Below are 56,884 nucleotides of genomic sequence, written 5' to 3'. Positions count from 1 at the left end.
GCGCGGGAACGTCAACCGGATGGCCGACCGCACCGCCCGCCGCGACGCCGCCGCGCTGTCGCCCGCGCAGTTGCTCGCGGCGCTTCGGGACAACATCGACCACCGGTGGACGCCACCGGGCGGGGGCGTGCGCGGGGCGCTCTCCCACGACGTCATCCACGGCCTGGACATCACCGTCGGCCTCGGGCTGGACCGCCACGTCCCACCGGACCGGGTCGCCTTGGTGCTGACCGGGATGTCCCCGCGCAACGTGGCGTTCTTCGGCACCGACCTGACCGGCGTCCAGCTCCGGGCGACCGACCTCGACTGGTGCCACGGCGAGGGCACACCCCTGCGCGGGCTCGCCCAGGATCTGCTGCTGGTGGTCTGCGGGCGCCGGCTCCCGTCCGGCCGGCTCGACGGCCCGGCGGCGGCCCGGTTCAGTCGGCGGGACCCGTAGCGGGCAGCGCTGCCGGGCCCCGGACGTCGGTGCGTCCGGGGCGGGGCGGTATCCCGTCGCCACCCCGTCCGGCCGTGGTCGACAATGGTGCAGTGGACGATCGGGCGCTGGTGCGGCTGAGCAAGCGGATGTCACTGGCACTGCGCCACCAGCCCGGGAAGTTCGGCCTAGCCCCGGACCGGGCCGGCTGGGTCACCGTGGCCGACCTGCTCGCCGCCCTGCGGATCGACCGCGCCGACCTCGATGCGGTCGTGGCCGGCAACGACAAGCAGCGCTTCGCCGTCGAGCGGGGCGCCGACGGGGTGGACCGGATCCGGGCCAGCCAGGGGCACTCCATCCCGGTCGACCTCCAGCTGGAGCCCACCGCGCCGCCGGAGCGCCTCTACCACGGCACCGGCGCGGCCGCGCTCGACTCGATCCGGGCCACCGGCCTGCACCGGGGCGGGCGGCACCACGTACACCTCTCGCCGGACGTGGCGACGGCCCGGCGGGTCGGCGCCCGCCGCAGCGGCGCGGTGGTGGTCCTCACCGTCGACGCGTCGGCGATGGCCCGCGACGGGCACGTCTTCTACCGCAGCGCGAACGGGGTGTGGCTGACCGACGCGGTGCCGCCGGCCTACCTGGTCGCGTGACGCGCGTTCCGGGCGCGATCGGCCGCGACGCCCGCCGCGCCGGACTACCCTCGGATGACGACCGGAGGGAGCGGCATGAGCGGTCAGACCAGCCCCGGCACGATGCCCGCCGCGTTCTTCGGCCACGGCAACCCGATGAACGCCCTGGCGGTCAACCGGTACACCTCGGCGTGGCGGGCGTTCGGGCGGGCGGTGCCGCGCCCGCGGGCGATCCTGGTGATCTCGGCGCACTGGTACATCGGCGCGACCGCCGTCACCGCGATGCCCCGGCCACGCACGATCCACGACTTCTACGGCTTCCCTCCGCAGCTGTTCGACGTCGAGTACCCGGCGCCGGGTCTGCCCGAGCTGGCCGAGGAGGTCAGCGACCTGGTGCATCCCACCTGGGTGGGCGCCGACGTGGACTCGTGGGGCATCGACCACGGCACCTGGTCGGTGCTGACCCACGCCTTCCCGGCGGCGGACATCCCGGTGGTGCAGCTGAGCATCAACGCCTTCAAGGGGCTGGACTACCACCTGGGGCTGGGCGCCCAGCTCGCGCCGCTGCGCGAGCGCGGGGTGCTCATCGTGGCCAGCGGCAACGTGGTGCACAACCTCGGCGGGGTGGATCCGCAGCTGGTCGACCAGGGCTTCGACTGGGCGCGGCGCTTCGACGACGCGGCCCGCGAGGTGATGCGGAACGAGCCCACCGAGGCGGCCCGGCTGGACGCCCACCGCGACTTCGGGTCGGCGGTGCCGACGCCGGACCACTTCATCCCGCTGCTCTACCTCGCCGGCATCGCCGGTGCGACCCGAACCCGGCCCGAGGTGCTGGTGGACGGGTACGCGTACGGGTCGCTGTCGATGACCGCGTACACCCTGGGGTTGGCCTGCCGGGGTGGCGACCAGCCGGCGGGCGCACCGTCGCTGCCGGCCGACGTCCCGGCCGACTCGGCGAACATCTGACCCCCGGCCGGCGTCAGCCCCGCGCCGGGTCCCCGGCGGGCGCGGACTGCGCCGGGGCGCGCACGCCGTCGACGAACAGCGCGACGAGCTGATGACCGACCTCGGTGAAGGTCAGCGGCCCGTCCGGGTGGAACCAGGTGTGGATGTTGCCCAGGGCGCTGAGGAACGTGTGGGTCACCACGGTGGCGGAGACGTCGGCGCGGACCACGCCGGCCAACTGGGCCTCGCGCACGAGGTCACGGAACAGGTCGTGGTAGCGCCGGCGCTCCCGGCGGGTGGCCTCGGCGTGCTCGTCGTCGAGCAGGTGCGCCGAGCGGGCCCAGACGGTCAGCTCGGCCAGGTGTTCGGCGGTGTGCTCGACCACGTCGAGGGCCGCGGCGCGCAGCCGTTCCCGGACCGGCCCGTCGCCGGCCGCGATCTCGGCCAGCCGCCGGGTCTGCTCCGCGAGCAGTTCCCGGTAGATGCTGGTCAGCAGCTCGGATTTCGACCCGAACCAGTGGTACAGCGCCCCCTTGGTCACCTCCGCCGCCGCCACGATCTCCTGGACGCTCGTCGCCTCGTAGCCGCGCCGGGCGAACAGCTCGGTGGCGGCCGCGACGATGCTCTGCCGGGCCGACCCGCGCGGCGCCCGCCGGCGCTCGGGGGTGACGGCGGGCTCGGTCGCCACGGTCACCGCGACTCCAGCTGGCGGCGGATCTCCCGGCGGGCCACGTCGCGCACGTGCACCTCGTCGGGGCCGTCGGCGATGCGCAGGGTACGGGCGCCCGCGTACATCGACGCGAGCGGGAAGTCGTCGGAGACGCCGGCCCCGCCGTGCACCTGGATGGCCCGGTCGAGCACCTCCAGCGCGACGCGGGGCGCGATCACCTTGATCGCGGCGATCTCGGTGCGGGCGGCCTTGGCGCCGTACCGGTCGATCATCCAGGCCGCCTTGAGGGTGAGCAGCCGCGCCTGCTCGATCGCCATCCGCGACTCGGCGATCTGCTGCTGCACCACACCCTGGCGGGCCAGCTCCTGACCGAAGGCGACCCGGGTGGTGGCGCGGCGCACCAGCAGGCTCAGCGCCCGCTCGGCCAGGCCGATGGCGCGCATGCAGTGGTGGATGCGGCCCGGGCCGAGCCGGGCCTGGGCGAGGGCGAAACCGCCGCCCTCCTCGCCGAGCAGGTGCGACGCCGGCACCCGGACGTCGGTGAAGACGACCTCGCCGTGGCCGTGCTGGTCGTGGTAGCCGAAGACGGGCAGCGAGCGCACCACCTCGACGCCGGGGGTGTCCACCGGGACCAGGATCATCGACTGCTGCCGGTGGGTGTCGGCCGACGGGTCGGTCTTGCCCATCACGATCATGACGGCGCAGCGCGGGTCGGCGATGCCGGTGGTCCACCACTTGCGGCCGTTGATGACGTACGAGTCGCCGTCGCGCTCGATGCGGGTGCGGACGTTGGTGGCGTCGCTCGAGGCCACGTCCGGTTCGGTCATCGCGAAGGCCGACCGGATCTCGCCGTCGAGCAGCGGGCGCAGCCAGCGCTCCTGCTGCTCCTCGGTGCCGAACATGTGCAGGATCTCCATGTTGCCGGTGTCCGGGGCGGCGCAGTTGACGGCCTCCGGGGCGAGCTCGATGGAGCGGCCGGTCAGCTCCGCGAGCGGGGCGTACTCGAGGTTGGTCAGCCCGGAGACGTCCGGCAGGAACAGGTTCCACAGCCCCCGGCGGCGCGCCTCGGCCTTGAGTTCCTCGACGACCGCGGGCAGGTGGTGGCGGCGGCCGGCCTCGGTGAGCTCGGCGCGCTGGGCCGCGTAGACCGGCTCGGCGGGGTAGACGTGGTCGTCCATGAACTCCTGGAGCCGCTTGAGGTACTCGGCGGACCGTGCACTCGGTTCGAATTCCATGGCTGTCTCCCCATTGACGGGTGTGTCGGCGGCTCGCTACCGTCGCCGGACGCCGAACATACCGGCTGGTCGGTATGGGCGTCCAGAGCACCGTGACCGTGAGGAGCCCCAGGGTGAGCGTGATGGACCGGTTCCGCCTCGACGGGAAGGTCGCCGTCGTCACCGGCGCCTCCTCCGGCCTGGGGGTGTCGTTCGCCCGGGCGCTCGCCGAGGCCGGCGCCGACGTCGTGCTCGGCGCCCGCCGCGTCGAGCGCCTGCCGGAGACGGGCGCGCTGGTCGAGGCGGCCGGCCGGCGGTACGCGGCCCGCGCCACCGACGTCAGCCGGCCCGAGGACTGCCAGGCGCTGGTCGACACCGCCATCGAGCACTTCGGTCGGGTGGACGTGCTGGTCAACAATGCCGGGGTCGGCACCGCGGTGCCCGCCACCCGGGAGACCCCGGAGCAGTTCCGCTCGGTGGTCGACGTCAACCTGATGGGCAGCTACTGGATGGCCCAGGCGTTCGCCCGGGCGGCGACCGGCGGCGGCGCCATCGTCAACATCTCCAGCGTCATCGGCCTCCGCCCGGGCGGCATCCCGCAGGCCGCGTACGCCGCCAGCAAGGCCGGCGTCATCGGCCTGACCCGCGACCTGGCGGCACAGTGGACCGGCCGCAAGGGCATCCGGGTCAACTGCATCGCCCCCGGCTTCTTCGCCTCGGAGATGAGCGACCAGCTGGAGCCGGGCACCTTCGAGATGGTCAAGGCGCTCGCCCCGGCCGGGCGGCTCGGCGAGCACGAGGAGCTCGCCGCCACGCTGATCTGGCTGGCCAGTGACGCCTCGTCGTACGTGACCGGAGTGACCGTGCCGGTCGACGGCGGCCTCGTCATGCCTTGACGCCCGAGGGCGGAGGGCGTAGACCGGCTGTCACGTTGCTCGATGTCCCAGCGACTCGCCGTACAGGAGGAGCACCGATGAGCTTCAACCTCGCGACCATCCTCCGGGAGCCCCGCCGGGCGCATCCCGACAAGCCGCTCTGCCACCTCGACCAGCTGAGCTTCAGCTACCGACAGGTGGACGAGATCTCCGGGCGGGTCGCCACCGCCCTGCTCGGGCTGGGCCTGCGCCGGGGCGACAAGGTGGCGGTGCAGCTGCCGAACGTGCCGCAGTTCCTCTTCGCCTACTTCGCCGTCCTCAAGGCGGGCCTGGTCATGGTGCCGCTGAATCCGCTGCTGCGCGCCGGTGAGGTCGCGTACCACCTGGCGGACTCCGACACCAAGGTCTTCATCACCTTCGAGTTGTTCGCGCAGGAGGCGGCCAAGGGGGCCGCCGAGGTCGAGGGCGTGACGACGTACGTGGTCAACCTGCCGGGCAGCGACCGGCGGCCCGACGGCACCCGGCACTTCGACGAGCTGTACGCGGCCGAGGACACCGGCGAGATCGCGCCGACGAACGCCGACGACACGGCCGTGCTGCTCTACACCAGCGGCACCACCGGCCGGCCCAAGGGCGCCGAGCTGACCCACTTCCAGCTCTACATGAACTGCACCGTCGGCGGCGACCTGTTCGGCTTCCGCGACGACGACATCGGCCTGGCCGTCCTGCCGCTGTTCCACGTCTTCGGCCTCTCCAGCGTGCTCAACGTGGCCGTTCGCTACGGCGGCACCATCGTGCTCGTGCCGCGCTTCGAGGTGGGGCCGGTGGTCGACGCCATCGAGCGGCACCGGTGCACCATCTTCTCCGGCGTACCCACCATGTATTTCGCCCTGTTGCAGGCCGACCTCACCGGTCGGGACCTCTCCTCGCTGCGGGTCGGCGTCTCCGGTGGGGCGGCGATCCCCGGCGAGGTGATCCGGTCCTTCGAGGAGCGGTTCCCGGGCGTGGTGATCCTGGAGGGGTACGGGCTGTCGGAGACGGCCAGCACGACGACGTTCAACATCAGCGCCGAGCAGCGCAAGGTGCTCTCCATCGGCAAGCCGATCTGGGGGGTGGAGACCCGCATCGTCGACGACGCCGACCGGCCGCTGCCGCCCGGGCCCGAGCACGTCGGCGAGATCGTGGTCCGCGGCCACAACGTGATGAAGGGCTACTACAAGAACCCCGAGGCGACCGCGGAGGCGTTCCGTGGCGGCTGGTTCCACACCGGAGACCTGGCGTACGCCGACGCCGACGGCTACCTGTTCATCGTCGACCGCAAGAAGGACATGATCATCCGGGGTGGGTACAACGTCTATCCCCGGGAGGTCGAGGAGGTCCTGTACGCCCACCCGGCGGTCGTCGAGGCCGCGGTGCTCGGCCGCCCCGACGCCAAGTTGGGGGAGGAGGTCGTGGCGGTGCTCAGCGTCACGCCGGACGCCGAGGTGACGCCCGACGACCTGGTGGCGTACTGCCGGGAGCGGCTCGCCGCGTACAAGTACCCGCGGCAGGTCCGCATCGTGGCCGAACTGCCCAAGGGCCCGACCGGCAAGCTGCTCAAGCGGGAACTGAAGAAAGAAATGCTGGAAACCCCTGCACAGCAAGTGCAATAGCCGCTGCGATCCGGGTCGGGAGCGACCCGGGCCGACCGCCATTGTCCTGGTGAGACGCGTCCACATCACAGCGTCGTAACAAGTCATTGACGGTCTCCGCTCGAAAAGTACACTCCCGGTGTAATAACTATCCCTTGATGCTTCGCCCGAGTCGCACCGCGCTTTCCCCCGTCGCCGCGTCCCGTAAGAGGTGAAGATGAGCCCACCACCCACCGACACCGCCGCCGCCGCCGGCACCGACCTGGTCCTGCGCGACGTCGGCGTCCGGTTCGGCGGCCTGGTCGCGCTGGACGGCGTCTCCCTGCGGGTGCCGCCCGGCCGGATCGTCGGCGTCATCGGGCCGAACGGCGCCGGGAAGACCACCCTGTTCAACGTGGTCTGCGGCTTCGTCCCGCCGACCAGCGGCTCGCTCACCCTCGACGGCCGGCCGTTCCGGCCGCGTCCGCACCGACTCACCCGCCTCGGCATCGCCCGCACGTTGCAGGGCGTCGGCCTCTTCCCCGGCCTCACCGTCGTCGAGAACGTCATGGCCGGCGCCAGCCACGCCGCCCGGGCCGGCTTCACCAGCGCCCTGTTCGGCCTGCCCCGCAGCGACCGCGACGAACGGCGGCTGCGCGAGGCGGCCCTCGACCTGCTCACCGAGCTGGGCGTCGCGCGGCACGCCGCCGCCGCGCCCGACACCCTGCCGTACGCGGTGCGCAAGCGGGTCGCCCTCGCCCGCGCCCTGATCGCCCGACCCCGCCTGCTGCTGCTCGACGAGCCGGCCGGCGGACTCGGCGCCGAGGACATCGGCGAGCTGGCCGAGCTGATCACCGCGCTGCCCGGCCGGGCCGACGCCGCCTGCTCCATCATGCTCGTCGAGCACCACATGGACCTGGTCATGTCGGTCTGCCACGAGATCGTGGTGCTGGACTTCGGCAAGGTCATCGCCGCCGGCACCCCGGAGCAGGTCCGCGACGACCCGCTGGTGACCGAGGCGTACCTCGGCGCCGACGTCCCGGCCGGCGCCACCGGCACCGCCGCCGGTCGGGTGGTCGCGCCGTGAGCGCCATCCTGACGGTCGACGGGCTCAGCTCCGGCTACGGCCCGGTGCCGGTGCTGCGCGAGGTCACCTTCGAGGTGCCGACCGGGACCATCGCCGCCGTCCTGGGCGCCAACGGCGCCGGCAAGACCACCCTGCTGCGTACCCTGTCCGGCCTGCTGCGTCCCACCGCCGGCCAGGTCCGGTTCGACGGCGCGGACCTGCGCGGCGTCCGCGTCGAGGCGCTGGTGCGCCGCGGCCTGGCGCATGTGCCGGAGGGCCGCGGCATCGTCGCCGAGCTGACCGTCGAGGAGAACCTGCGCCTCGGCGGGCTGTGGCGCCGCGACCGCGCCGACGCCCGGCGCGCCCAGGACGAGGTGTACGAGCTGTTCGAGCCGCTGGCCCGGCGGCGACGGCACGCCGGACACCAGCTCTCCGGCGGGGAGCGGCAGATGCTCGCCCTCGGCCGGGCGCTGATCGCCCGGCCCCGGCTGCTGCTGCTCGACGAGCCGTCGCTCGGCCTGGCGCCCCGGGTCACCGCGCAGATCATGGCGCTGCTGCGTCGGCTGTGCGACGACACCGGGCTGACCGTCCTGCTCGTTGAGCAGAACGTGCGCAGTGCCCTCTCCGTCGCCGACCAGGGCGTCGTCATGTCCCTGGGCCGCGTCGTCATGGCCACCCCGGCGGCCCAGCTGCGCGAGGACGAGACGCTACGTCACGCGTACCTCGGGTTCTGACCACCCACCAGTAGGAAGGATCCGCGCTTGGACCGGTTCTTGTTCCTCACCTTCGACGGACTGTCCACCGGCGCCGTCTACGCGGCGTTCGCCCTCGCCCTGGTCCTCATCTGGCGGGCCGCCCGGCTGGTCAACTTCGCGCAGGGCGCGATGGCGGTGGCCACGGCCTACGTCGGCTACGCGGTCGCCTCCGCCACCGGTTCGTACTGGCTGGGCCTCGGCGCGGCCGTCCTCGCCGGCCTGGCGTTGGGTGCGCTCGTCGAGCGGGTGCTGATGCGCTTCGTCGGCCACGCCAACCCGCTCAACGACGTCATCGTCGCCCTCGGCCTGGTGCTGCTGATCCAGGCGGTGCTCGGCATGGTCTTCGGCAACGAGTACCGGCCGGCGGCCGCGCCGTTCGACACCGACGCCCTGTCGATCGGCGGGATCGCCGCGCTCTCCCCGTACGACCTGTGGGTCCTCGGCGCCGTCCTGGTGGTCGTGGTGCTGCTCGCGCTGCTGTTCACCCGTACGCCGATCGGCCTGCGGATGCGGGCCTCCGCCTTCGCGCCCGAGGTGTCCCGGCTGCTCGGGGTGAACGTCAACCGGATGCTCACGATCGGCTGGGCGCTCGCCGCCGCGGTCGGCGCCCTCGCCGGCATGCTGGTCATCCCCACCGGGCTGGGGCTGCACCCGCACGCGATGGACCTGGTCTTCGTCGTCGCGTTCACCGCCGCCGTCGTCGGCGGCCTGGACAGCCCGGCCGGGGCGGTGGTCGGCGGCCTGCTGGTCGGCCTGATCCTGTCCTACGTCACCGGCTACCTCGGCCCGGACACCACGCCGCTGGCCGTCCTCGTCCTGCTGCTGGCGGTCCTGCTGGTCCGCCCCGGCGGGCTCTTCTCCAGCGCGAGAGCGAGGCACGTGTGACCACCACCCAGCCCGACGTGTCCACGGCCGAACCGCCACCCGGCCGGCCGTCACCGCTGCGCCGGCTGCTGCCCGGCCCGCCGGACGCCACGAAGGCGGGCGGCTCGACGCTGCTGCGCCACCTGGTCCCGGTCGTGCTCGCCGGCATCCTCGTCGTGCTGCTGACCAACCAGTTGCCGCCGTACCAGAACCTGCAGGTGGCCCGGGTCTGCGCGTTCCTCTGCGTCACCGCCGGCTACACCGTCCTGGTCGGGCTCAACGGCCAGCTCTCGCTCGGGCACGGCGCGCTGATGGCGACCGGCGCGTACACCGTCGCCCTGGTCCAGCGGGCCTTCGAGGCGCGCGCGGTGCAGGGCCGGTGGATCCTGCCGCTGTCCCTGCTGGCCGCGGTCGCGGTGACCGCGGCGGCCGGGCTGGTCATCGGGCTGGCCGCCGCCCGGCTGCGCGGGCCGTACCTGGCCGGCGTGACCCTCACCGTCGCCACCCTGGTCCCGGCGATCACCACGATCTTCACCGGCGTCTTCAACGGCGAGCAGGGGCTGCGCTTCCCGGCGGAGACGCCACCGGCGTTCCTCGGCGCGTACTTCCAGCCGGAGCGGTGGCTGGCCTGGATCGCGCTGCTCGCCGCGCTCACCACGATGCTGCTGATGGCGAACCTGGTGCGCAGCCGGTTCGGCCGGTCGCTGCGCGCCGTCCGCGACGACGAGGTGGCCGCCCGGCTCGCCGGCATCCACCTCGCCCGAAACCAGGTGCTGGCCTTCGTGGTGAGCGCCGCCTGCGCCGGCCTGGGCGGGGGCGTGTACGCGGTGCTGACCGCCACCGTGGCCCCCGGCAAGTTCGCCCTCGACCTGTCGCTGTTCCTGCTGATGGCCATCGTGATCGGTGGGCTGGGCAGCCTCGCCGGGGCGGTCTGGGGAGCCGTCCTGCTGGTGGCCCTGCAGGACCTGCCGAGCCTCGTCACCGACACCTTCACGCTGCCGGCGGGCCTCGCCCAGCGGCTGGAGGGCAACCTGGCCCTCGCCGTGTTCGGTCTGATCCTCATCGTCGTCATGCTCGCGGCCCCGGGCGGCCTCCAGGGCGCCGCCCGCACGCTCACCGCACGCCTCCGGCCGGGCCGCCGGACCCCGCACCCCTGACTCACCCGGTTCCACCCCACCCCGTTTCGCACCTGCACCGGAATGGAGAACCATGCATCTCACCACACGCCGCGTACTCGCGGCCGCTGCCGGCCTCGCGCTCCTGGTCGGCGCGTCGGCCTGCGCCAACGACGAGCAGCAGGCGGCCGAGAACGTCCCGGGCGTCACCGACACCGAGGTCGTGATCGGCACCCACCAGCCACTCACCGGCCCCGCCGCGGCCGGTTACTCGAAGATCTCCGCCGCCACCAAGGCGTACTTCGAGCACGTCAACAGCAAGGGCGGTGTCAACGGCCGGAAGATCGTCTACAAGGTGATGGACGACGGCTACAACCCGGCGAACACCGACAACGTCGTGCGAAAGCTCGTCCTCGACGACAAGGTCTTCGCGCTCCTCGGCGGCCTCGGCACCCCCACCCACACCAACGTGCTGGAGTTCGTCAAGACGCAGAAGGTGCCCGACCTCTTCGTCTCCTCCGGCAGCCGCAACTGGAACCAGCCCGAGAAGTACCCGACCACCTTCGGCTGGCAGCCTGACTACACCGTCGAGGGCAAGATCCTCGCCACCTTCGTCAAGCAGCAGTTCCCCGGCCAGAAGGTGTGCCACTTCGGGCAGAACGACGACTTCGGTCGTGACTCGCTCGCCGGGGTGGAGAAGATCCTCGGGCCGGTGGTCGCCAAGCAGACCTACACCCCCACCAACCCGCAGGTCGGCCCGGCGATCGGCGCGCTGAAGGCGGCCGGCTGCCAGGTGGTGATCTCGGCGAGCATCCCCGGCTTCACCGCGCTGGCCATGGGCCAGGCCGCCGGGCAGGGGTTCCGGGCGCAGTGGGTGGTGTCCAACGTGGGCGCCGACTACACCACGCTCTCCGGCCAGCTCGGCGACAAGAAGGTGATTCTCGAGGGGATGATCGCCGACAACTACCTGCCGATGGCGAACGACCCGAGCAACCCGTGGATCCAGGCGTACACCAAGATCCACCAGCAGTACAACGCCGCCAACCCGATCGACGGCAACGCCGTCTACGGCTACTCGATGGCGTACACCTTCGTGCAGGCGCTGCTCGCCGCCGGCAAGGACCTGACCCGCGAGAAGCTGGTCGAGGCCGTGCAGAAGGGCGGCTTCACCGGGCCCGGCCTCACCCCGTTCCGCTACAGCAAGGACGTCCACGCGGGTTACAGCGGGGTCCGGATGAACAAGGTGCAGAACGGCGTGCAGGCGTACTTCGGCCCGACCTACACCACCGACGACGGTGACGGCGCCGTCACCGAGGCGACCGGTGCGCCGGCCGCGCCGCCGGCGGAGGCGATCCCGACGAGCTGATCCGCGACCGCCGCAGCGCGGTGCCCCGAACCGGGCCGCCACCCGACGGTGGCGGCCCGGTCCTGTTCAGTGCTTTCTGCCGTCCAACAGGCCGCACGCAGGGTGCGCATTGTCGCCCCCGACACGGCAACGGACCGGCCCAGGGAAGGCCGTCCGATCCCCGTTTGGCGCATGTCGATACACTGCCGGTGCAGTTTTCTTGGGCACCGCACCGGACGGGGGACCATCACATGATCGACGTGGACGCCGACGGGCCGGCACGGGTGGACGGGCGGTCGGCGCGCGCCGAGCGTACCCGCACCGCCATCGTCGACGCGCACCTCGCGCTGATCGACGAGGGGGACCTCCGGCCCACCGGGGAGCGCATCGCCGAACGCGCGGGAGTGTCGCTGCGTACCTTGTGGACCAACTTCAAGGACATGGAGACCCTGTTCGCCGCGACCGGCCGGCGGGTCAGCGAGCGGCAGGAGTCGATGGTCCGGCCGATCTCGCCGGAGCTGCCGCTGACTCGGCGGATCGGGGAGTTCAGCACCCAGCGCGCCCGGATGCTGGAGGTGCTGGCGCCCACGGCCCGCGCCTCCGCGCTGCGCGAGCCCTTCTCGCCGCAGCTGCGCCGCAACCGGGAGGGCAACATCGCCCGGGTACGCGACGAGATCGAGACCATCTTCGGCCCGGAGCTGGCGCACGCCGGGCCGGGACGCGAGCAGCTGCTCGACGCGCTGACCGTGGCGAGCACCTGGTCGGCCTGGTGCATGATGCGCGACGCGATGGGCCTGGACGTCGAGGCGGCGCGGGCCACCCTGACCCGGATCCTGGGCGCCCTGCTCGTCGACGCCATCGCCGCCGGGCTGCGGTAGCCCGCCCGGTCGGCCGCCGCTTCCCCACGCCGGTCCCGGCGGAACCGCTGTCCACGGTGCCGCCGGGACCGCTGGTGGTTCGCGGTGCAACCCGTCCGTCAGCCGCGTGCCGGGACCGCCTCGCTCGACCCGGCCAGCCGTTGGTGGGCGCGGATCAGCTCGGCGTAGCGCAGCCCGCTGGCCTTGACCGTGCGCCGCTGGGTGGCGTAGTCGACGTGCACCAGACCGAAGCGCTTGTCGTAGCCGTACGCCCACTCGAAGTTGTCCAGCAGGGACCAGACGAAGTAGCCGTCCAGCGGCACGCCGCGCTCGCGCGCCGCCGCGCAGGCCGCCAGGTGCCCCTCCAGGTACGCGGTCCGCTCCGGGTCCTCGACCGTGCCCTCGGGGGTGACCCGGTCGGGCCAGGCGGCGCCGCTCTCGGTGACCATGATCCGGGCCGGGGCGTACTCCTCGGTGACCGCGACCAGCAGGTCCTCCAGCCCGGCCGGGTACGCCTCCCAGCCCATCCCGGTCTGCGTCGCGCCGGGCACCGGCACCTGCCGGGCGTACGGCGGCGGCCCGTCCGGGTCGTCGGCCACCACCTGCCGGAAGTAGTAGTTGACGCCGAGGAAGTCGCTCGGCGTGGCGATCACGGCGAGGTCGTCGCCGCGGACCGGCGGCTCGACGCCGTACGTGGCGACCATGTCCGCCGGGTAGCCCCGGCCGTGCAGCGGATCCAGCCACCACCGGTTGACGTGGCCGTCCATCCGCCGCGTCGCGGCCACGTCCGCCGGCCGGTCGCTCGCCGGTTCGCACGGGCTGAGGTTGAGCACCGGGCCGATCGACGCCGGCCGGGCGGCGTGGGCCCGGACGGCCTGGGTGGCCAGCCCGTGTCCGAGCAGCACGTGATGGGCGGTGCGCACCGCCCGCGTCAGGTCCCGCTCGCCGGGCGCCATCCGCCCCTCCAGGTGCCCGATCCACGCGACGCAGAGCGGCTCGTTGACGGTGCACCAGTCGGTGACCCGGTCGCCGAGGCGGGCGGCGACGACGGCCGCGTAGTCGGCGAAGGCTTCGGCGGTGGAGCGCTCCGGCCAGCCGCCCCGGTCCTGCAACGCCTGCGGCAGATCCCAGTGGTAGAGCGTCACGACGGGCTGGATGCCGGCGGCCAGCACGGCGTCCACCAGCCGGTCGTAGAAGTCCAGGCCCGCCGGGTTCACCCGGCCGACGCCGTCTGGCCGCACCCGGGGCCAGGCCACCGAGAGCCGGTACGCCCCGACCCCGAGCTGCCGCATCAGCGCGACGTCCTGCGGCCACCGGTGGTAGTGGTCGCAGGCCACCGCCCCGGTGTCGCCGTTGTCGACCGCCCCCGGCACCTCGCAGAAGGTGTCCCAGATGGACGGGGCGCGGCCGTCGGCGCGTACGGCGCCCTCGATCTGGTACGCCGAGGTGGCGACGCCCCAGCGGAAGTCGGGCGGCAGCTTGGACAGGTCGGGCACGGGCGGCTTCTCCTCGCGAGGTTCGGTGGACATGGCCTTACTTGACCGCGCCGGCGGTGAGGCCGGCGACGAAGTAGCGCTGCAACGCCAGGAAGCCGGCGACGACCGGCACGCTGACCACCAGCGAGGCGGCCATCACCTGGTTCCAGTAGACGTTGAACTGGGTGGAGTAGCCCTGCAGGCCGACGGCCAGGGTGCGGCTGTTCTCGTCGGTCATCACCGAGGCGAAGAGCACCTCGCCCCACGCGGTCATGAAGGCGTACACGGTGACCGCGACGATGCCCGGCACCGCCGCCGGCAGGATCACCCGGAACAGGGTGCGCAGCGGGCCGGCCCCGTCGACCTGCGCCGCCTCGTCGAGTTCGCGGGGGATCGAGTCGAAGTACCCGACCAGCATCCAGATCGAGAACGGCAGCGAGAAGGTCAGGTAGGTGATGACCAGGCCGGTGCGGCTGGCGTACAGCGCGATGCCGGTGGCGTTGCCGAGGTTGACGTAGATCAGGAACAGCGGCAGCAGGAAGAGGATGCCGGGGAACATCTGGGTGGAGAGCACGGTCACCGAGAACAGGCTCCGGCCGCGGAACCGGTAGCGGCTGACCGCGAACGCGGCGAAGATCGCCACGGACACCGACAGCACCGCCGCCACGCTGGAGACGACCAGGCTGTTGACCAGGTAGCGGCCCAGCGGGACGGTCGACCACATGTCCACGAACGCCTGCGCGGTGGGGCGTCGGGGCCACCAGGTGAAGGCGTTCTGCACGTCCTGCAGCGGCTTGACCGCGCTGCTGACCATCGCGTACAGCGGCACCAGCACGAAGACCGCGAGCAGGGTCAGCACCACCCGGCGGCTCCAGCGCTCGGCGGCGGTCTCACGCATCGTTCCTCCGGCGGTTGGTGATCAGCAGGTACCCGGCGGTGACCGCGAGCAGGAGCAGCAGCAGCGCCACCGACATCGCCGACCCGGAGCCGAAGTCCCAGGTCTTGAACGAGCTGCGGTAGATGTGGATGGAGATCAGGTCCGCCTGGTCCGGCGCCGAGCCGCCGAAGAGGACGTACGGGGTGTTGAAATCGTTGAACGTCCACAGGAAGAGCACCAGCAGCAGCACCAGGTTGACCGGGCGCAGCATCGGCAGGGTCACCGAGCGCAGCCGGCGCCAGAAGCCGGCCCCGTCCACGGCGGCGGCCTCGTACAGGTCGGCGGGGATGTTCTGCAGGCCTGCCATCACACACAGGAAAGCGAACGGCCAGGTCCGCCAGATCGACACCACCAGCAGCGCCACGAAGCTGTTCCCGCCGATCAGCCAGAACGGCCTGTCGCCGAGCAGGTGCAGCTGGTCGACCAGGACGTGGTTGACCAGGCCGTTGTCGCGCTGGAAGAGGAAGCTCCAGGTGATCACCGCGGTGTAGACCGGCAGCGCGTACGGGGTGAGGAACAGGGCGCGCAGCAGGCCGCGCCCCCGGAACGGGCGTTGCAGCAGTACGGCCGCGGTGGTGCCGAGCACCCAGGAGAGCCCGACCGAGATGATCGTGTAGACGACGGTCACCCAGAACGAGTGCAGCAGCTCGGCCCCGGCGGCGGAGTCGACGTCGAGCACGACCCGGTAGTTGTCCAGCCCGACGAAGGGCGCGGTCGACCAGTCGCGGATGTGGAACTGGGTCAGCTCGAGCAGGCTCATCCACGCGCCGACGGTCATCGGCACCACGTGGACCGCCAGTTCCAGCACGACGGCCGGGGCGAGCAGCAGGTACGGCAGGAGCGTACGGCGGGAGCGCCGGCGGCGGGGCGCGGTGCCGGCGGCGTCGGCCGGCCGGTCGGGCGGCGCGACGGCCCGGGGGGTGGTGCGGGTTGCCATCGAGGTCCTCTCGCTCAGGTGGTCGTGGGAGGGTCGGCGATCCCTCCCACGACCACCGGTCCGGCGGGTCAGCGCAGCTGCTGCTGGGCCCGGGTGAGCTTCTGCCGGATGCTGTCCTCGGTGACCGGCCGGCCGCTCGCGGCGTCGGCGAACAGTTCCTTGATGGCGGTGCCGACCAGCGTCTCGAAGGTGCTCTCGTTGGGCACCTGGGGCAGCGGCGCCGCCGTGGTGGCCAGCACCTCCTGGAGCACCTTCTGCTCGGGCGCGGCGAACGCGGCGTCACCGGCGACGGTCTTGACCGCCGGCAGCGAGCCGTACGTTCTGTTCAGCGCCACCTGCTCCGCGTCGCTGGTCATGAACTTGACGAACTCCAGCGCGCCGTCCTTGTTCTTCGTGTGCTTGAACACGGCGATGTTGATCCCGGCGACCATGCTGTTGACCTTCTTGCCGCCGGCCGGCGGGGTGGCCGGGAAGGGCACCGGGGCGATTCCGTACGCGTCGGGGGCCATGTTCTGCGACTTCAGGTTCGAGCCGGCCGCCTGCCAGAGCAGCATGGCCGCCTTGCCGTTGGCGAAGTCGGAGACGGCCTGGTTCTGCGCGTACTCGGCGTTGCTCGGGTTGACCACCTTGTCGGCGGCCATCAGGTCGACGTAGCGCTTCACCGCGGCGACGTTCTGCGGGGTGTCGAAGGTCGGCTTGCCGGACGCGTCGAACCACTCGCCGCCGTACTGCTGGCTGAAGGTGAAGGCGTGGTGCGCGTTCTCCGACGGGTTGGCGCCCTCCACGGCCAGGCCCCACCTGCCGTTGCCGGTGAGCTTGCGGCCGTACTCGGCGACCTGCTCCCAGGTGGTCGGCGGGCTGGTGATGCCGGCGTCGGCGAACGCCTTCTTGTTGTAGTAGAGGGCGTAGGTCAGGCTGTAGAGCGGCACGGCCGCCGGCGGCTTGCCGGGCGCGCCGGCGGCGGCGAGCGCGGCGGGGACGAACCGGTCCTTGCCGCCGACCTTGCCGAGGGTCGCGTCGTCGAACTCGACCATCGCGCCGGTCGCCTGCATCGACGCCGACCAGGTGTTGCCGATGTTGACCACGTCCGGGCCCTGCCCGGAGGCGGCGGCGGCGAGCAGCCGGTTGAGCAGGTCGGACCAGGGCACGACCTCAACCGTGACCTTGATGCCGGTCTGCTTCTCGAACTTGTCCAGCTCCGGCTGGAGGATCTGCTTGTCGGCCTCCAGGCTGGGGCCCTGGTTGCTGGCCCAGTAGGTGAGGGTCTTGCCGGACGCGCTGCCTGCCTCGTCCGAGTCGCCGCAGGCGGTGAGCGAGGCGGCGGCCAGCACGGCCACGGCGATCATCCCGAGGTGTCGTCTCGACACGGTGTGCCCTTCTGGTTGCAGTGGTGGGGGACCGGTGGGCAGCTGTCGCGGGGCGGAGGTGACGCGCGGCCGACCGGGCGGTGGGGCGGGGAGCGAACGGGGGACGTCGATCCCGACGGGTTACATCACGCCTTAATTAATGTCGTCATTAAAGTGGTTGTCGGAAGGGCCGTCAAGCATGGGGACGTACAGTCGCCCGGGCGGGCCGAGGAGGATGCGAGGTGGCGAGTGGAGCTGGTGCGAGCGACGAACCGGGGGCTCCGGCTGCGCAACCGGTCCACCCTGCTGACGAAGGTCTTCCTCGACGGTCCACTGACCCGGCAGGACCTGGTGCGCAGCAGCGGGCTGAGCCAGCCCGCGGTGAGCAACGTCGTCGGTGACCTGATCGACGAGGGGCTGGTCGTCGAGGCGGGCGCCGCCTCCTCGGACGGAGGGCGGCCGAGCATGATGCTCCGGGTCGCGCCGGGATTCGCCGCCGTGATCGGCGTCGACGTGGGGGAGACCCGGGTCCGGGTCGAGCTGTTCGACCTGGCGATGACGCTGCTGGCCAGCAGCGAGTACCCGCTGGACCCGGCCCGCACCGAGCCCGCCGCGGTGGCCGGCCACGTGCTGGCCGGCATCGACGCGGTGACCGCCCGGGCGGGCGTCGCGGCGGCCGACGTGCTCGGCGTCGGCATCGGCGTCTCCGGGGTGGTCGAGCAGGGCGCCCAGGCGGTGGTGCACGCCCAGGCGCTCGGGTGGGACCGGGTCCCGCTGCAACGGCTGATCGCCGACGGGACCGACCTGCCGCTGCACCTCGACAACGGGGCCAAGACCCTCGGCCAGGCGGAGATGTGGTTCGGCGCCGGCCGGGGTGCCCGGCACGCCGTGTTCGCGCTGGTCGGCTCCGGCGTCGGCGCGGCCGTGGTGACCAACGGGATCACCTACCGGGGGGCGTCCAGCAGCGCCGGCGAGTGGGGGCACACCACCCTGGTGTACGGCGGCCGGGCCTGTCGCTGCGGCGCCCGGGGCTGCCTGGAGGCGTACGTCGGCGCCGAGGCGATCATCGACCGCTACCGGGAGGCCCGCCGGGGCCGGCCGGTCCCCGGCGACGACGAGGAGTCCCAGCTCGCCGCCCTGGTCGACGCGGCGGCCACCTCGGCCACCGCCCGGCGGGTGCTCGACGAGACCGCCGGCTACCTGGGGGCCGGGGTGGCCAACCTGATCAACCTGTTCAACCCGGAGCGGGTGGTGCTCGGCGGCTGGGCCGCCGTGGCCCTCGGCGACCTGCTCCCGGCCATCCGGGCGGCCGCCGGCCGGCAGGCGCTGCGCCAGCCGTACGAGCAGGCGTCGATCCAGCTCGGCCGGCTGGGGGTGGACGCGGTGGCGTTGGGCGCGGCGACCCTGCCGATCGCCCGGCTGCTCGCCTCCGGCGGCGTACGGGACTGACCGTCACCGGGCCCGCTGGAGAGCGCGGCCGACCTCGGTGGCGACCGGCCGTCGCGGAACAGCCCGGACCGGTCCTGGTCGCCGGCGGGCAGCCCGAACCAGGTAGCGCCGCAGCTCGCGCCGGCTCGCGCCGGCTCGCGCCGGCTCGCGGACGGTCAGCCAACCTCCTCGGCCAGCACCCGTCGGCCCGGCTCCGGCAGCCGGTCGAAGGGATCCTCGTCGGCCAGGTGGTCGCGCAGGGTCCGGTGGATGAAGGCGTACCCGCCGAAGACGCGCTGCATGATGACCCGGTCGTCGGCGTAGGAGAGGAACTCGACCAGGTTCGACGGCAGCAGGCCGGACCGGGCGATGCCGAAGCTGACGGCCCGGTGGCGCAGCCAGGCGCGGCCCGGTCCCGCCGTCAGCATCAGGGCGACGGTCATCGGCAGGGCGGCGACGACGGCGAACCAGGGGCCGTGCAGCGCGAAGGTGACCGCCAGCAACGCCGCGACGAGGCCGAGGAGGATCATCATCAGCCGGGTGAAGCGGTGCAGCGAGGCGCGCAGGGCATGGCCGGGCGACGCCGGCGGCTTGGCGAAGTCGGGCACGCTGCCACCGCTGAGCCCTCCACCCGTGCCGAGGGTCAGCGCGATCAGCGCGGCGGCCGGCCAGGTGGACGAGAGCGCCACCGGGACGCCGACGAACACCACGCCGAAGGCCGACCAGAACAGGAAGCCGGTGGCCGCGGACCGCGCCGAGGTGGTCCACTCGGAGGCCGCGTAGGCGGTGCTCTCCTCCCGCCCGATGAAGGGCACGAACAGGCGGTTGAGCCGGGGCACCTGGAGCAGCACCCCGAAGGTGAGCCCGATGCCGAGGCCGAAGAACGCGGCGGCGCCGGCCGCGGTGACGACCGCGCCCCGTACCCCGCCGATCAGGGCGCCGAAGGGCACCGTGGCGGCGGCCCCGCTCAGGGCGGCGAGACCACCGCCGACCAGCCCCGTGCTGGTGTGGTCCCAACCGAGTCGCCGGGCCAGCCGGGCGGCCAGGCCCCGCGCCGGCGGGAGCGTCCACTCGGTACGCCGGCCCGGCAGCCAGGCCGGCGTGAGCCAGTCCGGGTAGAACACCGTCTGGCTCCGGCGGCGCATGAGCCGCGCGAGCCAGATCAGCGCGCAGCGCGCCTCGCGGGGCGGGAAGCTCGTGCCGTCCACCTCCGGCCGGCCGCGCAGGCTGCGCCGGCGGGTCAGCATCCGCTGCACGAAGAGTCGGTAGAGCACCTCGCGGTGCGCGTCGCTGTCCCCGCCGGCCGGAAGCAGGTCGGGGGTGGCGCCGCGGTAGGCGATCGTGGCCACGCCGAGCATCAGTGGCGTGGTCAGCAGCTCGCGCAGCGTCTCGTCCCGGTCCAGGGCGTGCCGGAGGGTGTCCAGGTCGGGGCCGGCGGAGCGCAGCGCCCGGTCGATCTGGCCGCGGCTCAGCGGCCGCACCACGAGTGCGGTGTCGAAGGCGAGGCGGTGCAGCCGCTCGTAGTCCTGCGACCGGCAGGTCACCACCATGCCGGTGGCCGCGAAGCTCGCCGCCCTGGCGAACGAGTTGATCGCCTCCAGGCAGGCGTCCTGGTAGTCGCCGTCGACCTCGTCGAGGCCGTCGAGAAGCAGGATCATCCGCCCGTCGTCCAGTGACTGCCGCACCTCGGCGGGAGCGACACCGTAGCGTTCACCGATCTCGGCGCTCGCCCACGAGCAGAAGTGCGGGTGGTTGGTGCGCCACCGGGACAGCAGCAGCACCACCGGCACCGGGCTGTCCTCGTCGTCCCGCGCCCGACGCAGGAGTTCCTCGGTGAGCTGCAGCAGATGGGTGGTCTTGCCCGACCCCGGTCGGCCGATCAGCAGGACCCTGCGGCCGGCGTCGTAGACGTCGACGAGGCGGGTCCCGTCGGGCAGCGGCTCGGGCTCGCCCAGTCGTTGCAGGGCGGCCTGCGTCGGTCCCTCGTACGCCTCCACCGCGTCGGGCTGGGCGTCGAGTGCCACGTCCAGGCGTACCGCCTGTTGCAGCGAGCGGTGCAGCGCGTCGCGTACCCACCACTGGTACACGCGCTGCAGGACACGTCTTCTCGTGGTGATGCCCGCCTCCCCGGTCCGGGTGGCCTCGGCGGTCGGGTGCGGCCGTCCCGCCCTCACCGCCCACCATGCCACGAGCCAGGCCACGACGGCGAAACCGACCAGGGTGAGGACGACACTCAGCCGTTCCCGCCCGCCCAGCCCCGGCCGCAGCCAGACGAACGTGGCCAGCCCGGAGGTCAGGATGACGGCGCCGACGGCGAGGATCCAGCGCTGCCGGGTCGTCATCGGTCCGGCGGCGGCCGGCGGGTCCGGCGGCAACGGCGGTGCGGACGCCCGGTCGGCTCTCCGGTCGAGCCACGCGGACACGGCGCTGACCACGGTCACCGCCGCCACGATCGAGGCCATCACGGTGAAGTTGTCCGTCCACCCGTGCGCCTGCGGGAACTCGGCGGTGGCGACGTTCACGGCGATCGCGACGGCGGACGAGTTGGCCGCGTTGAGCACGGAGAAGAGGAGCAGTGGCGGCGATCCGGAGCGACGGTGCGGCCACATGCTGTCATCATCGCGGTGACCGGCCGTGTCCGCCAGATCGCCGTAGGCCATAGTGGACGGGCGGTGGGGCGACGCCCGCTGCCCGTTCCGCCACCGCCTGCTGCCCGTTCCGCCCGGCACGTGGTCGCCGTGGCGCCCGGGTTGCGACAGCGGGGCCACGTCGCCAGGGGCTCCCGGTGCGACATCGCCGGCTCCGTGAACTCCTGGACGAGGTCACCGCTGGTCCGCCGAGCGGGACGACGGGGATCCGGGGCGGCCTCGGGGGCCGCCCCGGATCATCGACGCGCCCGGGACGGTGCCGCGGCTCACCCGGTCATCTCGGGACCCACTCCCGCGCCCGGTTCTGCTCGGGTCGAGCCGGTCGCCCGGTCGGCCAGCGGGTGACGTTGGCGCCCCGTCGCTCCGGCTGGGACGCCGGACGCCACATCGGGTGCACCAGCATCCCGTTCAGCAGGGGGAAGCTGTCGCGCTCCAGGTACCCGTGCCGACCGTGCAGGGCGCGGTGGCCCTCGCTGAAGGTCTCCGCGTACGTCGGCAGGCCGAGCGTGTCCATCCACCGCTGACTACCGGCGAGGACGGCGTCGGCCCGCGCCGCGCGGTGCGGGCCGGGCGGCACCGCCAGGATCGCCAGGTGGTGGTGCGCCTGGGCGGGGCGGTGCGCGGTGAGGGCCTGGTCGAGGAGGAGGAACCGTTCGTGGTCCGCGCCGCAGGCCAGCGCGAGCCGTTCCTCGTAGCGGGCGGGCGGCGGGATGGGCCGGTAGCGGTGGAACCAGACGGTGGCGGCCGCGCCGGCGCGCAGCAGGAACACGTCGCCGACCAGCAGCGCGTGTTCGGTCCAGATCCGGGCCACGTCGGCCAGCACGACCGGCCTGCGATGCTCGTCGGGGACCAGCCAGGCACCGAGCACGGTGGTGGCGAGACTGGCGGTGACAAGGTCGACGGTCCGGCCGACGTCGCACCAGCGGGCGCGGGCGACGGGCATGGGATAGCTCATGGTGTGACTCCTGATCAAGATCATGATCGGGGTACGGCAGGCGTGGTCGACCGGCCGGTGGCCCGGTGACACCAGGCGCCGGTGTGGTCGGCGACGCGGGGCCCGCGCAGGGCCGTCAGTCCGGCGGACGCCGGAGCGGTGGGAGACAGGGACGCGCGGCCGACGGCGACGGCGGGAACTCCGGTGGCGACGGCCGTCGCGGTCGGACCCGATCCGAGGCGACGGCGGCGGCGCCACGACGAGGTGGACCCCCACGTCGCGTCGGCGGACGCCGTCAGGCGGGTCTGCTCCCCGGCCGGGGACAGCGGGACGGCAGCGGAGCGGGACCGTCCGGCCGGCAGAGCCGCAGCCCGGTGGCGGGCGAGGTCCAGGCGACGGTCGAGGCGTCGCCGGCGGGCTGGTGGACACCGCCGCCGGACACCACGCCGCCGGTGTCGGTGGCGGGTGCGCCGCGGTGCGGGATCACGTCGGGTCGGAGCGGATCGGCGCCGGCTCCCGCCGGGGACCACGCGACCGTCCTCGTCTGTGCCGGGTCGGCCAGGGCCGCCCCGGTCCGGGGTTGGCCGGTGGGCGGCATCGCGGCGGATGGTGCCGGCGGGGCGGTCCTGGCGGGTGGTCGCCCGGCCGTGCCGGTCACCCCGGGCGCCTGCTCGGCCGTGCCGCCCGCCCCCCGCTCGGCCGGCGGGGCGACCTCGCCCGGGCGCAGCGCCCCCAGCACCGGCTCCAGCGCCCCCAGCACCGGCTCGAGCGGCCCCAGCACCGGCTCCAGCGGCCGCAGCACCGGCTCGAGCGGTTGGAGCACGGGCTCCAGCGACTGGAGCACCGGCTCCAGCGGCCTGAGGACCGGGTGGAGGCTGCGCAGCAGCGGGTCGACCACGGGGGCCAGGGCGCCGACGATAGGACCGGCCACCGGGTCGACCACCGGGGGCAGGGCGCCGACGATGGGACCGGCCACCGGGTCGACCACCGGGGGCAGGGCGCCGAGGACGGGGCCGGCGACCGGGTCGAGTACGGCGGGCAGAGTGCCTACGACGGGGGTGGCCACCCGGTCGACGGCGGTGACCGGCGGTGTCGCCACCCGGTCCCGCGGCGGCCGGCTCGTGCGCGCGGCCACGGTCTCCGGCGTCCTCGGGCGCGACGGGACGGCTCGGGTAGGTCGGTCGGCGGGCGGCGCTGTCCGGCGTCTCGGTGCCGGCGTCGCCTCGCGGGTGTCGGTTGTCGGGGACGACCCGGCCCGGGACGGCGTCGTGCCGCCCGTGTCGCCGCCGTCGTCGACGGACCCGGGCGGGCGCGGGGGATCCAGGGTGTCGGCCGCGACCGAGGGCGGGATCGCCACCGGGGGGAGGGTGACCTGGAGCAGGTCGGTCACGCCTCCGACGACCGTATCCACCGTGACGACGGGTAGCGCGTCGGCTGCGCGCGCGGACCGGTCGTCGCCCGCCTCGTAGCCGATCCAGGCGCAGGCGGCGGCGCCGAGCACGAGCCCGAAGCGCAGCGCGAGAGGCACCAGCCGCCCGCTCCGCACGCTCATCGCCGCACCCCCGACCTCAGCCGTCCCCGAGGGCCGGCACCGCGGACTCTACCGAAAGCGCCGGTGCGGTGACAGAGAGCGCGCGGCGCGGCGTGGAGGTTTCTGTGCCGCTGGTCAGGCCGGCACCTCCCGGACGCTGGGCAGCGGCGGCCGACGGGCGTCCATCCGGGAGTTGGGCGACAGGGCGCCGGTGGCCGGCCTCGGCGGGACGCGGTCGCCGGTGGCGGCCGGCCCGGCCCACGGCGCGTCGCCGGGGACCGGACCCTCGTCCACTCCGAACAGGTGCGCCGTCGCGGTGAGGTGCAGCAGCCGGGAGACGCAGCGGGGCGGTCGTCGGAGCGCCAGGCCGCCCGCCGCCTCCCTGAGCAGGCGGTCCGCCTCGATGAGGGCGCGTACCGCGTGCAGGTCGACGAAGCGGACCCCGGAGAGATCCAGAACGACCCGGGGGGCGGGGTGGCGGGCGAGCCCCGCCACGAGGTCGACGAGCAGGTGCGCGTTGCTCATGTCCACCTCACCGTGGACCGACACCACCGTCAGCGGTCCCTCGTGCTCACAGTGGAGTGACATCACCGGCGGCCCCGGGGGGACGTCGCCGTCCGCACCCCGGCTTCGGTCGTACGGCAGTTCCGTGGACATCGCGCCCCCTTGCGGGATTGATCGGACTTCACGGCACCGCGGTTCGGTGCCGGTCCTGGGCGCGTGTCTCGACCCGGCTCCGACGCTACCCCTGCCGGCCGATTTCCACACGTCATGGCGGGCGACGACCTTCCGGCGCCTCCGCCGACTCGGGCGACGGGACGTCGGCGCGGCGGGTAGGGTGCGAGGTGCCACGCCGCCCCGGTGCGAGGCCGCCACCCCGGCCCCGGGCACGCGGCCGCCGCGCGCGGTCCTGGGGACGGTCCGACCGAAGACCGACGCGGCGCACGCCCGCCGCACCCGTGGGGTACGCCCCGTCGTGAAGGGCCCGTTCCATGGCACAGACTCCGCTGTCCCCGCAGGACGCCCTGGCCGAGCTCGGTCGGATCCGGCTCGACGAGGCCGGCGTCGACGAGGTGCTGCGCTCCGTCGCCGGGCTGGCCCGGCGCAGCATCCCCGGCGCCGCCGAGGTCTCCGTGACGCTGTTGCGGGGCACCACCGCGCAGAGTGTGGCGACCACGGGCCAGCTCGCCCTCGAACTCGACGAGTTCCAGTACGAGCAGGGCCGGGGCCCGTGCCTGGACGCCTCGGTCAGCGGCGACGCGCTCTCCGTGCCGGACACCGCCGAGGAGGACCGGTGGCCGGACTGGGCCGGCCGGGCCCGGGACGCCGGTGTCGGCAGCTCGCTGTCGATCGGGCTGCCCATCCAGGAGGCCGTGGTGGGCACCCTCAACGTCTACGGGCTGGCGACGCGCGCCTTCGACCGGGACGCGCAGGAGCTGGCGAAGACCTTCGCCGCGTACGCCGCCGTGGCCCTGGCCAACGCCCACCTGTACGAGGACGCCGCGACGCTGGCCGAGCAGATGCGCGCGGCGATGCAGAGCCGGGCGGTCATCGAGCAGGCCAAGGGCATCATCATGGGCGAACGGCGGTGCTCGGCGGACGAGGCGTTCGCGATCCTGTCAAAGCTGTCCCAGGACACCAACCGCAAGGTACGCGACGTCGCCGCGGCGCTCGTGACGCGGGCCGAGGGGACACCCGGCTGAGTGGTGACTCAGCCCTCCGGGCGGGTCGACTGCCGGGGCGCCGCGCCACCGGCGGTGACCTGACGCACCAATGACTCGGCCACGTCACGCACCTTGCGGTTGGAGTTCTGCGACACCTTGGCCAGGATCGCGAACGCCTCGTCCGCCGAGCACCGCCGCTGCCCCATGATGATCCCCTTCGCCTGCTCGATGACCGCCCGGCTGTGCATCGCCGACTGCATCTGCTGGGCGAGGTTCGCGGTGCTGTCATAAAGGTGGGCGTTGGCCAGGGCGACCGCGGCGTGGTCGGCGAAGGTCTGCGCGGCCTCCGCCACCTCGTCGAACGCGCCGGGCCGGGTGCCGTAGACGTTCAACGCTCCGACCACCGCCTCCTGGATTGGTAGGCCGATCGACATCGAGCTGCCCGCGCCGGCCTCGCTCGCCCGCCGCGCCCACTCCGGCCACCGGCTCTCCGTCGCCATGTCCGTCACGATCATCACCGTGCCGGTCGTCGCCGCGTCCAGGCACGGGCCCCGACCCTGCTCGTACTGCCACTCGTCGAGGCGCAGCGCCAGGTCGCCGGTGTAGGCGGCGGTGGTGGCCTCGGTGCCGTGCACCAGCGTCACCGACACCTCGGCGGCCCCCGGGATGCCGTCCCGGGCGACCTGGGCGATCCGGGTCAGGATGGCGTCCAGGCCCGTCTCGTCGTGGCGGATCGTGCCCAGCTGGATGAAGGCCTCGGTCAGGTCGAGGGGGGACTGCGGCATGGCGTCTGACGTCCTTGCGAACCGGCGCAATCGTTCCGGCGGAGCCGGGGCAGCGCATGATGGGAACGGCCCACTCCCGTCGGCCGCGGATGCGGCTCCGCGGGGGCGGACCGGGGACCAGCGCCGCTGCTTGACGCTCGCTCGCGACGCCTGGCGGGGCGTCGGCTGCGGTGGTCCACTCTACCGTCCCCTCCGGTCGCGGCGACCCCGGACCGTCCGGGCGTCGCCCGCCGGGCCGGCCGCCCGGAGGCGCCCGCCGGGCGCGATCCTGTGGGCGGCGGGACCTCGTTCGGCCACGCGATGGCCCGGCACCGGCTGCGGGCGGTCACCCCCCGACAGCTGAGCGCGCGGTCCGTCCCGCCCGGTCAGGCCAGCCGGATGCTGTTCCCCTCCACCGAGACGGCCGCCTCCGGCAGCGGCTGACCGGCCGGTCCGCCGCGCACCGAGCCGTCGGCGATGTCGAAGACGCTGTTGTGGCACGCGCAGACGATGGTGCGGTCGCGGACGGCGGTGACGGTGCAGCCCTGGTGGGTGCACCTGGCCGAGAACGCCTTGATGGTGCCCTCGGTGGGCTGGGTGACCACCACCCCCTGGGCGGCGAAGATCCTCCCGCCGCCGACGGGGATGTCCGCCACCGTGGCCAGCGGCTTGGCCGCTCCGCCCGCCGCGCCGGTCGCCTCGCTGGCCGGGGCTGCGGCCTCGCCGTACGTCTGGCAGCCGGTCAGCAGGGCGGTGACGCCCGCCGCGCCGGCACCGGCCAGCATCGCCCGCCGGGACGGGCAGCCGGGATCGGGGTCGTCGACCATGTCCTCGCCTTCCTCTCGTACCTCAGGTGCCGACGCCGACCGTGGTGAAGTACCACAGCGACGAGGTCAGCCAGATGCCAATCAGGACGGTGAAGACCACCCCGCCGGCCACCGGCAGCACCCAGCCGGCCAGGCCCGGCCGGGGCAGGGCGAGCATCTTGGTGGTGAAGGCGCCGAAGAACAGGCAGCCGAGCAGCGAGTGCAGCAGGGTGCGCGGGTCGTGGTCGGCGAAGCCGAGCGCGTAGAGGCAGTGCACCGCCACCGGCACGGTCAGCAGGAACGCCATCCGGCCCGACCAGCGGTGCGCGGTGCCCGCCCAGGACGGGGAGAGGCCGCCCAGCCGGCCCCACATCGCCAGCGCCGAGAGCAACTGGAGGACGGCGAAGAACGCCGCGCCGCTGCCCAGCCACACCTTCACCGCCTGCGGGCTGGAGAAGCCGGCCAGGTTGACGGCGATGCCGGTCGGGGTGTGGAGCCGACCGTAGACGCCGGCGGCCACCGCGACGGCCGCGCCCGCCAGCACCGGAACGAGCAGCGACGCCCGGGGCGCACCGAGCGTGCCGGGCCGGTCCGGTGCGGGAGGCGGGTCGAACCGTACGTGCACGACCGGCGTGGTGTCGTCGGCGGAGTCCGCGTCGACGCCGTGCCGGGGGCCGACCCTCACTCCGCCGTCTCCGGGACGCCGGCCACCGGCTCGGCGGTGACGGTGCTGCCGTCGACGATCGTGGTGCCGAACGCCGGGTCGAGCGGGGGGGCCGGCGCCGGGGAGCCGTCGCGGGTGAGCACGCCGATCTGGGAGCCGTCCGGCAGCATGATCCAACCGCCGTCGACGCCGGTCCTGCGCGTCTGCGCGGTGGCCCGGTAGAGCACGGGCGCGGGTGTGGCGCCGGCCTTGGCGGTGAACGTCCACCGCTGGTCGCCGACGACCAGTTCGCCGGCGAGGTCGCCGTCGCCGATCGTGGCGGTGAGGGTGGCGCCCTTCTTGCCGGTCAGCTTCAGCCGGCCGTCCGCGGCGGTGCCCCGCAGCCAGATCTCCAGCCGGCGGCCGTCGCAGACGTACGCCACGGCCGTGCCCTTGGTGGCCGTGATGGCGACGGTGGCGCCGCCGTCGAGCCGGCCGGTCCAGTTCGCGGTGACCGGCGCGGCCGGGGCGGTGGTGGGAGCGCCGGGGCGGCCGCGCTGCTCGGACGGCTGCGCGGGCGGTTGCCCGGTCGGGTCGGCCGGTGGTGTCGATGGCGCGGCGGGCGGGGCCGTGGCGCTGGCCGAGGGGGTGGCGGCGGCCGTCGGCTGGACCGTACGCGGCGCCGCCTGGGCGCTCATCGCGAACAGCACGGCGGCCGTCCCGGCCCCGGTCAGCAGGGTCAGCAACGGGGTGATGCGCTTCATGAGCAGCTCCCTTCACCCGGTCGTACGGTGCCGGGGCGCCGGTCGTTCAATCCGCGCGCCGATCCGCCCCGGCAATTTCGTCGGCACGGCCGGGAGCAGCCGCGGCGGCGCCGGGCTTGCGGACCGGGGAAGGTGGGGCGGCGTTCAGGCCGGCCGGCGGGTGCTCTGCCGGACGATCAGCGGGGTGGCCAGCTCGATGCGGTGGCTGTCCAGCTCCTCGCCGGCGATCAGCGCGAGCAGCATCCGGGTCGCCATCCCGGCCATCTCGGTCAGCGGCTGGCGGACGGTGGTCAGCGGCGGGGCCGACCAGCGGGCGGCGTCCAGGTCGTCGAAGCCGACGATGCTCACGTCGTCGGGGACCCGAGCGCCGCGCTCGTAGAGCGCCTCGTAGGCGCCGAGGGCCATCTGATCGGCGCAGGCGAAGACGGCGGTGGGTGGGCGGGAGAGGTCGAGCAGGGCGTTCATCTCGCGGTACCCGGACGGCGCGTTGAAGTCGCCGTGCCGGACGTAGCCGGCGGGGATCTTGCGGCCCGCCGCGTTCATCGCGGCCCGGTAGCCGTCGACGCGGGCCCGGCTGCACGGCACGGTGGGCTGGCCGCCGATCACGGCGATCCGGTCGTGGCCGAGGCCGAGCAGGTGCTCCGTGGCCGCGACGCCACCGGCCCAGTTCGTCGCGCCGACGGACGGGATGCCCGCGCCGGGCTGCCCGGCCGGGTCGATGATGACCACCGGGATGCCCAGCTCGTCGAGTTGGCTCTGCTGGCTCAGGGAGAGGTCGGAGAGCACCAGCAGCACCCCGTCGCACCGGCGGGCGGAGAGCTGCTCGATCCAGCGCCGGTCGGGGCGGGTGCGGTGCCGGCCGTGCACGGCGGAGACCACCACCCCCATGCCGGCCCGGTAGGCCAGTTCCTCGACGCCGTCGAGGATCTGCATCGCCCAGGGGCTGCCGAGGTCGCGGAAGACCAGGTCGATGAGGCCAGCGCCGCCGGAGGAGGTGGCCCGCCGGGCCGTGTAGCCGCGCCGATCGAGCAGGTCCTGCACCTTCTGGCGGGTGGTGGGCGCGACGTCCGGCCGGCCGTTGAGCACCTTCGAGACGGTGGGCACGGACACGCCGGCGGCGGCCGCGATCTCCGACAGGGTCGCCCGCGTCTCCGGCATGCCACTCTCCTCGGCGATCGATGTGCCCTGCCCTCGATCGTATCCCGAAAGTTTCGAAACCTGCGCACCGGCGTGTCCGATCCGTTAGCTTCCGCTGCCGTTCCATCGACAGCGACCCCTTGACCCGATCTCGCGGCGCTGCCTAGTCTGCCTCGAAATCGAAACTTTCCCGAAACTTATCGAGGCATCCGGTCGGGCGCGGCCGGGTCGTGGAGAGGACGGTGGTCGGCCATGCGTCGGCGCGATTTCCTGGGTGGTACGGCCGCAGCCCTGCTCAGCACCAGCGCGCTGGGCTCGCTCGCCGCGTGCGGCAACTCCGGGCCGGGCGGAGGTGACCAGCTTCAGCTCTGGGCTCTGCAGGACGCCGAATACCAGAAGGTGGTCAAGCCCGCCATCGACGCCTACAACTCCGGTGCCGAGAACAAGATCCAGTTCACCACGTACGTCAACGACGCCTACAAGCAGAAGCTCCAGGTGGCGATGGGGTCGCCGCAGGCGCCGGACGTCTTCTTCAACTGGGGCGGCGGCAACCTCGCCCAGTTCGTCAAGGCCGGCCAGGTGGTCGACCTGACCGACCGGACGGCCGACCTGTCCGCCGCGTTCCTGCCGAGCGTGCTGTCGGTGGGGCAGGTCGACGGCCGGCAGTACGCCCTGCCGATGAACGGGATCCAGCCGGTGATCCTCTACTACCACAAGGGCGTCTTCGCCGCCGCCGGGCTCGAGCCGCCGAAGACGTACGACCAGCTGCTGGCAGTCGTCGACGCGCTGAAGGCCAAGGGGGTCACCCCGATCGCGCTGCCCGGCTCGCAGGGCTGGACCGAACTGATGTACCTGGAGTACCTGTTGGACCGGGTGGGCGGGCCCGACAAGTTCGCCGCGATCGCCGCCGGCACGGCCGGCGCCTGGTCGGACCCGGCGGTGGTGCGGGCCGCCACGATGTGCCAGGAGCTGGCGAAGCGGGGCGCGTTCGGCGCGAACTTCGCCTCGATCAACTACGACAACTCCGGCGCCTCCAAGCTCTTCGCCACCGGCAAGGCCGCCATGTTCCTCATGGGCAGCTGGGAGTACTCCACCCAGCTGACCAACAACCCGGCCTTCGTCAAGGACGGCAAGCTGGGCTGGCTGCCCTTCCCGACGGTCGCCGACGGCGCCGGCGACCCGACGGCGGTGGTCGGCAACCCGAGCAACTACTACTCGGTGTCGGCCAGCTCCAAGCACCCCGACACGGCGGTCGACTTCCTGAAGCGGACCCTGACCTCCGAGTCGTACGTACAGGGGCTGATCACCGCCGGGCAGGTACCGGCGGTCAAGGGCGTGGAGACCAAGCTGGCCGGCACCCCGGGCGCCGAGTTCACCACCTTCACCTACCAGCTGGTGTCCGGCGCGTCGTCGTTCACCCAGTCCTGGGACCAGGCGCTGCCGCCCTCGGTCGGCAGCGAGCTGCTGACCAACCTGCAGAAGCTCTTCCTCTCCCAGCTCACCGCGGCCGAGTTCGTCGCCGCGATGGGGAAGGCGCGGTGACCGCGGCCGTGCCGGCCCTCGGCCGGGCCCCGGCGGACCGGCGCCGGCACGGCCGGCCGCGGGCGCTCTGGGCGGTCCCCGCCGGGCTGTTCTTCACCGCCTTCGGGCTGGCGCCGATCCTGGTCGTGGCCTACCTCAGCCTGACCCGCTGGAACGGGCTCGGCGACCCGGTGTGGACGGGCCTGGACAACTGGCGGGCGCTGCGCCACGACGCCGACCTGACCCACGGCATCTGGACCACACTGCTGCTGACGGCGCTGTGCTGGGTGGTGCAGACGCCGCTGGCGTTGCTGCTGGGCGTCTGGGCGGCGGCGCCGCAGCGCAACCGGGCGATCCTCTCGGCGGCCTTCTTCCTGCCCCTGCTGCTCTCCACCGCCGCGATCGCGCTGGCCTGGCTGTCCCTGCTGGACCCCAATTTCGGCGCCGCGGCGACGCTGGGGCCCTGGCTGGGCGCGCCCGACGGCAACCTGATCGGCGACCCGGACCGCGCGCTGTACGTGGTCGCCCTCGTCATCGCCTGGCAGTTCGTCCCGTTCCACACGCTGATCTACCAGGCCGCCGTCCGGCAGATCCCCGCGACCCTCTACGAGGCCGCGGCCATCGACGGCGCCGACCGGGTACGCCAGTTCCGGTCGATCACCCTGCCGCTGCTGCGCCACACGATCGTCGCCTCCTCGGTGCTGATGATCGTCGGGTCGCTCACCTACTTCGAGACGATCCTGCTGCTCACCGGTGGTGGGCCGGGCACCGAGACCCGGGTGCTGCCGCTGCACATGTACATCAAGGGCTTCGTCGGCTTCGACATGGGTTACGCCAGCACGCTGTCGGTGCTGCTGGTGGCCGTCGGCACCGTGCTGTCGGTGCTGATCGTCCGCGCCACCGGCTACCACCGGATGGCCAGCGACCGGGAGGGCCTGTGAGACACCCGCAGTCCGTGCGGCCGGCGCCGCCGCCGACGCGCGGCACGCCCGCGCCCGCCACGACGGGGGTACGCGCCGATCTGCCGCCCGCCCCGGGCCGGGCGCGGGCCCGCGGGCCGGTGAACCTGCCGGCCGGTGTCGGGGCGACCCTGTGGCTGCTCGTGGTGGTGCTGCCGCTCTACTACATCCTGGTCACCAGCCTGCGCACCCCCGACGGCTATCTCAACGACGGCGCGCTGGCCCTGCCCGGGACGCTGACCCTCGACAACTACGGCCGGGTGCTGGGGCAGGGCTTCGCCCGGCTGCTGCTCAACAGCGCGGTGGTGACGGCCGCGACGATCGTGCTGGTGCTCGCGCTCGCGCTGCCCGCGGCGTACGCGATCGTGCGCGGCACGAGTCGGACCGTGCGGGTCGGGTTCTCGCTCTTCCTGCTCGGCCTGGCCATCCCCGCCCAGGCCGTGGTCGTCCCGATCTACCTGATCATCACTCGGCTCCAGCTGTACGACTCGCTGCCGGCGATCATCCTGCCCACCGTGGCGTTCTCCCTGCCCATGTCGGTCGTCGTGCTCACCAGCACGCTGCGCGACATCCCCGACGAGCTGTACGAGGCGATGACCGTCGACGGGGCGGGCTCGGCGCGCACCTTCACCCGGCTCGTCGTGCCGCTGGCCCGGCCCGGCCTGGTCAGCATCGGCATCTTCAGCGGGTTGGGCGCCTGGAACGGCTTCCTCTTCCCCCTCGTCCTCACCCAGAGCCGCGAGCAGCGGGTGCTGCCGCTCGGGTTGTGGAACTTCCAGAACCAGTTCGGCACCGATGTGCCCGGCCTGATGGCGCTGGTGGTGTTCTCCGCCCTGCCGGTGCTCACCCTCTACCTGTTCGGCCGGCGTCACCTGCTCGGCGGCCTCACCGCCGGCTTCGGCAAGTGACCCGCCCCCCACGAGGAGACCTCCCCATGACCAGCGGGGTAACCACGCCCACCACCACCCGTGTGATCCACAACCCGGTGCTGCCGGGCTTCCACCCCGACCCGTCCATCCTGCGGGTGGGGGAGGACTACTACCTGGCCACCTCGACGTTCGAGTGGTACCCCGGGGTGCGGCTGCACCACTCCCGGGACCTGGTCCACTGGCGGCCGCTCGGCGGCCTCCTCACCGAGCGCCGCCTGCTCGACCTCACCGGCGTCGGCGACTCGTGCGGCGTCTGGGCGCCCTGCCTGTCGTACGCGCACGGGCGGTTCCACCTCGTCTACACCGACGTGGCCAGCTTCGCCGGCGGCTACTGGGATCCGCAGAACTACGTGGTCACCGCACCCGACGTCACCGGCCCCTGGTCGGACCCGGTGCCCGTGCACGCGCACGGCTTCGACCCGTCGCTCTTCCACGACGACGACGGCAGCACCTGGCTGCTGGCCATGCGCGCGGACTGGCGCCCCGGGCGGGACTCGTTCGGCGGCATCGAGATCCAGCGGTACGACCCGCTGGCCGGGCGGCTCGTCGGCCCGCCCCGGCTGATCTTCGAGGGCACCACCGCCGGGGTCACCGAGGGACCGCACCTCTACCGCCGCGACGGCTGGTACTACCTGCTCACGGCCGAGGGCGGCACCAGCTGGGAGCACCAGGCGACGGTGGCCCGCTCGCGGTCGCTCTTCGGTCCGTACCGGCCGGACCCGGACGGACCGCTGATCAGCTCGCACGGCCGGCCCGAGCTGCGGTTGCAGAAGGCCGGCCACGGCAGCCTGGTCGAGACCGGCGACGGCCGGTGGTACCTGGCCCACCTCACCGGCCGCCCCTACACCCCGCTGGGCAACTGCGTGCTGGGCCGGGAGACCGCCCTGCAACCGGTCGAGTGGACCGCCGACGGGTGGCCCCGGGTGCGCGGGGGCGTACCCGCTGACGTGGTGGCCGCCCCCGACCTGCCGCCGGCGCCGTGGCCGGCGGAGCCGGCGACCGATGACTTCGACGCCCCCACCCTCGGGCCGGCCTGGTCCACCCTGCGCCGCCCGGCGACCCCGGACTGGGTCGACCTCGCCGTCCGTCCCTCCCACCTGCGGATCGTCGGCGGCCAGTCACCGGTCGGGCGGCACCGGCCCAGCCTGGTCGCCCGCCGGGTAACCGACCCGCGCTGCGCCCTGTCCACCGTGCTGGAGTTCCGGCCGGAGACCTTCCGCCAGCTGGCCGGGATCACCGGCTACTACAACAGCCGCAACTGGCACTACGCCTACGTCAGCCTGGACGACGCGGGAGAGCCGGTGCTGGCGGTGCTCAGCTGCGACTCCGGCCGGCGCGCGGCGTACCCGGAGGCGACCGTGCGGCTGGGGCGGCGCGCGCGGCTCGGACTGCGGGTGGTCTTCGACGGGCCGGCCCTGCGGTTCTCCTACGACCTCGGCGACGGGTGGCGGCCCCTGTCGCCCGTGCTCGACGCCACCATCCTCTCCGACGAGCACGCGGCCCGCGCGGTGGACGGTGAGCCGACGGGTTGGGGCTTCACCGGGGCGTTCGCCGGCCTCTGGGTGCAGGACATCGGCGCCGACGGCGGGTACGCCGACTTCGACTCGGCCACCTGGCACATCGGCGCGGCCGTCGACTGACCCGAGGGACGCCCGCCACCGGGACACCCGGTCGGCGCGCCGGGTGCGGGCCGGCCCGCCGGCCCGGCGGTGCCTCAGCCGACGGGCACGGTGGCGGTGACGGTGGCCTGGTCGACGTCGCTGGTCCGGACGGTGAACCGCAGCGTCCACTCGCCGCGGACCGGGAAGGTGACCTCCGCACTGGCGTGGTGCGGTTCCGGCGTGTCGACCGGCACCCGGACCGGTTCCACGCCGGCCGCCGGCAGGGCCAGACTGACCGTCCACTCCACGACCGGCAGCGCCTGGCCCTGCGGCGTGTAGACGTAGGCGTGCAGGGAGTTCGGCGTCCCGACCCGCACCGGGTAGACGTCGAACTGCAAGGTGTACAGGCCGCTGGTCAGCGTCTGGGCGACCCCCACCCGGCTGGCCCGGGCGGCCTCGGTGCCGGCCGTGCGGCCCGGCGGCGTCTGCACCAGCACGGCGCCGAGAGCCAGCACCACCGCGGTGGCGGCCAGCTCGACCCCCGCCGCCCGGCTGACCCGGCCCGGCCGGCCCGCCGCCAGCCCCCGGCGCACCAGGCGTCGCTGCCCGGCGGCGACCGCCAGCACCACGGCGAGCAGAGCGGCCTTGCCGCACAGCAGCCGCCCGTACGTCGTGTCGAGCAGCGCGGTGGGCCGGCCGAGCTCGACCGCGGCCTGGGCGACGCCGCTGGCGACCAGCCAGCACACCGCGACGGTGGCCAGCCGGGACCAGGCGGGCAGGACGCGGGCGCGCACCCGCTCGTGCAGGCCGGGCAGCAGGAACGCCACCAGGGTGAGCAGCCCGCCCGACCAGACCGCCATCGCGGCCAGGTGCACCACGCCGACGGCGACACTGACCGGCGGCAGCGGCGCGGCCACCGGGTGCCCGGCCAACGGCCAGGTGGTCAGCGCGGCGACGCCGACCACCGCCAGCGCGGCCCGCCGCCCCCGACCCGACCGGCCGGCCACGACGGCGGGCAGCAGCGCCGCGGCCACGCCGACCAGGGCCAGCCGGGCGCCCAACACCGGGCCGACGGCGCTGGCGCCCACCGCCCGTAGGTCGGCCGGGGACAGCTCACCGACCGGCGCTCCCACCATGTCGGCGGCCTGTGCCACCCACTGCCCGGCGGTGGCCACCACGACCAGGCCGAGGCCCGCCCCGGCGGCGACCTGGGCCGGGCGGCGGGAGCGCCGGCGCGGCCACATCCCGACGGCCAGCAGCACCGGACCGACGGCCAGCACCAGCCCCAGGTAGCCGACGTACCGGGCGGCCGGCGCCAGCGCACCGCTGGGCCGGGTCCGACCGTCGGGCGGCGGGGGAGTCGCCGACGGGGCGCCGGCGGAGTAGGTGAAGCTGCCCGCCACCGGATGGCTGTCGGCCGAGATCACCCGGTAGCTGACCAGGTAGGTGCCGAGCGGCCGCTCGGGCACCCGGACCGGGATGCGCAGGGTACCGCCGCGCACCACCGGCTCACCCGTGTGGACCTTCCGCCCGTCCGGGCCGAGGACCTGCACCCGCCCCGCGACGGGGGACACCGGCTCGCCGAAGGTCACCACCACCTCCCGCGGCGGGGAACCGATCACCGCGTCGCGTACCGGGCTGGTGGCGACCAGCGCGGCGTGGGCGGCGGCGGGGACGGGCGGCGCCAGCGGTACGGACAGCAGGGCGAGCAGCAGCCCCAGCAGCGCGGCGGTTCGGGTACGCACGACCAGTGGTTCGGATCGGACAGCCGTACGGTTCAACGCGGACGGGTCTCGGACCACCCGTGGTCACCGGCCGGGCGGCTCAACCGGTGCCGGAGGGCGAGTTGCAGGGCGAGCCGGGCGTCGGGATCGTCCAGCGCCGGGCCGAACAGCTCACGCAGCCGGCGCATCCGGTACCGCACGGTCTGCGGGTGGGTGTGCAGCTCCTCGGCGACGGCGACCACCTGCCCCTGCCGGCGCAGCCAGCTGTGCAGCGTCTCGGCCAGCGCCTGCCGGGCGGCGGGCCGCACGCCGTCCAACGCGGCCAGCCCGACGGCGGCCAGCCGGTCGGCGAGGCCCGGCTCCCACGCCATCAGCAGGGTCAGCAGGTGCTCGTCGCAACCGAGCGGCCCCGCCGGGAGCACGCCGTCGTGTTGCAGGGCCAGCGCGCGTCGGGAGAGCCGGTACGACAGCCGGGCCCGGCCCAGCTCGACGGTCGGCCCGAACGCCGCCCGCCGGCCGGTCAGCGCCTGCCGGGCGCGGGCCAGCCGCCCGGGCGTGCCCGGGTCGGGCAGGACGAGCCGTACCGCGTCGTCGATGACGGTGGCGATCGCGCCCCCGCCGATGGACCGCGCCAGGTGCTCGGCGTCGGTGCCGTCGACGCTGACCACGGCGACGCTGCGGGGCGGCGGCCAGCGGGCCGCGTCGGCCGCCGCGTGCAGCGCGCTCTCGGCCGGGGTCTCGGGCTGCACCAGCAGGGTGATCAGCCGGCGTCGGGTGGTCGCCCAGTCCTGCGCGGCGTCGCGCTGCTCGTCGAGGAACCCCTCCGCCGCCGCGCCGGCGAGGGCGTCGGCGAAGCCGAAGAGCGCACCGGCGATGACGTACAGGTCGCCCGGCGCCGGGCCGGCCGGGCCGGCGTTCTCCACCAGGAAGGCCCAGATGTCCCGGGCGCCGAGGGTGAGGACGGTGCGCAGCGCGTCCACCCGGTGGCCCTCCCGGTACTCGGTGCGGCCGAGGGCGTGGAACACCGCCCGGGTGGCGGCGAGGTCGCGGCCCGGGTCGGCGACCGCCTCGACGAAGGCGTCGACGGCGGTCTCGACGCCGAGGGTGAGGCCCTGCCCCTGTCCGCCGGTCAGCGACCGGCCCTGCGCCCGCATGGCCGCGCGGACGGTCGCGAGGATCCGCTCGTGCAGGGGCGCCCGCAGCCCGCGGAGGTGCCCGCCGACCGTCGGCGGGAGGGCGGCGAGCCCCGGCTCGATGTCGATGAGCGCGTCGGACACGCTTCCGCCCCTCACTTTGTCATCCGGGTTACAAAACCTACCCCGGATCTTGCGCGTCGACCGCCACCATTTTGGCAATCTGGTACGTAGCGTCGGTGGCATGGATACGGATGTCATCGTGATCGGCGCCGGGCTGGCCGGCCTGGTCGCCGCCGCCGAGGCCGCCGACGCGGGTCGGCGGGTGCTGCTGCTCGACCAGGAGCCCGCGCAGAACCTCGGCGGGCAGGCGTTCTGGTCGTTCGGCGGCCTCTTCCTGGTGGACTCGCCCGAGCAGCGGCGGATGGGTATCCGCGACTCGGTCGAGCTGGCCTGGCAGGACTGGACGGGCAGCGCGGCCTTCGACCGGCCCGAGGACCACTGGCCGCGCCGGTGGGCCGAGGCGTACGTGCACTTCGCGGCCGGGGAGAAGCGGGCCTGGCTGCGGGGGATGGGCCACCGGCTCTTCCCGGTGGTCAGCTGGGCCGAGCGGGGCGGGGGAGCGGCCGACGGCCACGGCAACTCCGTACCCCGGTTCCACGTCACCTGGGGCACCGGCCCGGGGCTGGTCGAGCCGTTCGCCCGGCGGGTCCAGGACGCCGTCGCGCGCGGCCGGGTACGGCTGCTGTTCCGGCACCGGGTCGACGAGCTGGTCACCGCCGGCGGCGTGGTCACCGGGGTACGCGGGACGGTGCTCGAACCTGACGACGCCCCGCGCGGCCGCAGCACCTCCCGGGTGGCCGTCGGCGACTTCGCGTACGGCGCGCAGGCCGTGATCATCACCTCGGGCGGCATCGGCGGCAACCACGACCTGGTCCGGCGGGCCTGGCCGGCGCGGCTCGGCACGCCGCCGACCCGGATGGTCGCCGGGGTGCCCGCCCACGTCGACGGCCGGATGCTGGCCATCACCGAGGCCGCCGGCGGGCAGGTGATCAACCCGGACCGGATGTGGCACTACACCGAGGGCCTGCGCAACTGGGACCCGGTCTGGCCGGACCACGGCATCCGGATCCTGCCCGGCCCGTCGTCGCTGTGGCTCGACGCGACCGGCCGGCGCCTGCCCGCGCCGCTGTTCCCCGGCTTCGACACCCTCGCCACCCTGCGGCACCTGCGGAGCACGGGCCACGACTACAGCTGGTTCCTGCTCACTCAGAAAATCATCGAGAAGGAGTTCGCGCTGTCGGGCTCCGAGCAGAACCCGGACCTGACCAACCGCAGCGTCCGGCAGGTCCTGCACCGGGTCCGTCCCGGCGCGCCCGGCCCGGTCGAGGCGTTCAAGCGCCACGGCGCCGACTTCGTGGTCGCCGACACCCTGGAGGAACTGGTCGACGGGATGAACGCGTTGGCGGCCCAGACCGGCGGCCCGCAGCTGGACGTCACGCCGCTGCGCCGGCTGGTCGAGGCGCGCGACCGCGACATCGCGCACCCGTTCGGCAAGGACGCCCAGCTGCACGCCGTCCGGGGCGCCCGCCGGTACCGGGGCGACCGGCTGATCCGGGTCGCCACGCCGCACCGCCTGCTCGACCCGGCGGCGGGTCCGCTGATCGCCGTCCAGCTGCACGTGCTGACCCGCAAGACCCTCGGCGGGCTGCACACCGACCTCTCCGGCCGGGTGCTGCGCCCGGACGGCGAGCCGCTCGGCGGGGTGTACGCCGCCGGCGAGGTCGCCGGGTTCGGTGGCGGCGGCATGCACGGCTACAACTCCCTGGAGGGCACCTTCCTCGGTGGTTGCCTCTTCTCCGGGCGGACGGCCGGGCGGGCCGCCGCGGCGGCCGTCGCCTAGAGAGTCACGCCGGTCGCGGGGCGGCCCGCCCCGCGACCGCTCGGGCGGCGCCCGCCCCGGTCGGGACGGGCGCCGCCCGGTGTCGCTCGATCAGCTGGTGGGGAAGTTGTCCGGGGTACGGATCCGATTGCGCATGAAGACGCCGGACTCGGTGAGCACGCCGGTGCCGGCGTACGTGCCGCCGTAGCAGGTGCCCGGCCTGAAGGCGGCGCTGGCCTCGTCGGCGTCGGAGTACGTCCAGTTGGCGTAGCTGATCTTCAGCCGGTCCAGCAGGTCCAGCCAGGTGGTGCTGCTGCCCGCGTCGACGGCCCCGCCGCCGGTGTAGGTGACCGTGCCGAACTCGGTGACGAACAGCGGCAGCCGGGCGGCGGCCCGCTCGACCTCGGCCCGGTAGTTGTCCTTGTGCGACGCGGCGTAGAAGTGGAACGCGTACATCACGTTGCTGGCGTTCACCGGGTTGTTGATCACCTCGGTGGAGTTGCCGCCCTCCGACACGCCCAGCGAGGACCAGCCCCGGGTGCCGACGACGACGATCGCGTCCGGGTCGTTGGCCCGGATCACCGGGATGACCTGCTCGGCGTAGTTCTTGATGGTCTGCCAGCTGACCCCGTTGGGCTCGTTGGCGATCTCGTAGATGACGTTGGTGCGGTTGGCGTTGCGGGCCGCGACGGCGGCGAAGAAGGTCTTGGCCCGGTCCAGGTTGTACATCGGGTCGCCGGGGGTCAGCGTGTGGAAGTCGATCAGCGCGTACAGGCCCCGCTCACCGGCCTCGTCGACCAGGGTGTTGACCCGGTCGGTGAAGCCGCTCGGGTTGGTCTCGTAGCCGCCCTCCTGCACGTACATCGAGATCCGCAGCAGGTCGGCGTGCCAGTCGGTGGCGAGCGCGTCGAGGGACGCGTCGTCGTAGCACTGGGCGAACCACTGCAGGCCGTGGGTGCTCATGCCGCGTAGCTGGATCGGCCGGCCGTACTGGTTGCACAGGTTCACCCCGCAGACCCGGAGCTGACCGTTGATTGCCACCGGCGTCTGCCCGGTGGGCAGTGGCGTGGTCGGCGGTGGCGTGGTCGGGGGTGGCGTGGTCGGCGGTGTGGTGGTCGGCGGCGGGGTGGCGGGGGTCGTCGCGCCGATGCAGGTCGTGCCGTTGAGGGTGAACGACGTGGGCGCCGGGTTGCTGCCCGTCCAGGTGCCGTTGAAGCCGATGGTGGTGGACGCCCCGCCGGCCAGGGAGCCGTTCCAGCTCAGGCTCTGCGCGGTGACGGACTGGCCGCTCTGCTGGTACGTCGCCGACCAGCCCTGCCCCACCCGCTGCCCGGCGTCCGGGAAGCTGAAGCCGAGGGTCCAGCCGTTGACCGCGTCCCCGAGGTTCTTGATCGTGATGTTGGCGGTGAACCCGCCGGTCCAGGAGGTGGTGGTGTAGGTGACGGCGCAGCCGGGTGCCGCCATCGCGTTGGCGACCGGCAGGAACGCCGACGCGCCGATGGTCAGGGCGGCCGCGGCACCGGCGGCGAGCAGGTGCCGCCGCGTCGGGCGGGGGATCTTCTGCATGGGACCGTCTCAATCTGTGCGGGGGTCGGGTGCGAGGTGGTGTGCCCGGGCCGGCCGTGGACCGGATGGATGTGGTGCCCACACATCACCCACCCGTCCGGGCGGTGCCCGGTGTCGCCTCGATGCCCGGACGAGGCTCGGGAGCGCTCCCATGACAGCCTAGAGGCGTCCGCAACGTCGTCGCAACATGTCGATGCGTCGAAGTGTCCGGCGCGGGTCCGGCCGCCCGACCGCCGGGTGCGGGCGCGAGCCGGCCCCGCCCCGGTGAGCGGGGGCGGGGCCGGGGGAGCGGATCTCAGCGGCCCTGCAGGGACCGGACGTTGTCGCCGAAGGTCCAGCCCTTGGCGCCGTCCCAGTTCAGCGACCAGGTCATCAGCCCCTTCAGCCCGCCCCGGTAGGCGTTCCACGCCTGCGCCACCGACGACGGCGGCAGGTGTCCGCCGCCGGCACCGGGCTGCGCCGGTAGGCCGGGGACCTGCTTGTCGTACGGGACGCGGATGGTGGTGCCCTGGACGACCAGTCCGGTGTGGAGGCAGTCGGTCTGCGCGGTGAAGCCCTGCACCGTGCCCGCCGGGTAGGAGTCGCCGGAGCAGCCGTACATGCTGCCGTTGTAGTACTGCATGTTCAGCCACCAGAGCCGGCCGTTGTCGGCGTACCGCTTCACGATCGGCAGGTACGCGCCCCAGATGGAGCCGTAGGTGACGCTGCCGCCGGTGACGTACGCGGTCTCCGGGGCCATGGTGAGGCCGAAGCCGGCCGGCATCTGGGCCAGCACCCCGTCGATGATCCGGATCAGGTTCGCCTGGGAGGGGGAGAGCCGGTTGATGTCGCCGCTGCCGGTCAGGCCGGTCTCGATGTCGATGTCGATGCCGTCGAAGTTGTACTTTTTCAGGATCGGCACCACCGTGGCGACGAACCGGTCGGCGACCGCCGTCGAGCTGAGGTCGATGCCGGCGGTGGCGCCGCCGATCGAGAGCAGGATGGTCAGGCCGGCCGCCTTCGCCTGGCACATCTCGGCGGGGGTGGGCACCTTGACGGTGGCGTCCATGCCGTCCTCCCAGAGCACGGTGCCGTCGGCGCGGATCACCGGGAAGGCGGCGTTGACCACGTTGTAGCCGTGTCCGGTGATCCGCGGGTCGGTGATCGGGATCCAGCCCAGCGGCGGGTGGACGCCGTTGGCGGCGCCGTCCCAGTTCTCCCAGTAGCCCTGCAGCACCTTGCCCGCCGGTCGGGGCTTGACCGCGCAGGTCGGCGTGCCGGGCGGCGGGGTGGTTGGCGTCGCGGTCGGCGTCGGGGTCGGGGTGGGCGACGAGGTGCGGGTGGGCGACGGCGTGGGTGCGGGCGTGCCGCCGCCGTCGCAGGCGCCGAGGTCCCGCCACAGCGACGGCGTGGCGGCCGGGTTCCAGCCGGCGCCCGGCGGTGGCGTGTGGGTCATCAGGGCCTCGTAGCGCCGGCCCGCGTAGCTGACCTGGCTGCCCGCCGGGTAGGTGGTGCCCTCGGCCCAGGCGGGCGCGGTGCAGGCGAGGGCCGCGACGTCGGTGATGGCCGCGGCGAGCCCCTGCGTCGTCGGCAGGGCGGCGGCGACTGTGGCCAGCGCCACGCCGGCGGCCAGGGCGGTGAGTGCGGGTCGGAGTCGCATGACATACCTCCTCGTCGATGCGCGGGAGGCTATCAGTTAACTTTGTTAAATGTAAATGCCGCGATGCGTCGGCCTGTCAGGCGCGGCTGCGGACGAAGGTCTCCTCGCCCCACGACCCGTCGTCGGCCGCCAGCCGGATCACCAGCCGGTCGCCGGCGCAGCGGTACGAGCCCGCCGAGTCCGCCATCACCGAGCTGATGTCCAGCTCCCGGCCGTCGACCCGCAGCAGGTTCACGTCGCCCGCGGTCACCCCGTCGCGCTGCCGGTACCGCCCCACCCCGGCGGTCCACCGGTTGCGTGCCCCGCCGGACGTTGCGCACGGTGTGCCCGTTGAGGGAACCCTCGGCCACGGTCAGGTCGAACAGGTCCGTCGCGGTGCCGTCCACCCGGTACGCGCTGGCGAAGCCGGTCTCCGGGCCGCTGACCAGGTCCACGCTCGCGTCCTGTCGCAGCCCGGCCAGCGTGCCCAGCGGCGAGTCGGCGGCGACCGGGACGTGGTAGCGGCCGGCGGTGAGCCGCCACACCCCGACCAGGCAGCCGTCCTGTCCGGTCACCGCCGCGCGCCCCGACCCGCGGTGCGCGCCGGCGACCGCCCCGGACGCGCCGAGCAGCACCACGACGGCGGCCCCGGCCAGCAGCCAGCGCCGGTGCCGGGCGCGCGCCGCCACGGCGAGCGCCGCCGTCACCGCGGCACCGAGCGCCGCGGCGAGCGCCGCGAAGACCGGTGCGACGAGAAGGGCGTGACTGACCGACCGGACGACGAGAACCTGCTCGGGAGGCCGGACACAGTCGAGGTCGGCGGCGGTGCCGAGGCAGGGCAGCGCCGCCGTCACGGCCACCAGCACCGGCGCCAACAGCAGCCCCGCCGTGCCGGCGGCGAGCAGGGCGTGCCAGACCGACAGCCGTCGGCCGGCCACGGCCGCGACCGCCACGGTCATCTCCACCAGCGTCACGGGCAGCAGGGTGTGACCCTCGACCAGGCCCCGCAGCGCCGCCGGCCCGAGGTCCGGGTCCCGGACCGCGACCGCGACGCCGGTCGCCACCGCCGGCAGCGCCGCCGCGCCGACGACCCCCGCGACCAGGCCGAGCCGGACCGCCCGCCGGGTGGCGTGCCGGTTCGCCAGGACCGGGTACAGCGCGGCGGCGAGCGGCAGCGCGAGCAGGTACGGCGCCTGGTCGGCCAGCACGCGGACGTACCAGCCGAGGGTGTCCAGCAGGGTGAGCGCGGTGACATGGTCGGGGTGGCCCTCCCGCGCCGCGAGCACCCGCGGCATGCTCACCTCCGAGTCCGCCGACCACGCGTCCAGGATCAGGAACGACGCCACGAAGGCGGCGGCCAGCACGGTCGTGGCCACGGCGGCGCCGGCCCACGCCAGGCGGGTGCGGGTCGCGTCGCCCACCGCGACCCGGCGCAGGTGCGCGCGAGCGCCGAGGGCGACCCAGCGGCCGAGCAGGACGCCACCGGCGACCCCGAGCACGGCCCAGGTCAGCTCGACCCACCAGGCCGGCCGGTCGCTGGCGTACCCGGCGGACCAGGCCAGCCGGCGGCCGACGAGCAGCCCGGCGGCGAGCGCCGCGCCGAACAGGCCACCCCGGGACGCCGTGCCGCCGCCGTGCCGCGCCCACCACGCCGACCGCCACAGCGCGCCGGTGGTGACCAGGGCCAGCGGCGCGCCGAGCAGCAGGCCGACGAGGAACGCGCCGCCGGTGAGGGGATCGGGGCCGCCCAGGGTGCGCGGCAGTTGCGACATCAGGTCCAGCAGCGGCGGTGCGGCGATCCCGGCCGCCAGGCCGGCCCCCAGCGCCTCGATCGGGCGGGCGGCGACCCGGCGCGCCGGGCGGGCCAGCTCGTCGGCGCGGGCCCCGGCCAGCGGCTGGAACCGGAACACGGCGGCGAGGCGGGACCAGCGTCCGGCGCGGGTGCGGTCGGCCGCGAGCATCGCCCGGGCGGTCGCCGCGTCCACCCCGGTCAGCCGGGCGTCGGCGGCGAACTCCCGGGCCCGCAGCACCGACCAGGCCGACACCTGCACCACCAGCGCGAACACCGCCAACCGCCAGGCGTCGCCGAGCAGGTGCGCGGCCGGTACGGCGCCGGCGTAGTTGACCGCGACGGGGGCAAGCACACCCAGCGGGAAGGCCCATGCCAACGCGATCGTCAGCCGGGTCAGGTCCACGTCCGCGTTGCGCAGGTGGGCGAGTTCGTGCAGGACGACCGTCCGGAACACCCCGGGCGCCGTCCGGTGGGCGTGCACGAGCCCCAGGTCGAGCCGGACGTACCGGACTCCGACCGTGCCGAAGGTGTTGCCGCTGACCCGTGCCGACCTCGACACCACGAACGTCGGCGGCCGACGCAGCCCCACCTCGCGGACCAGGGCGGCCAGGTCCGCCCGCAACGCCTCGGTGCCCGGCACCCGGTCCAGCCGGCGCAGGTCGCGCCACCGGCGTTCGCACCACGGCGCGGCCAGGTAGATCGCCGCCGTCACGGCCGTCAGCACCGCCAGCCCGACGAGCATCTGACGCACCACGTCGGCGTGCAGGGTGCCGAGGCACCGCTGCACCGCTGCGGCCGACTCCTCGTTGACCGTGCCGGCGCGCACGTCGACCGGCGGCGGAAACCGGCGCAGCCCGCCGACGCACTCGGCCCGTTCCCGGGTGAGCGCGGCGTCGATGAGCACCGTCTGCCAGCCGAACATGCTCGTCCCGACGACCGCGGTCACCACGGCGACGAAGCGGCCCAGGGCCGGCGAGGGCAGCGGCGGGGTCAGCGCGGCGTGGCCGGCGCGGTACGACGTCGCCTCACGCACCGTCGGCGTTCCCGCCGTCCACCCCGAACCGCGCGACGAACGCGTCCCGCACCGCGGCGCGCAGCAGCGCCACCTGGTCGTCGGTGAGCGCCCAGCGCGGGTCGCGGGCGGCGGCGGTGACCGCCTCCTCGATGCGCAGCACCTGCCCGGGGCGCAGCCGCACCGCCGGCAGCGCCGGCGCCTCGGCGCCCGAGCGACGGACCCGCCACCGCCGGCCGAGCCGGCGCAGGCCGCCGCGCACCGCGTCGGTGGCCTGGCCCTGCGCCGCGTCACGCAGCGCGGTGAGCGCGACGCCGGTCAGCACCATGACGTACGGCAGCAGCGGCTCGACGTTCTCGTGGAACCCGCCTCCGCCGGCCTCGCCGCCGCTCACCCGCACCAGGTCACGAGGGTCGTCGCGCCAGCGGTCGGGGTCACGCCGGTACGCCGGTTGCAGGAACACCATCAGCGGCTCCTCGTCGGGGGCCACCGCCCGGATCGCCAGCCGGACGAGGTCCTCCTCCGTCCCGCCGCCCGAGACCTGCCTGGTCGGGTTCATGGTGATCGTGCCTCCCGGCCTGTCGGGTCGCCGCGCGCTCCGCGGTCACGTTAGAAGCCGCCCCCGAAGACCGCGATCAGCAATCAGACAGTCACCATCCGTCACCTCCCCACCTCCGGCGCACCCGCCGTCCCCGCAGTGATCAAGAAGTTTGCGTCGGAATCGGCCCCGGACCTGACGCAAACTTCTTGATCACCGAGGCGGGCGGCGGGCCACCACCGGGGGTGGGGTCAGCGGCCGCCGGAGCGGCGGCGGCGGGACCGCTCGTAGTCCTGGAAGCGGGCCTTGGCGATCACCGACCGGTCGGCGTCGCGCAGCACCAGACCCTCCGACCGGCCGGGTACGCCGTCGAGCGCCACCAGCGTGTGCGGCAGGTGGTCGGTCAGGAACGCGTACGTCTTGTCCAGGTCGCGGGGCAGCTCGGCGGCGTCCACCGTGGCCGGTCGGGGAACCGTCGCCAGCCCGTACGCCTCGGCCCGGGTGAGCAGTTCCCGCTCGTCGAGCCAGCGCTGGCCGCCGCCGTCGCGCCAGCCGGCGAGCTGTTCCGGCGACCGGGCCAGCAGGTCGGCGTACCCGTCGAACTCGGCGATGTCGAAGAGCCGGTGGCCGACCCGGCGGCTGTCGGTGTAGTGCTTCGACGCGCCGGTCACCTTGCCGCCGTACACCTCCAGGTAGTAAACGGTGAACCGGTCGGCGGGGGCGTCCGCGCACAGCCGCTCGGCCAGCCCGCGCAGCGCCTCGACGATGCCCAACGCCGGGTTGGCGATCAGGTCGCCCCGGGCGTGCAGCAGTTCCTCGCGGCTGCCGATCAGGTACCGCCCGTCCGGGGTGAGGATGATCCGGCTGTTCGTGCCGTCTACCTTCTCGGTCAGGGTCACCGGCCCGGTGAACTCGACGACCTCCTCGCGCAGCCCGCCGTCCCGGGGTCGAGCGCGTGGTACGTCGGGATCGACGGGTACTTGGTCATCGAGTTGACCGCGCGCAGGTCGGCGCTGCGGATGTCGAAACTCGGCACTGGCGTTCCTCCCCGTGACGCCGCCGACGCCCGGCGGCGGGCCGCAGCGTATCGAAGGCCGTTCCGCCGGCGCCCACCCTTTTCCGCCCGCCGGGCGCCTGCCGACCGCGCCGGCGCCGCGCGGGGTACGGGGTGAGGCCCGCCACCCCGGCCCCGCACCGTCTGGGCCGTGCCCCCGGTGCCGGTCTACCGTCGTCCCGGGCTCGTCGCCGCCCGCCCGGAGCGGCTGCCTGCCCCGATCACTGTCGATCCCCCGAAGGACGGTCACATGCGCGCCACCGTGATCCACGGCCCGAACGACATCCGCGTCGAGGAGGTCCCCGACGCCGCCGTTCGCCACCGGACCGACGCGGTCGTCCGGGTGGTCACCGCCTGCATCTGCGGCAGCGACCTGTGGGCGTACCGGGGGGTGGCCAGCCGCCAGCCGGGGCAGCGCATCGGTCACGAGTTCCTGGGCGTGGTGGAGGCCACCGGCGCCGAGGTGACCTCGGTGCGCGTCGGTGACCTGGTGGTCGCCCCGTTCGTCTGGTCCGACGGGGTCTGCGACTTCTGCCGCGAGGGCCTGCACACCTCCTGCCCGCACGGCGGGTTCTGGGGCGAGCCGGGCTCGGACGGGGGGCAGGGCGAGGCCGTCCGCGTCCCGTACGCCGACGGCACCCTGGTGAAGCTCCCCGCCGAGGCCGCCGGCGACGAGCGGCTGCTCACCGCGCTGCTGGCACTGTCGGACGTGATGTCCACCGGCCACCACGCGGCGCTCGCCGCCCGGGTCCGCCCCGGCGCCACCGTCGCGGTCGTCGGCGACGGCGCGGTGGGGCTCTGCGGGGTGCTGGCCGCCCGGCGGCTCGGTGCCGAGCAGATCATCGCGCTGGGCCGGCACACCGCCCGCACCGACATCGCCCGGGCGTTCGGCGCCACCGACGTGGTCGCCGAGCGGGGCGACGCGGCGGTCGCCGCCGTCCGGGAACTCACCAAGGGCCAGGGCGCGCACGCCGTGCTGGAGGCCGTCGGCACCGAGGAGTCGATGCGTACGGCTATCTCGATCGCCCGCGACGGTGGCGCGGTCGGCTACGTCGGGGTGCCGCACGGGGGCAGCGCCGGCGTGGACATCGGCCAGATGTTCGGCCGCAACGTCGCCCTGGGCGGCGGGGTCGCCCCGGCCCGCGCCTACCTCCCGGAGCTGCTCGCCGACGTGCTCGACGGCACCATCGACCCGTCGCCGGTCTTCGACCGGACCGTCACCCTCGACGGGGTGCCCGACGGCTACCGGGCGATGGACGAGCGCACCGCGCTGAAGGTCCGCATCACCTTCTGAGCGCCACCACCGACGGTGACGACGCCGCCCCTGGTGGGCGGCGTCCGCCGTACCGTACGGTGCTCGCCGTGACCGCAGACGATCACTTTCCGACCGGCCCCGTGGCCGTGCTCGCCAACCCCACCGCGGGCCGGGGCCGGCACCGTGACCTGCTGCCCGCCCTGCTGGAGCGGCTGGCCACCGCCGGCCGCCCGGTCGAGCTGCTGACCGCGGGTACCCCGGCCGAGGCGGAGGCGGCGTGCCACGCCGCGGTCGCCGGCGGCGCGGGCGCGCTGATCGCCGTCGGTGGCGACGGCACCGTCCACCGGGCGTTGCAGGCGGTCGCCGGTACCGCGGTGCCGTTCGGCCCGGTCCCGGCCGGTACCGGCAACGACTTCGCGGCCGACAGCGGCTTCCCGGCCGACCCGCTGGGCGCGGTCGAGGTGATCGTCGCCGCGCTGCGCGAGGGGCGCACCCGGCCGGTCGACCTGGCCCGGATGACCGGGACGGACGGCGGCGACCGCTGGTACGGGGCGGTGCTCGCCGCCGGCTTCGACGCGATCGTCAACGAGCGGGCCAACCGGATGCGCTGGCCGCGCGGCCCCCGCCGCTACAACCTGGCGATCCTGATCGAGCTGGCCCGGCTGCGCCCGCGCCGCTACACGCTGCGCCTGGACGGCGACGTGCACGAGCTGGACGCGGTGCTGGTGGCGGTCGGCAACGGCGCCAGCTACGGCGGCGGGATGCGGATCTGCCCGGACGCCGACCCCACCGACGGGCTGCTGGACGTGGTGGTCGGCGGGCGGTTCGACCGGCGCACCCTGATGCGGGTCAAGCCGCGCATCTACCAGGGCACCCACGTGACGCACCCGCTGGTGCGCAGCTACCGGGCCCGCACGGTGGAGCTGGCCGCCGAGGGCATCACCACGTACGCCGACGGGGAACGCTCCCTCGACCTGCCGGTGCGGATCACCGCCGTGCCGGCGGCGGTGCGGTTGCTGCGCTGAGCTGGATGTCCGTGCCGGTGCCCACCGGGCCGGCCGGCGCGGCGGCCGGGCCCTCCGGTCGGTCGGCGGTGCGCGGCGTGCCGGCCCGCACGGCTCCGATGCTGGCGGCGACGACCAGGGCGATGGCGAGCACCTCCATCAGGTGCAGGTCCTGCCCGAGGACCAGCCAACCGGCGAGCGCGGCGAGCGCCGGGCCGAGGCTCATCAGCACCGCGAAGGTCGAGGTGGCCAGCCGGCGCAGCGCCAGCAGTTCGAGGGTGTAGGGCAGCACCGAGGCGAGCAGCGCCAGCCCGGCGCCGAGCGCCAGCACGGCCGGGTGCCACAGCCGCGTCCCGCCGTCGGCCAGCCCGAACGGCAGGGTGAGCAGGGCCGCGACCGTCATGGCCAGGGCCAGCCCGTCGGCCCGGGGGAACCGGCCGCCGACCCGGGCCGAGCAGACGATGTACGCCGCCCAGAGCGCCCCCGCGCCCAGCGCCAGGCCGGCGCCGACCGGGTTCAGCCGGTCGAACCCGCCCTGGCCGAGCAGCGCCACCCCGGCCAGCGCCAGGCCGGCCCAGCACCACGCGGTCCACCGGTGGGCGGTCAGCACCGACAGGGTGAGCGGCCCGAGCACCTCCAGGGTCACCGCCGGCCCCAGCGGGATCCGCTCGATGGCCTGGTAGAAAACCGAGTTCATGCCGGCCAGGGCGAGCCCGAACAGGACCACCGACGCCCAGTCGCCCCGGCCGTAGCCCCGCAGCCGGGGCCGGCACACCAGCAGCATGAGCAGCGCGCCGATGGTCAGCCGCAGCGTGACCGTGCCGGCCACCCCGGCCCGGGGGAAGAGCAGCGCGGCGACCGCCGAGCCGAAGTGCACCGACAGTGCGCCGCCGAGCACCAGCCCGACCGCCCCCACCTGGCCGGTTCCCCAGCGTCGCAGGATGCGGGCGGGCGTCGACGGGCGGGCCTGGGAGTCCATTCCCGCGACGCTAGTGCGCCCACCCGGTGAGCCCGCAGCCGGTGGCCCATGGCGTGCACACCCACACGCCGGCGGTGGCGCTCGCCGGTCCGCTGGCTCTTCATCTCGCTTTCCTGGCGGTTTCCCGCGCCCTCAAACACCGCCACGCCTCGGTTCTGGAGTGGATCATGCTCGCCGGTGCGGCGCCGCCGTCTCGCCGGAATGGCGGTCTACCGCCGCTGCGAACACCGCCAGACCGCCGGAACGGAGTGGATCATCCCCGCCGGCCGCGCCGCCGTCCCCGCCGGGACGGCGGTTCACCGCCGCCGCGAGCACCGCCAGGCCGCCGGACGGATCAGGCTGGCCGGTCGGCGCCGGCCAGCCGGTCCAGCCACTCGGCGAGCAGCGCCCGCTCGGCCGGGGTGAGGTCGCCGGCCAGTTGCGGCAGCGCCGCCCGCAGCGCGACGGCGTGGCGGACCGGCCGGTCGGGTGGGCGGACGGCGCGGGCGGCGGGGCTGTCGGCGCAGGTCGCCGTGACGACCGCCTCCCGAGTGGCGACCGACAGGCCCGGATCGCCGCCCTGGATCAGGGTGAGGGTGACGCCGCAGCTGGCCGCGTGGACCATCTCGGCCGCCCGGTCCACGTCGACGCGCAGCCGCCCCGACTCGGCCACCCGCACGACGAGCTGGCGGAAGATGTCGGCGGCCACCCGGGCGGCGGTGGGGCGCGCACCGGGGCGCGGATCGCCGTACATCAGGGTGTGGAAGGCCGGGTTGGCCACGCCGAACCCGACGTGCATGTCCCAGCCCCGGCGCAGGTCGTCCACCGGGTCGTCGGCCGGCTCGCGGGCGGCCTGCGCGTGCAGGTGCGCGGCGAAGCCGTAGCTGGCGGCGGCGTCGAGCAGGCCGCGCAGGTCGCCGAACTGGCGGTAGATGGTGGGGGCCTGCACCCCGGCGGCGCGGCTCACCGCGCGGGTGGAGACCGCCGCCCGACCGCCCTCGGCGAGCAGCGCGGCGGCGGCCCGCACGATCCGGTCCCGGGCCGACGTCTCGGTCACGATAGCGACGATAACCTCTCGGCGTTAGCGGCCGATGCTAACGTGATTATCAAGACCCTGTTAGCGCTGATATATCGCCGCAGGTCAGTCGCGCAGCGCCAGGTCGAGCACGGCGCCGAGGCCGTTCTCCCGGCCCGGATCGGCGCAGGGCAGCACCAGCACCGAGCAGCCGGCGTTGACCGCGCCGGCGTCGGCCGGGGTGTCGCCCACCATCAGCGTCCGCTCCGGGTCCACGCCCAGCATCCCGCAGGCGCGCAGGAAGATCCCCGGGTCCGGCTTGCAGCGCCCCACCTCGTACGACAGGGCGTACGCGTCGATCAGCCCGTCGAGACCCCAGGCGGCGAAGAGCGGCCGGAGGTCGAAGCCGATGTTGCTCACCACCGCCACCTTCACCCCCGCCTTGTGCAGCGCGCCCAGGGTGGCCTCGACGCCCGGATAGGGCACCCAGCCCTCCGGGACCAGCAGCCGCTCGTAGAGCGCCTCGGCGAAGCCCTCGATGCCGGCGTCCACCGTCTCGGCCAGCCCGGTGTAGGCCCCCCGGTGCGCGTACGGGTAGAGGTCCCGGTCGGCCCAGAGCTCGGCCAGCCGCGGCGGCACCCGCGCCGGCATCGGCCCGCCCGCCCGACCCGCGGTCAGCAGCCGGTCGGCCAGCGCGGTGGCCCGCATCCGCTCCAGCGTCACCCCGCAGGCGGCAGCCGCCTGGAGTACCCACTCGCGGGGCTCCTCCACCTGGGCCAGGGTGCCGTGGAAGTCGAACAGGACCGCCTCCACGGCGCGGCGGGGCGGACCCGGGCGGACGGCGTCGTCGGCGCCGCTCGGGACATGGGGCGGTTGGGCATGATCCGGCACGTCGTGCACCCTACCGACCCCCGCCGACCACCCCACCGGACGGCCTTGCCAGGTAGCCGTGCGGAGTACGCACTAATCTTGAGGACATGTCGAGCCCCGCAGAGCGGTACGCCGCGGCGCGCCGCCGGGCCGCGCAGGCCTCTCAGTTCCCGGCGCTGGACGAGTTCGCCCTCGATCTGGGGTTCGATCTCGACGACTTCCAGCGCGAGGCGTGCCAGGCCCTGGAACGGGGAAGCGGCGTACTCGTCTGCGCTCCGACCGGCGCCGGCAAGACCGTGGTCGGCGAGTTCGCCGTACACCTGGCCCTGCGGGGGACGCCCGCGCGGCCGCCGGCGGCCGACGGCGGCGAGCAGCCGCCCGCCCGGCGCAAGTGCTTCTACACCACGCCGATCAAGGCGCTGTCCAACCAGAAGTACCACGACCTCGTCGACCGGTACGGCGCGGAGCAGGTCGGCCTGCTCACCGGCGACAACGCGATCAACGGCGACGCCCCCGTGGTGGTGATGACCACCGAGGTGCTGCGCAACATGCTCTACGCCGGCTCGGCCACCCTGGAAGGCCTGGCCTACGTGGTGATGGACGAGGTGCACTACCTCGCCGACCGGTTCCGCGGCGGGGTCTGGGAAGAGGTGATCATCCACCTGCCCGCCTCGGTCACCCTGGTCTCGCTGTCGGCCACCGTCTCCAACGCCGAGGAGTTCGCCGACTGGCTGGTCACCGTGCGCGGCGAGACCGCGGTGGTGGTCAGCGAGCACCGGCCGGTGCCGCTGTGGCAGCACATGCTGGTCGGCAAGCGGATGTTCGACCTGTTCCACGACGCGGACGCGGCCCGCAAGCACGACGTGCACCCGGAGCTGCTGCGCTACACCCGCGACACGGTGCGCCGCCTGGAGCTGGGCGAGGGGCGCAGCGCCGGCCCCGGGGCCGGCCGGCGCGGTCCCCGCTGGCGCGGTCCGATGCGGCCGGACATCGTCGACCGGCTCGACCGCGAAGGGCTGCTCCCGGCGATCCTGTTCATCTTCAGCCGCGCCGGCTGCGCCGCCGCCGTGCAGCAGTGCCTCGCCGCCGGGCTGCGCCTCACCTCGCCCGAGGAGCGCGCCGAGATCCGCCGGGTGGTCGAGTCCCGGGTCACCGCCATCCCCGGCGAGGACCTGACGGTGCTGGGCTACTGGGAGTGGCTGGACGGGCTGGAGCGCGGCCTGGCCGCGCACCACGCCGGCATGCTGCCGGTGTTCAAGGAGGTCGTCGAGGAGCTGTTCGTCCGCGGCCTGGTCAAGGCGGTCTTCGCCACCGAGACCCTCGCGCTGGGCATCAACATGCCGGCCCGCTGCGTGGTGCTGGAACGGCTGGTCAAGTTCAACGGCGAGGCGCACGTCGACCTGACGCCGGGGGAGTACACGCAGCTCACCGGCCGGGCCGGCCGGCGCGGCATCGACGTCGAGGGGCACGCCGTCGTGGTGTGGTCCCCGGAGACCGACCCGCGGCACGTCGCCGGTCTCGCCTCCACCCGGACGTACCCGCTGCGCTCCAGCTTCCGGCCGTCGTACAACATGGCGGTCAACCTGGTCGGCACGGTGGGCGCGGAGCCCGCCCGGGCGCTGCTGGAGTCGTCGTTCGCGCAGTTCCAGGCGGACCGGTCGGTGGTCGGCCTGGCCCGGCAGGTGCAGCGCAACACCGAGACCATCGAGGCGTACGGCGTGGAGGCCGCCTGCCACCACGGCGACTTCGACGAGTACTTCGCGCTGCGGGTGGCGATCGCCGACCGCGAGCGGGCCATCGCCCGGCAGGGGCAGACCCAGCGCAAGGCGGCGGCGGTCGCCTCCCTGGAGCGGCTGCGGGTCGGCGACGTGATCCGGGTGCCGGCGGGCCGGCGGGCCGGGCTCGCCGTCGTCCTCGACCCGGCCACCGGCGGCTTCGGCGAGCCGCGCCCGCTGGTGCTCACCCAGGACCGCTGGGCCGGCCGGGTCAGCCCCGGCGACTTCACCACCCCGGCGGAGGTGCTCGCCCGCATCCGGGTGCCCAAGAACTTCAACCACCGCTCCCCGGGCGCCCGGCGCGACCTCGCCGCCGAGGTCAGCGGCACCGGCCTGGACCGGCACGGCGGTCGCCGCGGCGGCCGCTCCCGGCAGGCCGCCGGCGAGGACCACCGGCTCAGCCAGCTCCGCACCGAGCTGCGTAACCACCCCTGCCACGGCTGCCCGGACCGGGAGGAGCACGCCCGCTGGGCGGAGCGGAGCCGCCGGCTGGAGAAGGACACCGAGGAGCTGCGCCAGCGGGTGGCCGGCCGGACCGGCTCGCTGGCCCGCACGTTCGACCGGATCGTCGCGCTGCTCACCGCCCGGGGCTACCTCTCCGCCGACGGCGGGGTGACCGACGCCGGCCGGATGCTCGGCCGGATCTGGACCGAGGCCGACCTGCTGGTCGCCGAGTGCCTGCGTCGGGGCGTCTGGGACGGGCTCTCCCCGGCCGAGCTGGCCGCCGCCGTCTCGGTGGTCGTCTTCGAGGCCCGCCGCGACGTCGACGAGCGGGCCGGACTGCCCCGCGGCCCGGTCGCCGACGCGGTCGACGAGACGCTCAAGCTGTGGGGGGAGATCGAGGCCGACGAGGCCGGCCGGGGTCTCACCGTCACCCGTGAGCCGGACCTCGGCTTCGCCTGGCCGATCTACCGCTGGGCCCGGGGCGAGGCCCTGGCCAAGGTGCTGGCCAGCGGGCACGAGATCGACGGGGAGATGCCCGCCGGCGACTTCGTGCGCTGGTCCCGGCAGGTCGTCGACCTGCTCGGTCAGCTCGCCGACTCCGGTGGCGCCTCGGCCGACCTGCGGTCCACCGCGCGGCAGGCGATCGCCGCGGTCAACCGCGGCGTGCTGGCATACCACTTCTCCACCTGAGAACCCGCGGCGTCCGTCGCCCGTCCGGGCCCGCCCCGCCGGCCGCCCCGGCGGTGGTCAGGGCCGGTCGGCGAGGGCGTCGACCAGTCGCCGGCAGGAGCCGGCCAGGTTCCACCGCTGCGCCAGCTCCAGCAGCCGTTCCGGCTGCGCGGGCGCCGTCGGCAACGCGGTGGGCAGCGCCGGCAGCGGTACGTCCCGGGCCACCTCCACCACCTTCGGCGCGACGGCCAGGTAGCCCCGGGCCGCGTCCAGCTTGGTGCGCAGCCCCGGCGCGAAGCCGGAACCGGGCTCGTCCAGCGCGGCGAGGATGCCGGCGAGGCCGCCGTACCGCTCGATCAGCCGGGCGGCCGTCTTCTCACCCACCCCGGGCACGCCGGGCAGCCCGTCGCTCGGGTCGCCGCGCAGCGCGGCGAAGTCGGCGTACCGGTCGGCGGGCACCCCGTAGCGGGCGCGGACCGCCGCGTCGTCGCAGTCGTCCAGCTTGGCCACGCCCCGCCCGATGTAGAGCAGCCGCACCCCGCGCCCGTCGTCGACGAGCTGGAACAGGTCGCGGTCGCCGGAGACCACCTCCACCGGCGCGTCCTGGGTCACCGACAGCGTGCCGAGCACGTCGTCGGCCTCGTAGCCGGTCGCGCCGACCGCGGTGATGCCGATCGCCTCCAGCACCTCCAGGATCATCGGCACCTGCGGGGAGAGGGTGTCCGGCACCACCTCGCCGCCCTGCGGCGCCACCCGGTGCGCCTTGTACGACGGCAGCAGCTCCACCCGCCAGGCCGGCCGCCAGTCGTGGTCCAGTGCGCAGACCATCCGGTCGGGGCGGCGGGTGCGCACCAGTTGGGCGAGCATGTCGAGGAAGCCGCGGACGGCGTTGACCGGCTGGCCGTCCTCGGTCTTCGCGACCGACTCGGGAATGCCGAAGTAGGCCCGGAAGTAGAGACTCGGCGCGTCGATCAGCAGGATCGGGGGTCGCTGTGCCACGCCCGACAGCCTGTCACAGCCCTACGACGGGGTGGGGACCTGGCGTGCCGCGCCGGCCTGGTCGGCTCCGGTCCGGGCCCGCGCCGTCCCGCCGTGGCTCACCGCTCGTCGTCGTGGCGGTAGAGCGTCTCGCGACGGGCCACGTACTGCAGGGCGTAGCTGGCCAGCAGCAGCACGATCGCCAGCACCACCTCGACGCCGGCGAGGACGCCGTCGGCGACGGTCAGGCCGAGCCCGAGCAGCGCCAGCCCGAGCACGGCGAGGATGCCGGCCGCGAGCATCCGGCGACGCCGTGCCGCTGCGCGCTCCTGCGTCACCGTCCCCACCTTCCCATCCGTCACCTCCGGTCCAGGTTATCGGCGGCGACCGGCAGGCGGGCCGGTAATCCGGTGGCGGCCCGGGCCCGCACCGGCAGACTGCCGGCATGGCGTTCGTACCCGGCCTGACGCTCTGCCGCAGGTTCCACGATGAGATCCTCGCGCCGCTGCTGGCGCGGCGCTGTCCCGGGTTGGCCTATGCCGCCGGCCTGCTCGACGGCGGCTCGGAACTGCTCGGGCTGGACACGCCCCGCTCCACCGACCACGACTGGGGTCCGCGGGCCCAACTCTTCGTCGCCGACGCCGCAGACGTCGCGCCGGTCCGAGCCGCGCTGGACGTCGGCCTGCCGGCGCAGTTCCTGGGCTGGCCGACCCGGTTCGTCGGCGGTCCCGGCACCCGCCTGGGGGTGGTGGACGCGGCCGGTGACCGACACGGGGTCGGCGTGGACGAACTCGGCGGCTGGCTACGGGGCCGGCTCGGTTTCGACCCGGCCGCCGGGATCACCACGGAGGACTGGCTGTCGCTGCCGAGCCAGCGACTGGCCGAGCTGACCGGCGGGGCGGTCTTCCATGACGGGCTCGGCGGGGCGCTGCGCGCTGCCCGGGCCCGGCTGGCCTGGTACCCGGACGACGTGTGGCGCCACGTTCTGAGCGCCGCCTGGACCCGGATCGGCCAGTGCGAGCACCTGGCCGGGCGGTGCGCCGAGGTCGGCGACGAGCTGGGCAGCCGAATGGTCACCGCCGGGTTGGCCCGCGACCTGATGCGCCTCGGGCTGCTGCTGCACCGCCGCTGGCCCCCGTACGACAAGTGGCTCGGCACCGTCTTCGCCCAGCTGCCGCAGGCGCCGCCGGTGGTGGCCGCGTTGACC

The 56,884-nt window shown here is 74.4% G+C and carries 50 protein-coding genes (2 of these 50 running past the window's edge); 22 read left to right on the top strand and 28 right to left on the bottom strand.

All coding sequences use genetic code 11. The annotated features are described in order from the left end of the window. The 3 genes from GA0074696_RS18565 to ygiD all read left to right on the top strand — a co-directional run. A protein-coding gene (locus tag GA0074696_RS18565) for a maleylpyruvate isomerase family mycothiol-dependent enzyme (RefSeq protein ID WP_088962266.1) crosses the window boundary here: on the top strand, positions 1–439 show its 3' portion. Its footprint begins 194 nt before the window's first position; 439 of the gene's 633 nt are visible here — the last part of the coding sequence; the start codon falls outside the window, past its left edge; the stop codon is at positions 437–439. A gap of 92 nt (positions 440–531) precedes the next feature. Beyond that, entirely contained in the window at positions 532–1,071 is a 540-nt protein-coding gene (locus GA0074696_RS18560; RefSeq protein WP_088962265.1) for an RNA 2'-phosphotransferase, read from the top strand. A 75-nt stretch (positions 1,072–1,146) separates the two neighbouring features. Next, a complete protein-coding gene (gene ygiD, locus GA0074696_RS18555; RefSeq protein WP_231925069.1) occupies positions 1,147–2,016 on the top strand; it encodes a 4,5-DOPA-extradiol-dioxygenase in 870 nt (289 codons plus the stop codon). A gap of 13 nt (positions 2,017–2,029) precedes the next feature. Here the strand turns inward: ygiD and GA0074696_RS18550 are convergent, their stop codons facing one another. Continuing rightward, positions 2,030–2,689 (bottom strand): TetR/AcrR family transcriptional regulator, encoded by a 660-nt coding sequence (locus GA0074696_RS18550; RefSeq protein ID WP_197700746.1) that lies wholly within the window; start codon positions 2,687–2,689, stop codon positions 2,030–2,032. Further along, a complete protein-coding gene (locus GA0074696_RS18545; RefSeq protein WP_088962264.1) occupies positions 2,686–3,900 on the bottom strand; it encodes an acyl-CoA dehydrogenase family protein in 1,215 nt (404 codons plus the stop codon). The genes GA0074696_RS18550 and GA0074696_RS18545 overlap by 4 nt, the downstream gene beginning before the upstream one ends. Positions 3,901–4,022: 122 nt before the next feature. Here GA0074696_RS18545 and GA0074696_RS18540 point away from each other — a divergent pair, with 122 nt between their 5' ends. From GA0074696_RS18540 to GA0074696_RS18505, 8 genes are all read left to right on the top strand, one after another. Beyond that, complete coding sequence (locus GA0074696_RS18540; RefSeq protein ID WP_231925457.1) at positions 4,023–4,775, top strand: SDR family NAD(P)-dependent oxidoreductase; 753 nt, start codon at positions 4,023–4,025, stop codon at positions 4,773–4,775. Positions 4,776–4,852: 77 nt separating this feature from the next. After that, complete coding sequence (locus GA0074696_RS18535; RefSeq protein ID WP_088962262.1) at positions 4,853–6,406, top strand: long-chain-fatty-acid--CoA ligase; 1,554 nt, start codon at positions 4,853–4,855, stop codon at positions 6,404–6,406. Positions 6,407–6,602: 196 nt separating this feature from the next. Beyond that, positions 6,603–7,451 carry an ABC transporter ATP-binding protein gene (locus GA0074696_RS18530; RefSeq protein WP_088962261.1) on the top strand — a complete coding sequence of 283 codons (849 nt, stop codon included), beginning with the start codon at positions 6,603–6,605 and terminating at the stop codon, positions 7,449–7,451. After that, the gene (locus GA0074696_RS18525) at positions 7,448–8,164 is read left to right on the top strand and encodes an ABC transporter ATP-binding protein (RefSeq protein ID WP_088962260.1); all 717 of its coding nucleotides are present in this window, start codon (positions 7,448–7,450) and stop codon (positions 8,162–8,164) included. The genes GA0074696_RS18530 and GA0074696_RS18525 overlap by 4 nt, the downstream gene beginning before the upstream one ends. A gap of 27 nt (positions 8,165–8,191) precedes the next feature. Further along, positions 8,192–9,070 carry a branched-chain amino acid ABC transporter permease gene (locus GA0074696_RS18520; RefSeq protein WP_088962259.1) on the top strand — a complete coding sequence of 293 codons (879 nt, stop codon included), beginning with the start codon at positions 8,192–8,194 and terminating at the stop codon, positions 9,068–9,070. Next, positions 9,067–10,206, top strand: coding sequence for a branched-chain amino acid ABC transporter permease (locus tag GA0074696_RS18515; protein WP_231925068.1), 1,140 nt, complete (start codon positions 9,067–9,069; stop codon positions 10,204–10,206). Before GA0074696_RS18520 ends, GA0074696_RS18515 begins: the two co-directional genes overlap by 4 nt. Positions 10,207–10,258: 52 nt before the next feature. After that, on the top strand, positions 10,259–11,530 hold the full coding sequence (locus GA0074696_RS18510; protein WP_088962258.1) for an ABC transporter substrate-binding protein: 1,272 nt from the start codon (positions 10,259–10,261) through the stop codon (positions 11,528–11,530). Between the two features lie 230 nt (positions 11,531–11,760). Continuing rightward, positions 11,761–12,387 (top strand): TetR/AcrR family transcriptional regulator, encoded by a 627-nt coding sequence (locus GA0074696_RS18505; RefSeq protein WP_088962257.1) that lies wholly within the window; start codon positions 11,761–11,763, stop codon positions 12,385–12,387. A gap of 98 nt (positions 12,388–12,485) precedes the next feature. On the opposite strand, the gene GA0074696_RS18500 is transcribed toward GA0074696_RS18505, so the two are convergent. From GA0074696_RS18500 to GA0074696_RS18485, 4 genes are all read right to left on the bottom strand, one after another. After that, complete coding sequence (locus GA0074696_RS18500) at positions 12,486–13,895, bottom strand: GH1 family beta-glucosidase (protein WP_088962256.1); 1,410 nt, start codon at positions 13,893–13,895, stop codon at positions 12,486–12,488. Positions 13,896–13,899: 4 nt separating this feature from the next. Beyond that, positions 13,900–14,739, bottom strand: a complete 840-nt coding sequence (locus GA0074696_RS18495; RefSeq protein WP_088962255.1) for a carbohydrate ABC transporter permease — start codon at positions 14,737–14,739, stop codon at positions 13,900–13,902. Beyond that, positions 14,732–15,715, bottom strand: coding sequence for a carbohydrate ABC transporter permease (locus GA0074696_RS18490; protein WP_088962254.1), 984 nt, complete (start codon positions 15,713–15,715; stop codon positions 14,732–14,734). The genes GA0074696_RS18495 and GA0074696_RS18490 overlap by 8 nt, the downstream gene beginning before the upstream one ends. A 68-nt stretch (positions 15,716–15,783) precedes the next feature. After that, a complete protein-coding gene (locus GA0074696_RS18485) occupies positions 15,784–17,082 on the bottom strand; it encodes an ABC transporter substrate-binding protein (RefSeq protein ID WP_197700745.1) in 1,299 nt (432 codons plus the stop codon). 228 nt (positions 17,083–17,310) lie between these two features. Between GA0074696_RS18485 and GA0074696_RS18480 the strand changes: the two genes are divergently transcribed. Further along, positions 17,311–18,510 (top strand): ROK family transcriptional regulator, encoded by a 1,200-nt coding sequence (locus tag GA0074696_RS18480; protein ID WP_088962252.1) that lies wholly within the window; start codon positions 17,311–17,313, stop codon positions 18,508–18,510. 155 nt (positions 18,511–18,665) lie between these two features. Here GA0074696_RS18480 and GA0074696_RS18475 read toward each other — a convergent pair whose 3' ends face one another. From GA0074696_RS18475 to GA0074696_RS18460, 4 genes are all read right to left on the bottom strand, one after another. Continuing rightward, positions 18,666–21,098, bottom strand: coding sequence for an NACHT domain-containing protein (locus GA0074696_RS18475; protein WP_172894329.1), 2,433 nt, complete (start codon positions 21,096–21,098; stop codon positions 18,666–18,668). Positions 21,099–21,411: 313 nt separating this feature from the next. Next, entirely contained in the window at positions 21,412–22,092 is a 681-nt protein-coding gene (locus tag GA0074696_RS18470; RefSeq protein ID WP_088962250.1) for a hypothetical protein, read from the bottom strand. A gap of 274 nt (positions 22,093–22,366) precedes the next feature. Beyond that, positions 22,367–23,623, bottom strand: a complete 1,257-nt coding sequence (locus GA0074696_RS31430) for a hypothetical protein (protein WP_088962249.1) — start codon at positions 23,621–23,623, stop codon at positions 22,367–22,369. Between the two features lie 114 nt (positions 23,624–23,737). After that, positions 23,738–24,190 carry an STAS domain-containing protein gene (locus GA0074696_RS18460; protein ID WP_269458730.1) on the bottom strand — a complete coding sequence of 151 codons (453 nt, stop codon included), beginning with the start codon at positions 24,188–24,190 and terminating at the stop codon, positions 23,738–23,740. A gap of 404 nt (positions 24,191–24,594) precedes the next feature. Here GA0074696_RS18460 and GA0074696_RS18455 point away from each other — a divergent pair, with 404 nt between their 5' ends. Next, positions 24,595–25,305: a GAF and ANTAR domain-containing protein gene (locus GA0074696_RS18455; protein ID WP_088962247.1), complete on the top strand. Its 711-nt coding sequence runs from the start codon at positions 24,595–24,597 to the stop codon at positions 25,303–25,305. 8 nt (positions 25,306–25,313) lie between these two features. Here the strand turns inward: GA0074696_RS18455 and GA0074696_RS18450 are convergent, their stop codons facing one another. The 5 genes from GA0074696_RS18450 to GA0074696_RS18430 form a co-directional block, all read right to left on the bottom strand. After that, on the bottom strand, positions 25,314–26,051 hold the full coding sequence (locus GA0074696_RS18450; RefSeq protein ID WP_088962246.1) for a GAF and ANTAR domain-containing protein: 738 nt from the start codon (positions 26,049–26,051) through the stop codon (positions 25,314–25,316). A gap of 365 nt (positions 26,052–26,416) precedes the next feature. Continuing rightward, positions 26,417–26,857 carry a Rieske (2Fe-2S) protein gene (locus tag GA0074696_RS18445; RefSeq protein WP_088962245.1) on the bottom strand — a complete coding sequence of 147 codons (441 nt, stop codon included), beginning with the start codon at positions 26,855–26,857 and terminating at the stop codon, positions 26,417–26,419. 22 nt (positions 26,858–26,879) lie between these two features. Beyond that, positions 26,880–27,392, bottom strand: coding sequence for a DUF6529 family protein (locus GA0074696_RS18440; RefSeq protein WP_088964667.1), 513 nt, complete (start codon positions 27,390–27,392; stop codon positions 26,880–26,882). A 125-nt stretch (positions 27,393–27,517) separates the two neighbouring features. Continuing rightward, on the bottom strand, positions 27,518–28,243 hold the full coding sequence (locus GA0074696_RS18435) for a hypothetical protein (RefSeq protein ID WP_088962244.1): 726 nt from the start codon (positions 28,241–28,243) through the stop codon (positions 27,518–27,520). A gap of 144 nt (positions 28,244–28,387) precedes the next feature. Further along, positions 28,388–29,401, bottom strand: coding sequence for a LacI family DNA-binding transcriptional regulator (locus GA0074696_RS18430; protein ID WP_088962243.1), 1,014 nt, complete (start codon positions 29,399–29,401; stop codon positions 28,388–28,390). 231 nt (positions 29,402–29,632) lie between these two features. Between GA0074696_RS18430 and GA0074696_RS18425 the strand changes: the two genes are divergently transcribed. The 4 genes from GA0074696_RS18425 to GA0074696_RS18410 are packed head-to-tail and all read left to right on the top strand — an operon-like array spanning position 29,633 to position 34,429. Next, entirely contained in the window at positions 29,633–30,922 is a 1,290-nt protein-coding gene (locus GA0074696_RS18425) for an ABC transporter substrate-binding protein (protein WP_088962242.1), read from the top strand. Continuing rightward, positions 30,919–31,842 carry a carbohydrate ABC transporter permease gene (locus GA0074696_RS18420; RefSeq protein ID WP_231925066.1) on the top strand — a complete coding sequence of 308 codons (924 nt, stop codon included), beginning with the start codon at positions 30,919–30,921 and terminating at the stop codon, positions 31,840–31,842. The genes GA0074696_RS18425 and GA0074696_RS18420 overlap by 4 nt, the downstream gene beginning before the upstream one ends. Further along, positions 31,839–32,768, top strand: coding sequence for a carbohydrate ABC transporter permease (locus tag GA0074696_RS18415; protein ID WP_231925065.1), 930 nt, complete (start codon positions 31,839–31,841; stop codon positions 32,766–32,768). The genes GA0074696_RS18420 and GA0074696_RS18415 overlap by 4 nt, the downstream gene beginning before the upstream one ends. Before the next feature lie 26 nt (positions 32,769–32,794). Beyond that, a complete protein-coding gene (locus GA0074696_RS18410) occupies positions 32,795–34,429 on the top strand; it encodes a glycoside hydrolase family 43 protein (RefSeq protein WP_172894327.1) in 1,635 nt (544 codons plus the stop codon). A 74-nt stretch (positions 34,430–34,503) separates the two neighbouring features. Here GA0074696_RS18410 and GA0074696_RS18405 read toward each other — a convergent pair whose 3' ends face one another. Beyond that, complete coding sequence (locus tag GA0074696_RS18405; protein ID WP_231925064.1) at positions 34,504–36,135, bottom strand: copper resistance CopC/CopD family protein; 1,632 nt, start codon at positions 36,133–36,135, stop codon at positions 34,504–34,506. Positions 36,136–36,167: 32 nt separating this feature from the next. After that, positions 36,168–37,391 carry a PucR family transcriptional regulator gene (locus GA0074696_RS18400; RefSeq protein ID WP_157746004.1) on the bottom strand — a complete coding sequence of 408 codons (1,224 nt, stop codon included), beginning with the start codon at positions 37,389–37,391 and terminating at the stop codon, positions 36,168–36,170. A 100-nt stretch (positions 37,392–37,491) separates the two neighbouring features. Here GA0074696_RS18400 and GA0074696_RS18395 point away from each other — a divergent pair, with 100 nt between their 5' ends. Continuing rightward, complete coding sequence (locus GA0074696_RS18395; RefSeq protein ID WP_088962240.1) at positions 37,492–39,150, top strand: FAD-binding dehydrogenase; 1,659 nt, start codon at positions 37,492–37,494, stop codon at positions 39,148–39,150. Between the two features lie 90 nt (positions 39,151–39,240). On the opposite strand, the gene GA0074696_RS18390 is transcribed toward GA0074696_RS18395, so the two are convergent. The 6 genes from GA0074696_RS18390 to GA0074696_RS31425 form a co-directional block, all read right to left on the bottom strand. Continuing rightward, complete coding sequence (locus GA0074696_RS18390; RefSeq protein WP_088962239.1) at positions 39,241–40,695, bottom strand: cellulase family glycosylhydrolase; 1,455 nt, start codon at positions 40,693–40,695, stop codon at positions 39,241–39,243. A gap of 295 nt (positions 40,696–40,990) precedes the next feature. Beyond that, the gene (locus GA0074696_RS18385) at positions 40,991–42,334 is read right to left on the bottom strand and encodes a carbohydrate-binding protein (RefSeq protein WP_088962238.1); all 1,344 of its coding nucleotides are present in this window, start codon (positions 42,332–42,334) and stop codon (positions 40,991–40,993) included. Between the two features lie 32 nt (positions 42,335–42,366). Further along, positions 42,367–45,138, bottom strand: coding sequence for a M48 family metalloprotease (locus tag GA0074696_RS18380; protein WP_088962237.1), 2,772 nt, complete (start codon positions 45,136–45,138; stop codon positions 42,367–42,369). Then, positions 45,131–45,676 (bottom strand): hypothetical protein, encoded by a 546-nt coding sequence (locus GA0074696_RS18375; protein WP_088962236.1) that lies wholly within the window; start codon positions 45,674–45,676, stop codon positions 45,131–45,133. The genes GA0074696_RS18380 and GA0074696_RS18375 overlap by 8 nt, the downstream gene beginning before the upstream one ends. Before the next feature lie 230 nt (positions 45,677–45,906). Beyond that, on the bottom strand, positions 45,907–46,554 hold the full coding sequence (locus GA0074696_RS18370; protein WP_197700744.1) for an RNA ligase family protein: 648 nt from the start codon (positions 46,552–46,554) through the stop codon (positions 45,907–45,909). Then, positions 46,551–46,691 carry a hypothetical protein gene (locus GA0074696_RS31425; RefSeq protein WP_197700743.1) on the bottom strand — a complete coding sequence of 47 codons (141 nt, stop codon included), beginning with the start codon at positions 46,689–46,691 and terminating at the stop codon, positions 46,551–46,553. Before GA0074696_RS31425 ends, GA0074696_RS18370 begins: the two co-directional genes overlap by 4 nt. 268 nt (positions 46,692–46,959) lie before the next feature. On the opposite strand from GA0074696_RS31425, the gene GA0074696_RS18365 reads away from it, so the two are divergent. Further along, positions 46,960–48,003, top strand: a complete 1,044-nt coding sequence (locus GA0074696_RS18365) for a zinc-dependent alcohol dehydrogenase family protein (RefSeq protein WP_088962235.1) — start codon at positions 46,960–46,962, stop codon at positions 48,001–48,003. 59 nt (positions 48,004–48,062) lie between these two features. Next, a complete protein-coding gene (locus GA0074696_RS18360) occupies positions 48,063–48,989 on the top strand; it encodes a diacylglycerol kinase family protein (RefSeq protein WP_088962234.1) in 927 nt (308 codons plus the stop codon). On the opposite strand, the gene GA0074696_RS18355 is transcribed toward GA0074696_RS18360, so the two are convergent. The 3 genes from GA0074696_RS18355 to GA0074696_RS18345 form a co-directional block, all read right to left on the bottom strand. After that, the gene (locus GA0074696_RS18355; RefSeq protein WP_088962233.1) at positions 48,952–49,947 is read right to left on the bottom strand and encodes an EamA family transporter; all 996 of its coding nucleotides are present in this window, start codon (positions 49,945–49,947) and stop codon (positions 48,952–48,954) included. The two genes, GA0074696_RS18360 and GA0074696_RS18355, sit on opposite strands and share 38 nt — an antisense overlap. 334 nt (positions 49,948–50,281) lie before the next feature. Further along, on the bottom strand, positions 50,282–50,983 hold the full coding sequence (locus GA0074696_RS18350) for a TetR/AcrR family transcriptional regulator (protein ID WP_197700742.1): 702 nt from the start codon (positions 50,981–50,983) through the stop codon (positions 50,282–50,284). A gap of 84 nt (positions 50,984–51,067) precedes the next feature. Next, on the bottom strand, positions 51,068–51,754 hold the full coding sequence (locus tag GA0074696_RS18345; RefSeq protein ID WP_172894675.1) for an HAD family hydrolase: 687 nt from the start codon (positions 51,752–51,754) through the stop codon (positions 51,068–51,070). Between the two features lie 164 nt (positions 51,755–51,918). Between GA0074696_RS18345 and GA0074696_RS18340 the strand changes: the two genes are divergently transcribed. After that, the gene (locus GA0074696_RS18340; protein WP_088962232.1) at positions 51,919–54,720 is read left to right on the top strand and encodes a DEAD/DEAH box helicase; all 2,802 of its coding nucleotides are present in this window, start codon (positions 51,919–51,921) and stop codon (positions 54,718–54,720) included. Between the two features lie 57 nt (positions 54,721–54,777). Here the strand turns inward: GA0074696_RS18340 and GA0074696_RS18335 are convergent, their stop codons facing one another. After that, a complete protein-coding gene (locus GA0074696_RS18335) occupies positions 54,778–55,698 on the bottom strand; it encodes a 5'-3' exonuclease (protein ID WP_088962231.1) in 921 nt (306 codons plus the stop codon). A gap of 98 nt (positions 55,699–55,796) precedes the next feature. Beyond that, positions 55,797–56,015, bottom strand: a complete 219-nt coding sequence (locus GA0074696_RS18330; protein WP_231925063.1) for a hypothetical protein — start codon at positions 56,013–56,015, stop codon at positions 55,797–55,799. Between the two features lie 107 nt (positions 56,016–56,122). On the opposite strand from GA0074696_RS18330, the gene GA0074696_RS18325 reads away from it, so the two are divergent. Next, on the top strand, positions 56,123–56,884 hold the 5' portion of the coding sequence (locus GA0074696_RS18325) for a DUF4037 domain-containing protein (protein ID WP_088962229.1). Its footprint extends 312 nt past the window's final position; 762 of the gene's 1,074 nt are visible here — the first part of the coding sequence; it begins with the start codon at positions 56,123–56,125; its stop codon lies off the right edge, out of view.

The organism is Micromonospora purpureochromogenes (assembly GCF_900091515.1).
GTDB classification, from domain to species: Bacteria; Actinomycetota; Actinomycetes; order Mycobacteriales; family Micromonosporaceae; genus Micromonospora; species Micromonospora purpureochromogenes.
Note: the sequence above shows the minus strand (reverse complement) of the source record. Positions and strands in the feature narration are given on the sequence as shown.

What these genes read in the sequence shown, in the direction of transcription:
- GA0074696_RS18355 (WP_088962233.1), bottom strand. Translation starts at nt 49,947, where the DNA reads ATGGACTCCCAGGCCCGCCCGTCGACGCCCGCCCGCATCCTGCGACGC.
- GA0074696_RS18395 (WP_088962240.1), top strand. Translation starts at nt 37,492, where the DNA reads ATGGATACGGATGTCATCGTGATCGGCGCCGGGCTGGCCGGCCTGGTC.
- GA0074696_RS18545 (WP_088962264.1), bottom strand. Translation starts at nt 3,900, where the DNA reads ATGGAATTCGAACCGAGTGCACGGTCCGCCGAGTACCTCAAGCGGCTC.
- GA0074696_RS18435 (WP_088962244.1), bottom strand. Translation starts at nt 28,243, where the DNA reads ATGAAGCGCATCACCCCGTTGCTGACCCTGCTGACCGGGGCCGGGACG.
- GA0074696_RS18490 (WP_088962254.1), bottom strand. Translation starts at nt 15,715, where the DNA reads ATGGCAACCCGCACCACCCCCCGGGCCGTCGCGCCGCCCGACCGGCCG.
- GA0074696_RS18540 (WP_231925457.1), top strand. Translation starts at nt 4,023, where the DNA reads ATGGACCGGTTCCGCCTCGACGGGAAGGTCGCCGTCGTCACCGGCGCC.
- GA0074696_RS18365 (WP_088962235.1), top strand. Translation starts at nt 46,960, where the DNA reads ATGCGCGCCACCGTGATCCACGGCCCGAACGACATCCGCGTCGAGGAG.
- GA0074696_RS18495 (WP_088962255.1), bottom strand. Translation starts at nt 14,739, where the DNA reads ATGCGTGAGACCGCCGCCGAGCGCTGGAGCCGCCGGGTGGTGCTGACC.
- GA0074696_RS18510 (WP_088962258.1), top strand. Translation starts at nt 10,259, where the DNA reads ATGCATCTCACCACACGCCGCGTACTCGCGGCCGCTGCCGGCCTCGCG.
- GA0074696_RS18445 (WP_088962245.1), bottom strand. Translation starts at nt 26,857, where the DNA reads ATGGTCGACGACCCCGATCCCGGCTGCCCGTCCCGGCGGGCGATGCTG.
- GA0074696_RS18460 (WP_269458730.1), bottom strand. Translation starts at nt 24,190, where the DNA reads ATGTCACTCCACTGTGAGCACGAGGGACCGCTGACGGTGGTGTCGGTC.
- GA0074696_RS18455 (WP_088962247.1), top strand. Translation starts at nt 24,595, where the DNA reads ATGGCACAGACTCCGCTGTCCCCGCAGGACGCCCTGGCCGAGCTCGGT.
- GA0074696_RS18475 (WP_172894329.1), bottom strand. Translation starts at nt 21,098, where the DNA reads ATGTGGCCGCACCGTCGCTCCGGATCGCCGCCACTGCTCCTCTTCTCC.
- GA0074696_RS18410 (WP_172894327.1), top strand. Translation starts at nt 32,795, where the DNA reads ATGACCAGCGGGGTAACCACGCCCACCACCACCCGTGTGATCCACAAC.
- GA0074696_RS18450 (WP_088962246.1), bottom strand. Translation starts at nt 26,051, where the DNA reads ATGCCGCAGTCCCCCCTCGACCTGACCGAGGCCTTCATCCAGCTGGGC.
- ygiD (WP_231925069.1), top strand. Translation starts at nt 1,147, where the DNA reads ATGAGCGGTCAGACCAGCCCCGGCACGATGCCCGCCGCGTTCTTCGGC.
- GA0074696_RS18385 (WP_088962238.1), bottom strand. Translation starts at nt 42,334, where the DNA reads ATGCGACTCCGACCCGCACTCACCGCCCTGGCCGCCGGCGTGGCGCTG.
- GA0074696_RS18500 (WP_088962256.1), bottom strand. Translation starts at nt 13,895, where the DNA reads ATGTCCACCGAACCTCGCGAGGAGAAGCCGCCCGTGCCCGACCTGTCC.
- GA0074696_RS18535 (WP_088962262.1), top strand. Translation starts at nt 4,853, where the DNA reads ATGAGCTTCAACCTCGCGACCATCCTCCGGGAGCCCCGCCGGGCGCAT.
- GA0074696_RS18530 (WP_088962261.1), top strand. Translation starts at nt 6,603, where the DNA reads ATGAGCCCACCACCCACCGACACCGCCGCCGCCGCCGGCACCGACCTG.
- GA0074696_RS18340 (WP_088962232.1), top strand. Translation starts at nt 51,919, where the DNA reads ATGTCGAGCCCCGCAGAGCGGTACGCCGCGGCGCGCCGCCGGGCCGCG.
- GA0074696_RS18375 (WP_088962236.1), bottom strand. Translation starts at nt 45,676, where the DNA reads ATGAACCCGACCAGGCAGGTCTCGGGCGGCGGGACGGAGGAGGACCTC.
- GA0074696_RS18425 (WP_088962242.1), top strand. Translation starts at nt 29,633, where the DNA reads ATGCGTCGGCGCGATTTCCTGGGTGGTACGGCCGCAGCCCTGCTCAGC.
- GA0074696_RS18430 (WP_088962243.1), bottom strand. Translation starts at nt 29,401, where the DNA reads ATGCCGGAGACGCGGGCGACCCTGTCGGAGATCGCGGCCGCCGCCGGC.
- GA0074696_RS18470 (WP_088962250.1), bottom strand. Translation starts at nt 22,092, where the DNA reads ATGAGCTATCCCATGCCCGTCGCCCGCGCCCGCTGGTGCGACGTCGGC.
- GA0074696_RS18505 (WP_088962257.1), top strand. Translation starts at nt 11,761, where the DNA reads ATGATCGACGTGGACGCCGACGGGCCGGCACGGGTGGACGGGCGGTCG.
- GA0074696_RS18390 (WP_088962239.1), bottom strand. Translation starts at nt 40,695, where the DNA reads ATGCAGAAGATCCCCCGCCCGACGCGGCGGCACCTGCTCGCCGCCGGT.
- GA0074696_RS31430 (WP_088962249.1), bottom strand. Translation starts at nt 23,623, where the DNA reads ATGAGCGTGCGGAGCGGGCGGCTGGTGCCTCTCGCGCTGCGCTTCGGG.